Annotated in this window: 48 protein-coding genes, 2 tRNA genes and 1 pseudogene (2 of these 51 only partly in view); 16 read left to right on the top strand and 35 right to left on the bottom strand. The window is 51.9% G+C overall.

What is annotated here, in order from left to right; all coding sequences use genetic code 11:
- Positions 1-207: the 5' end (the start) of a DNA internalization-related competence protein ComEC/Rec2 gene (locus AC55FS_RS09990; protein WP_496932101.1), read on the bottom strand. 2,061 nt of this gene lie to the left of the window's left edge; only the first 207 of its 2,268 coding nucleotides appear in the window; the start codon lies at positions 205-207; the stop codon falls past the left edge of the window.
- Between the two features lie 69 nt (positions 208-276).
- On the opposite strand from AC55FS_RS09990, the gene AC55FS_RS09985 reads away from it, so the two are divergent.
- On the top strand, positions 277-807 hold the full coding sequence (locus tag AC55FS_RS09985) for a DUF2062 domain-containing protein (protein ID WP_496932100.1): 531 nt from the start codon (positions 277-279) through the stop codon (positions 805-807).
- 15 nt (positions 808-822) lie between these two features.
- On the opposite strand, the gene AC55FS_RS09980 is transcribed toward AC55FS_RS09985, so the two are convergent.
- Positions 823-1,521 carry an ABC transporter ATP-binding protein gene (locus AC55FS_RS09980; protein WP_496932099.1) on the bottom strand — a complete coding sequence of 233 codons (699 nt, stop codon included), beginning with the start codon at positions 1,519-1,521 and terminating at the stop codon, positions 823-825.
- The gene (locus AC55FS_RS09975) at positions 1,514-2,761 is read right to left on the bottom strand and encodes a lipoprotein-releasing ABC transporter permease subunit (RefSeq protein ID WP_496932098.1); all 1,248 of its coding nucleotides are present in this window, start codon (positions 2,759-2,761) and stop codon (positions 1,514-1,516) included. The genes AC55FS_RS09980 and AC55FS_RS09975 overlap by 8 nt, the downstream gene beginning before the upstream one ends.
- Before the next feature lie 413 nt (positions 2,762-3,174).
- Here AC55FS_RS09975 and AC55FS_RS09970 point away from each other — a divergent pair, with 413 nt between their 5' ends.
- The 4 genes from AC55FS_RS09970 (at position 3,175) to AC55FS_RS09955 (ending at position 7,370) form a co-directional block, all read left to right on the top strand.
- Positions 3,175-4,227, top strand: a complete 1,053-nt coding sequence (locus tag AC55FS_RS09970; protein ID WP_496932097.1) for an agmatine deiminase family protein — start codon at positions 3,175-3,177, stop codon at positions 4,225-4,227.
- On the top strand, positions 4,224-5,114 hold the full coding sequence (locus tag AC55FS_RS09965) for a carbon-nitrogen hydrolase (RefSeq protein WP_496932096.1): 891 nt from the start codon (positions 4,224-4,226) through the stop codon (positions 5,112-5,114). Before AC55FS_RS09970 ends, AC55FS_RS09965 begins: the two co-directional genes overlap by 4 nt.
- Before the next feature lie 152 nt (positions 5,115-5,266).
- Entirely contained in the window at positions 5,267-5,890 is a 624-nt protein-coding gene (locus tag AC55FS_RS09960) for a hypothetical protein (protein ID WP_496932095.1), read from the top strand.
- Positions 5,891-6,050: 160 nt separating this feature from the next.
- Positions 6,051-7,370: an alpha/beta fold hydrolase gene (locus AC55FS_RS09955; RefSeq protein WP_496932094.1), complete on the top strand. Its 1,320-nt coding sequence runs from the start codon at positions 6,051-6,053 to the stop codon at positions 7,368-7,370.
- 65 nt (positions 7,371-7,435) lie between these two features.
- Here AC55FS_RS09955 and dinG read toward each other — a convergent pair whose 3' ends face one another.
- The 6 genes from dinG to AC55FS_RS09925 all read right to left on the bottom strand — a co-directional run bounded on the left by dinG (position 7,436) and on the right by AC55FS_RS09925 (position 18,050).
- A complete protein-coding gene (dinG, locus tag AC55FS_RS09950; RefSeq protein ID WP_496932093.1) occupies positions 7,436-9,529 on the bottom strand; it encodes an ATP-dependent DNA helicase DinG in 2,094 nt (697 codons plus the stop codon).
- A 1-nt stretch (position 9,530) separates the two neighbouring features.
- Positions 9,531-10,286 carry a general secretion pathway protein GspB gene (locus tag AC55FS_RS09945; protein ID WP_496932092.1) on the bottom strand — a complete coding sequence of 252 codons (756 nt, stop codon included), beginning with the start codon at positions 10,284-10,286 and terminating at the stop codon, positions 9,531-9,533.
- Positions 10,286-11,719 (bottom strand): ExeA family protein, encoded by a 1,434-nt coding sequence (locus AC55FS_RS09940; protein ID WP_496932091.1) that lies wholly within the window; start codon positions 11,717-11,719, stop codon positions 10,286-10,288. The genes AC55FS_RS09945 and AC55FS_RS09940 overlap by 1 nt, the downstream gene beginning before the upstream one ends.
- Positions 11,720-11,802: 83 nt before the next feature.
- Positions 11,803-12,825 carry a hypothetical protein gene (locus AC55FS_RS09935; protein WP_496932090.1) on the bottom strand — a complete coding sequence of 341 codons (1,023 nt, stop codon included), beginning with the start codon at positions 12,823-12,825 and terminating at the stop codon, positions 11,803-11,805.
- Positions 12,825-15,749, bottom strand: coding sequence for a hypothetical protein (locus AC55FS_RS09930; protein WP_496932089.1), 2,925 nt, complete (start codon positions 15,747-15,749; stop codon positions 12,825-12,827). Before AC55FS_RS09930 ends, AC55FS_RS09935 begins: the two co-directional genes overlap by 1 nt.
- Before the next feature lie 123 nt (positions 15,750-15,872).
- A complete protein-coding gene (locus tag AC55FS_RS09925; RefSeq protein ID WP_496932088.1) occupies positions 15,873-18,050 on the bottom strand; it encodes a malate synthase G in 2,178 nt (725 codons plus the stop codon).
- 328 nt (positions 18,051-18,378) lie between these two features.
- Here AC55FS_RS09925 and AC55FS_RS09920 point away from each other — a divergent pair, with 328 nt between their 5' ends.
- A complete protein-coding gene (locus AC55FS_RS09920; protein ID WP_496932087.1) occupies positions 18,379-19,314 on the top strand; it encodes a nucleoside recognition family protein in 936 nt (311 codons plus the stop codon).
- Position 19,315: 1 nt separating this feature from the next.
- Here AC55FS_RS09920 and AC55FS_RS09915 read toward each other — a convergent pair whose 3' ends face one another.
- Positions 19,316-22,219, bottom strand: a complete 2,904-nt coding sequence (locus AC55FS_RS09915; protein WP_496935926.1) for a hypothetical protein — start codon at positions 22,217-22,219, stop codon at positions 19,316-19,318.
- A gap of 203 nt (positions 22,220-22,422) precedes the next feature.
- Here AC55FS_RS09915 and AC55FS_RS09910 point away from each other — a divergent pair, with 203 nt between their 5' ends.
- A complete protein-coding gene (locus tag AC55FS_RS09910; protein ID WP_496935925.1) occupies positions 22,423-23,256 on the top strand; it encodes a 6-carboxytetrahydropterin synthase in 834 nt (277 codons plus the stop codon).
- A 124-nt stretch (positions 23,257-23,380) separates the two neighbouring features.
- Here AC55FS_RS09910 and AC55FS_RS09905 read toward each other — a convergent pair whose 3' ends face one another.
- Positions 23,381-23,944 carry a DedA family protein gene (locus AC55FS_RS09905; protein WP_496935924.1) on the bottom strand — a complete coding sequence of 188 codons (564 nt, stop codon included), beginning with the start codon at positions 23,942-23,944 and terminating at the stop codon, positions 23,381-23,383.
- A 142-nt stretch (positions 23,945-24,086) separates the two neighbouring features.
- Between AC55FS_RS09905 and purB the strand changes: the two genes are divergently transcribed.
- From purB to AC55FS_RS09890, 3 genes are read left to right on the top strand one after another with little or no spacing between them, the layout of a single operon-like run.
- On the top strand, positions 24,087-25,454 hold the full coding sequence (gene purB / locus AC55FS_RS09900; RefSeq protein ID WP_496935963.1) for an adenylosuccinate lyase: 1,368 nt from the start codon (positions 24,087-24,089) through the stop codon (positions 25,452-25,454).
- 53 nt (positions 25,455-25,507) lie between these two features.
- On the top strand, positions 25,508-26,632 hold the full coding sequence (locus tag AC55FS_RS09895) for a JmjC domain-containing protein (RefSeq protein WP_496935923.1): 1,125 nt from the start codon (positions 25,508-25,510) through the stop codon (positions 26,630-26,632).
- Between the two features lie 2 nt (positions 26,633-26,634).
- Positions 26,635-27,549 (top strand): GNAT family N-acetyltransferase, encoded by a 915-nt coding sequence (locus tag AC55FS_RS09890; protein WP_496935922.1) that lies wholly within the window; start codon positions 26,635-26,637, stop codon positions 27,547-27,549.
- Here AC55FS_RS09890 and AC55FS_RS09885 read toward each other — a convergent pair whose 3' ends face one another.
- From AC55FS_RS09885 to sdhC, 18 genes and pseudogenes are all read right to left on the bottom strand, one after another.
- Positions 27,550-27,978 carry a DUF3429 domain-containing protein gene (locus AC55FS_RS09885; RefSeq protein ID WP_496935921.1) on the bottom strand — a complete coding sequence of 143 codons (429 nt, stop codon included), beginning with the start codon at positions 27,976-27,978 and terminating at the stop codon, positions 27,550-27,552. It abuts the gene before it with no gap.
- Position 27,979: 1 nt separating this feature from the next.
- Positions 27,980-28,750 carry a 3-deoxy-manno-octulosonate cytidylyltransferase gene (gene kdsB / locus AC55FS_RS09880; RefSeq protein ID WP_496935920.1) on the bottom strand — a complete coding sequence of 257 codons (771 nt, stop codon included), beginning with the start codon at positions 28,748-28,750 and terminating at the stop codon, positions 27,980-27,982.
- Complete coding sequence (locus AC55FS_RS09875; RefSeq protein ID WP_496935918.1) at positions 28,747-29,754, bottom strand: NAD-dependent epimerase; 1,008 nt, start codon at positions 29,752-29,754, stop codon at positions 28,747-28,749. The genes kdsB and AC55FS_RS09875 overlap by 4 nt, the downstream gene beginning before the upstream one ends.
- The gene (locus AC55FS_RS09870) at positions 29,751-30,323 is read right to left on the bottom strand and encodes a KdsC family phosphatase (protein ID WP_496935917.1); all 573 of its coding nucleotides are present in this window, start codon (positions 30,321-30,323) and stop codon (positions 29,751-29,753) included. Before AC55FS_RS09870 ends, AC55FS_RS09875 begins: the two co-directional genes overlap by 4 nt.
- A gap of 60 nt (positions 30,324-30,383) precedes the next feature.
- Positions 30,384-30,459 (bottom strand) — tRNA-Glu (locus tag AC55FS_RS09865).
- Positions 30,460-30,474: 15 nt separating this feature from the next.
- Positions 30,475-30,550, bottom strand: a tRNA-Ala gene (locus AC55FS_RS09860).
- Positions 30,551-30,659: 109 nt separating this feature from the next.
- Complete coding sequence (gene gltX, locus AC55FS_RS09855) at positions 30,660-32,168, bottom strand: glutamate--tRNA ligase (RefSeq protein WP_496935916.1); 1,509 nt, start codon at positions 32,166-32,168, stop codon at positions 30,660-30,662.
- Positions 32,169-32,255: 87 nt separating this feature from the next.
- Complete coding sequence (locus AC55FS_RS09850; protein ID WP_496935962.1) at positions 32,256-32,546, bottom strand: CZB domain-containing protein; 291 nt, start codon at positions 32,544-32,546, stop codon at positions 32,256-32,258.
- A gap of 144 nt (positions 32,547-32,690) precedes the next feature.
- Positions 32,691-33,050 (bottom strand): annotated as a pseudogene (locus AC55FS_RS09845) (methyl-accepting chemotaxis protein); the annotation flags it as partial.
- A gap of 430 nt (positions 33,051-33,480) precedes the next feature.
- A complete protein-coding gene (sucD, locus tag AC55FS_RS09840) occupies positions 33,481-34,353 on the bottom strand; it encodes a succinate--CoA ligase subunit alpha (RefSeq protein WP_496935915.1) in 873 nt (290 codons plus the stop codon).
- 3 nt (positions 34,354-34,356) lie between these two features.
- On the bottom strand, positions 34,357-35,520 hold the full coding sequence (gene sucC / locus AC55FS_RS09835; protein WP_496935914.1) for an ADP-forming succinate--CoA ligase subunit beta: 1,164 nt from the start codon (positions 35,518-35,520) through the stop codon (positions 34,357-34,359).
- 129 nt (positions 35,521-35,649) lie between these two features.
- On the bottom strand, positions 35,650-37,092 hold the full coding sequence (gene lpdA / locus AC55FS_RS09830) for a dihydrolipoyl dehydrogenase (protein ID WP_496935913.1): 1,443 nt from the start codon (positions 37,090-37,092) through the stop codon (positions 35,650-35,652).
- Between the two features lie 20 nt (positions 37,093-37,112).
- On the bottom strand, positions 37,113-38,312 hold the full coding sequence (gene odhB, locus AC55FS_RS09825; RefSeq protein WP_496935912.1) for a 2-oxoglutarate dehydrogenase complex dihydrolipoyllysine-residue succinyltransferase: 1,200 nt from the start codon (positions 38,310-38,312) through the stop codon (positions 37,113-37,115).
- A 31-nt stretch (positions 38,313-38,343) separates the two neighbouring features.
- Entirely contained in the window at positions 38,344-41,181 is a 2,838-nt protein-coding gene (locus AC55FS_RS09820) for a 2-oxoglutarate dehydrogenase E1 component (protein ID WP_496935911.1), read from the bottom strand.
- 271 nt (positions 41,182-41,452) lie between these two features.
- Positions 41,453-42,163, bottom strand: coding sequence for a succinate dehydrogenase iron-sulfur subunit (locus AC55FS_RS09815; RefSeq protein ID WP_496935910.1), 711 nt, complete (start codon positions 42,161-42,163; stop codon positions 41,453-41,455).
- A 15-nt stretch (positions 42,164-42,178) separates the two neighbouring features.
- Complete coding sequence (sdhA, locus tag AC55FS_RS09810; protein ID WP_496935909.1) at positions 42,179-43,951, bottom strand: succinate dehydrogenase flavoprotein subunit; 1,773 nt, start codon at positions 43,949-43,951, stop codon at positions 42,179-42,181.
- A 3-nt stretch (positions 43,952-43,954) separates the two neighbouring features.
- Entirely contained in the window at positions 43,955-44,302 is a 348-nt protein-coding gene (gene sdhD / locus AC55FS_RS09805; RefSeq protein ID WP_496935908.1) for a succinate dehydrogenase, hydrophobic membrane anchor protein, read from the bottom strand.
- Positions 44,296-44,670 (bottom strand): succinate dehydrogenase, cytochrome b556 subunit, encoded by a 375-nt coding sequence (sdhC, locus tag AC55FS_RS09800; protein ID WP_496935907.1) that lies wholly within the window; start codon positions 44,668-44,670, stop codon positions 44,296-44,298. Before sdhC ends, sdhD begins: the two co-directional genes overlap by 7 nt.
- A 358-nt stretch (positions 44,671-45,028) precedes the next feature.
- Between sdhC and gltA the strand changes: the two genes are divergently transcribed.
- From gltA to AC55FS_RS09785, 3 genes are all read left to right on the top strand, one after another.
- A complete protein-coding gene (gene gltA, locus AC55FS_RS09795; protein ID WP_496935906.1) occupies positions 45,029-46,306 on the top strand; it encodes a citrate synthase in 1,278 nt (425 codons plus the stop codon).
- 62 nt (positions 46,307-46,368) lie between these two features.
- Positions 46,369-47,253 carry an NAD(P)-dependent oxidoreductase gene (locus AC55FS_RS09790; protein ID WP_496935905.1) on the top strand — a complete coding sequence of 295 codons (885 nt, stop codon included), beginning with the start codon at positions 46,369-46,371 and terminating at the stop codon, positions 47,251-47,253.
- A 127-nt stretch (positions 47,254-47,380) separates the two neighbouring features.
- Positions 47,381-47,950, top strand: a complete 570-nt coding sequence (locus AC55FS_RS09785) for a hypothetical protein (protein WP_496935904.1) — start codon at positions 47,381-47,383, stop codon at positions 47,948-47,950.
- On the opposite strand, the gene AC55FS_RS09780 is transcribed toward AC55FS_RS09785, so the two are convergent.
- A complete protein-coding gene (locus tag AC55FS_RS09780; RefSeq protein WP_496935903.1) occupies positions 47,947-48,738 on the bottom strand; it encodes an MOSC domain-containing protein in 792 nt (263 codons plus the stop codon). The two genes, AC55FS_RS09785 and AC55FS_RS09780, sit on opposite strands and share 4 nt — an antisense overlap.
- Before the next feature lie 70 nt (positions 48,739-48,808).
- Entirely contained in the window at positions 48,809-49,759 is a 951-nt protein-coding gene (locus tag AC55FS_RS09775) for a chemotaxis protein CheV (protein WP_496935902.1), read from the bottom strand.
- Positions 49,760-49,859: 100 nt separating this feature from the next.
- On the opposite strand from AC55FS_RS09775, the gene AC55FS_RS09770 reads away from it, so the two are divergent.
- Entirely contained in the window at positions 49,860-51,107 is a 1,248-nt protein-coding gene (locus AC55FS_RS09770; protein ID WP_496935901.1) for an EAL and HDOD domain-containing protein, read from the top strand.
- Here AC55FS_RS09770 and AC55FS_RS09765 read toward each other — a convergent pair.
- The 3 genes from AC55FS_RS09765 to AC55FS_RS09755 all read right to left on the bottom strand — a co-directional run bounded on the left by AC55FS_RS09765 (position 51,088) and on the right by AC55FS_RS09755 (position 55,953).
- The gene (locus AC55FS_RS09765) at positions 51,088-52,641 is read right to left on the bottom strand and encodes an FGGY-family carbohydrate kinase (RefSeq protein ID WP_496935900.1); all 1,554 of its coding nucleotides are present in this window, start codon (positions 52,639-52,641) and stop codon (positions 51,088-51,090) included. The genes AC55FS_RS09770 and AC55FS_RS09765 overlap by 20 nt on opposite strands.
- Positions 52,642-52,644: 3 nt before the next feature.
- The gene (locus AC55FS_RS09760) at positions 52,645-54,249 is read right to left on the bottom strand and encodes a glycerol-3-phosphate dehydrogenase/oxidase (RefSeq protein ID WP_496935899.1); all 1,605 of its coding nucleotides are present in this window, start codon (positions 54,247-54,249) and stop codon (positions 52,645-52,647) included.
- 96 nt (positions 54,250-54,345) lie between these two features.
- Positions 54,346-55,953 carry an FAD-binding oxidoreductase gene (locus AC55FS_RS09755; protein WP_496935898.1) on the bottom strand — a complete coding sequence of 536 codons (1,608 nt, stop codon included), beginning with the start codon at positions 55,951-55,953 and terminating at the stop codon, positions 54,346-54,348.
- Between the two features lie 64 nt (positions 55,954-56,017).
- On the opposite strand from AC55FS_RS09755, the gene AC55FS_RS09750 reads away from it, so the two are divergent.
- Positions 56,018-56,170 (top strand): hypothetical protein, encoded by a 153-nt coding sequence (locus tag AC55FS_RS09750; protein WP_496935897.1) that lies wholly within the window; start codon positions 56,018-56,020, stop codon positions 56,168-56,170.
- Between the two features lie 107 nt (positions 56,171-56,277).
- A complete protein-coding gene (locus tag AC55FS_RS09745) occupies positions 56,278-57,312 on the top strand; it encodes an AraC family transcriptional regulator (protein ID WP_496935896.1) in 1,035 nt (344 codons plus the stop codon).
- Here the strand turns inward: AC55FS_RS09745 and waaC are convergent.
- Positions 57,309-57,671, bottom strand: partial view of a lipopolysaccharide heptosyltransferase I gene (waaC, locus tag AC55FS_RS09740; RefSeq protein ID WP_496935895.1) — the 3' portion only. Its footprint extends 660 nt past the window's final position; 363 of the gene's 1,023 nt are visible here — the last part of the coding sequence; the start codon falls outside the window, past its right edge; the stop codon is at positions 57,309-57,311. The two genes, AC55FS_RS09745 and waaC, sit on opposite strands and share 4 nt — an antisense overlap.

Genomic DNA, 57,671 nt, shown 5'->3' with positions numbered 1-57,671 from the left:
GACCTGCCAATGGGCCAGCACCGTACATAACAACATCATCAGCCCATGCCAGCGTGGCCGATACCAAGGCAATAGCAGCAATAACGCACAGGCCCATAGACTGGCCTGCGCACTGCCCAACAGCAGCCCTGTCAGACACCACCAAGGCAGGAATCGATAATTGCCCTGTAAGCGCCATTGTCGTATATGGTTAACAAGCAGCAACACCGCGCCATCCTTGGCTTTTGCCTGTTTTTGCGGGCATAATCCCCGCGCTGTCTGTATTAGGCGATTCCTATGCCCAAAAAGCTGATTAAAAAATTATTTCCGTCGCCTGAGCAGGTGCAGCAAAACAATGCGTTGCGCATACTCAAGCCCTTATTCAGCAAGCCCAATTTGTGGCATCTAAATCGACGTTCCGTTGCTCGAGCATTTTTGGTGGGTTTGTTTGCCGCCTTTTTGCCACTGCCATTTCAAATGGCCATCGCTGCCTTTATCGCCTTTTACGTCAACGCCAATGTGCCTATTTCTGTAGGGCTGGTTTGGGTCAGCAACCCCATCACCATACCACCGCTGTTTTACGCCACCTATCGGTTGGGAGTATGGATGCTGGGCGTGCCAGACCGACCATTTTCTATCGAATTATCACTCGATTGGCTGTTAACGGAATTAGGGCAGATATGGCAACCATTGTGGGTTGGCTCACTCACCGTCGGCATCGCCTTGTCAGTAACGAGCTTTTTGGCGGTCAGAGCGGCTTGGCGCTGGCATGTCATCAGCAACTGGCAGCGCCGACGACAAAATCGCCAGCGCTTGCAGCGCGACTAAGCAGCAGTATCCGCCTCAGTCGATGGGCTTGAGGTTAAGCTCGGACAATTGCAAACAACGATCCAAACGTTTGGCCAATGATACGTCGTGGGTCACCAATACAAAGGCGGTATCGTTGTCTTGCGCCAGCTCCATCATCACCGCCTCGACCTGAGCAGCGGTTTTTTGATCCAGATTACCCGTCGGCTCATCCAGCAATACCAAGCGCGGCCGATTGACAATGGCACGGGCAATGGCGGTGCGCTGACGCTCACCACCAGACAACTCGGCAGGCTTATGCTCCGCTCTGTGATCAATGCCCATTTGCTGTAGACACTCTAACGCTCGTGGTTTGGCCTGACGTTTTGGCTGCCCGGCCAGTAACAACGGCATCATCACGTTTTCAAGGGCAGTAAATTCCGGCAACAAATGATGAAACTGGTACACAAAACCAATTTCACGATTACGCAGTGCGGTACGTTCAGCATCGCTAAGCTGAGACATATCTTGCCCGGCGATAAAGACTTGGCCCTCGTCCTGCTGATCCAATCCACCCAATACATTTAGCAAGGTGGTTTTACCCGAACCCGAGGCGCCGACAATAGCCAGCGACTCACCCGCATTCACCACTAAATCAACGTCCTGCCATACCGTGACGGACTGCGGCCCACTGGTGTAGACCTTTTTTAAATCTCGCGCTTCCAGCAGCGGATGCATGCTTGATTCCTTATTCATAACGCAATGCCTCGGCAGGATCGACCTTGGCCGCCCGATAAGAGGGGTACAGGGTTGCCAAAAAGCTCAGCAACAAGGACGCACTGGTAACAATGGCCACGTCTTGCCACAGCAGTTGCGAAGGCAAATAGGAGATAAAGTAGACTTCAGCATTTAAAATTTGAAAGTCCATTGTTTTTTCCAGCCAGGCGATGACATCAGAAATACTTAACGCCGCCAGAATACCCAAGGTGCTGCCAAGGGCGACACCGACGACACCAATGGCCAGCCCCTGCACCATAAAGATCTTCATAATGGTGCCAGGCCGTGCCCCCATAGTGCGCAGAATGGCAATGTCGGCCTGTTTGTCGGTCACTACCATGACCAAAGTAGAAATGATATTAAACGCCGCAACGGCGACGATAATCAGCAATAAAAGGCCAATCATGGTCTTTTCCATACGAATGGCCTGAAACAAATTACCGTGGGTGCGCGTCCAGTCACTTGGGCTAAAGTGTCCATCAAGATGGCTGACTAATTGCCAGATTTTTCCGGGGGCATCAAAAAGATTGTCAAAACGAATGCGCAGCCCCTGAACCTTGTCACCCATGCGCGCCAACTTGCCCGCATCGGCAATATTGATCACCGCCAAACTGCCGTCGAGCTGCGCACCAACAGAAAAAATACCCGTCACTTCCAAACGACGTATGCGCGGCAAAACCCCCGCTGGCGATAAGGTTGCTTCCGGTAACATCAGGGTAATTTTATCGCCCACCACCACATTGAGTTTGCGCGCTACCAGCTCACCCAGCACAACGCCATAACTGCCTGCGGTCAGGCTTTGCAAATCACCACTGATAATGTGTTGAGGTAAAATTGATACCTTGGCCTCTTGCTCCGGGTCGATGCCGGTCACCATCACGCCCTGAACACGACCGCCATAACCCAACATGCCTTGCAAACGTGTTAGCGGTGCGCTGGCCTCCACACCCGGAAAGCGCTCCACCTGCTGAGCCACGGCTTGCCAATCGGTCATGCCGCCGCGCTCATAAATCACTCCGTGGGGCACCATGCCCAAAATGCGCTCACGCAATTCACGGTCAAAACCATTCATTACCGACAGCACCAAGATGAGGACAGCAACCCCCAAGGTCATACCCACCATGGATGAGGCAGAAATAAAAGAGATAAAGTGATTGCGCCGTTTAGCCGCGAGATAGCGCAGGCCAATCCAAAACGGCAAAGATGATTGTTCCGACATGTGTTCCTCAACTGTGTGGCTGCGGCAAAGTGCCGTCTACTGCTCGAAATAACGACTTGCTTGCAGGCTGACATGGTACAAGCGCGTTATGACAGCAGTCTGCCTACTGATTATCAGGCGGCATAATGCCGTCCAAGATAAAAAATAGCGATATCAAGCTAGCCGGACATTGTACAGATGCGTCATGCCGACTGCCTGACTACCGATATTCGCCTGCTTAATGCCGCCTACTGCTCGAAATCGCGACATCTCGGCAATCGGACATTGCATTGATGCGTCATGTCGACTGCCTGACTAGGATATTTGCCGGCTTAATGCCGTCCATTGCTCGAAATCGCGTCATCTCATTGCATTGATGCGTAATGTCGACAGCCTGACTACAATGCGCGGCATTCTAACAGCGAGAGGCCATCATGCCAGCTTTCTCTGAACTCAATCCCCCTGCTAATCGCCGTATGCCAGCTGAGTGGGAACAACAACATGCCGTTCAGCTCACCTGGCCGCACCAGCACAGCGACTGGGCACCTATCTTGGATCAAGTGGAGCCCGTATTTCACGCCATTGTCAGCGCTATTATTGGTCGCCAGCAGGTGCTTATTGCCTGCCACGATGAGGCATTACAGCAACGCTTAAGCCATCACTACCGTCAGCAAGCGGATGTACATTGTTTTATCGCCGCCAGCGACGACAGCTGGGCGCGAGATCACGGTCCAATTAGCTGCTATCAGCAAGGCCAGCTGGTACTGCAGGATTTTTGCTTTAACGGTTGGGGCAATAAGTACCGCAGCGAGCAAGACAATGCCATTAGCCAAGCACTGGCACAGCAACAGGCGTATCCGGCGAATGCACTCGAGAGCCAGTCACTGGTATTAGAAGGCGGCAGCCTAGAAAGCGACGGCCAAGGCACACTACTAACGACCGAGCAATGCCTGTTAAACCCTAATCGCAACCCTAGCCTTAGCCGCGAGCAAATCGAGCAGCAACTGCAACAAACTCTGGGGTTTTCGCGTTTTCTGTGGCTACAACATGGCCATTTGCAAGGCGACGATACCGACGCTCACATTGATACTCTGGTTCGCTTTGCCGACGCTGAGACTCTGGTGTACTGCCAGGCAAGCCAAGACGATGAGCATTACGACTCGCTGCATGCCATGGAACAAGAGCTGCAGCAACTGCGTACCGCTAACGGCGCCGCCTACAAGCTGATTGCACTGCCTTTGCCGGATGCCCAGTACAACCAAGATGGCGAGCGCTTGCCGGCCACGTATGCCAACTTCCTGATTATTAATGGTGCGGTATTGGCACCTATTTACGGTGCGCGCCAGGACAAAGCTGCCATTGAAGCATTGGCCCAGGCCTTTCCGCAGCACTTAATTATTCCCATTAACTGTCGCCCAGTGATCGAGCAATTTGGCTCGCTGCACTGTTTGACCATGCAGATTCACACTCACAAGGAAGCCCTATGACCGTTACTCTTGCGTTGGTGCAACAAGCATTTTTAACCGATAGCGCCACCACCTTGGCGCGCACCGAGCAGCACATACGTGCAGCTGCTGCCCAAGGGGCCAAACTGGTGTGTTTGCAGGAGTTACATGCTGGGCCGTATTTTTGTCAGCATCAAAACGACGCCTTGTTTGATTTGGCCGAACCCCTGGATGGTCCTACCGCCCGCTTATTAGGTGCATTAGCACAAGAGCTGCAATTAGTGATTGTTGGCTCCATTTTTGAGCGCCGCGCCAAGGGCTTGTATCACAATACCGCGCTGGTGTTCGACTGCAGTGCAGAGCTGGCCGGCTTTTATCGAAAAATGCATATCCCTGACGACCCGGGTTTTTATGAGAAGTATTACTTCACCCCAGGTGACGCCCAGCAGCCCGGCTTTCAACCTATTTCTACCTCCATCGGCAAACTCGGTGTATTAGTATGCTGGGATCAATGGTATCCAGAAGCCGCCCGGCTGATGGCGCTGGCCGATGCCGATTTACTGATCTACCCCACCGCCATTGGCTGGGAGCCAACCGAGTGCGACGCTGAAAAGCAGCGACAACGCGACGCCTGGATGCTGGTACAGCGCGGCCATGCCGTAGCCAACAACCTACCCGTTATCGCTATTAACCGCGTTGGCCATGAAGCTGACCCAACGGGCCACAGTGACGGTATCGTTTTTTGGGGCAATAGCTTTGTTTGTGGCCCACAAGGTGAGCTGCTATTGCACGCCGACCATCAGCAAGAGTCACTGCTTATGACTGAGGTTGACCTCAAACGTTGCGAGCAGGTGCGTCGTATCTGGCCGTATCTGCGCGACCGTAGAGTTGACGCATACGCTGATATGGTCCGTCGCTATCGCGATTGATTGGCGTAATTATCGCTACGGCTGACTTGTACTGCCCCGTCCCTGCCCTAGTATTGAGCACATTCATCATGGCCAGGGACGCATTGAGCCTCTGGACATGCCATGCCTGCGTGTAACACGGCTACGTGGGCTAGGGTCACAAGGAGCGGTTTATGCGCCAGACACTTATCTCTGTTCGTGCCACTTTCCTACTGGCCACGGCGCTATCCACCGCCAGCCAAGCAGACATCACTGAAATACCGGCCGAAGAACTGACCGAAGAATACATTCGAGATACCACGGTATTGGTTCCAGTCGCCCAGCCAACTGCACCACGCACCAAGGTAAACGCCAGAGTCCGGGCCAGTGAAGCGCCCTACTCAGAAAGTGACAACGCCCAACAGGCCATCACCAATGAGCACGGAGTGCTGCTGCCCACGGACATGAGCGAGCAAACACAATTACAGCTGCAATACAGTCTTTCGCGGCAGTTCGACAACCCCGCGTTAGACCCGAACTTGGCCCAAAGCGAACAGTTTTTACGTAATGCGCTGAACTTACCGGCCGGCCAGCCCATTGATCTCGACAACCTATCCTTTCCCACCAACATCATCCCGGATCAAAACCTCAGTAACGGTTTGGGCTACCTGTTAACACCAGGACAGCTGACGATTTCCATTCCCAATAACCATCAATACCCTGAGCGCAACTACAGCACTCCAGGGGGTGAATACAACATCAATGTCACCGATCAGCGCATTGAGTTCACCCTCGATATTAACGCTGGACGCCAGTAGTCAAAACAGGCCAGAAAGAACGTCGATGAGTCACATTTTTTAACACTAAAACAGCGTGTAGGACTGGCCAGGAACGCAAACAAAGAGCGAATAACACCTTAAATCAATCAGTTAATAAGCATCGCTGAGTCTTGGCAAGAAATCATACAAGAGTGGCGATGTGTCTATTTTTTCGGTAAGGTCGGAGCATTATAAAAATAAGAGCGACCATGCCATGGACTTCTCACCCTTTTCCGTAGCCGCATTGCGCGCTGCCCCGGAAACCCTCTGGGTCGGCCAATACAAGCTCGAATATTTAGCCTTTTGCCACGCCGATAATCAGCATCGTACGCCGGTGGTGTTTCTTGGAGGCGCGTTCCAGAGTTTCGGCTCGTTCCGCCATGAGGTGGAGCGTGTGGTGAGCACCCATCCGGTCATCTTGCTCGATTTGCCATCCCAAGGCAGCAACCGTCAATTGGCGCCAGAACTGGCCCTCGAAGACTACGCCGAGCTGCTGCATGCCATTATCGAACAGCAACAGCTATCACGGGTGATACTGCTGGGCATTAGTTACGGCTCTGCCATGGCATCAATTTATTCAGCTCGCTACCCTCAGCGAGTGGAAAAACTGCTGATTTCTGGCATCACTTGCTTTCGCCGTCATAGCTTGATCACCCTACTGGAAGACTCGCTGCAGTTATTAGCAGCGGGCGAAATGAACGCGTTTGCCACCACCGCAGTGTGCAATTTGATCAATCACAGTCGCCTGCAGCAAACCGAAGTTAGCCCCACCTATCGCAAACTACTGTACCGCCAAATCGCACGCCTAGACGACAACGAGCGCTCACGATATGCCCAAAACACTCGGCGCTTGCTCGATTTTACTGGCTTCACTGCGTTTCCTCAGGTGCCCACCCTAGTGGCCACAGGCGAGTACGACAACTTCACCTTGCCAAGTGAAAATGCCGCCTTTGCCGCCCAGTGTGATCAGGCCCGTTTTGCCATTATTCATAACGCCGATCATTTAGCCCAGTTTGAACGCCGTGGACCAGCCTGTGATCTGTTCCATCGCTTTATGTGCGACGACAGCATCGACAACATAGACGGCATCACTGTGTGCGAAAACCATCATCTTCAACCGACGGATCTGCGACTGCAAGGGCGACAAAAGCCGCTGCAACAACCGTATCAGTTGCACGATGACGCCAGTGGCAAAACCCATCAGGTACGTATCAGTAACATCAGCTTTGCCGGCTGCGTCATTGCTCAAACACAGCCAGATTTGGCATTAAATGAGCACTGCCAGCAGCTCTATCTCGAGCTGCCGGAAGCCGGTGGCCGTTTTCATGTGCGCATTCTTGAGCGTGACCGCCAGCAGTTGCGCTGTCTGATCATCCAACGCGACCTCAGCCAAGCCGATAAGCTACTGAACTATTTGCAGCAGCATCGACTGATGATTCGCCAACCCGACAGCAACGTAGAAGAAGGCCAGTTAGCCTAGGGCCGGTTAACACTATTTCGATCACGCTGTTGTGAGCTGAATAGTGTTGGCCCTAGCTTTCAGCGTTAAATTCGCTTCAGCGGTGGCAGAGAGTCCAACAATAAACGACCGTAACGCTGGGTACCCAAACGACGATCCAGAATACTGATGCGGCCACGATCCGTTTCTTTGCGGATCAAACGACCGCAGGCCTGCACCAGTCGAATCGAAGCCGCCGGCAAACTTAATTCCATAAAAGCATTGCGGCCGCGACTTTCCAGCCACTCGCTGATGGCCGCTTGAATTGGATCATCAGGCACAGCAAAAGGGATTTTCACAATCACCACATGGGTAACGTAATCGCCTGGTAAGTCGATGCCTTCAGCAAAACTGGCCAAACCAAAAATCACATTGCCCTGTCCATCATCAATGCGTTGCTTATGGCGACGAACAATTTCAGCTTTGGGCAAAAAACCCTGACACAATAATGAATCGTACCAGTCCGACAACAAGGTATCGCGGGTCGCTTCCAGCTGGGCACGAGAGCTAAACAACACTAAAGTACCGCGCTTTAAATCCACCGAGTCTTTTAGCCATTGCTCAACATCAGATTGAAACTGCTCACTTTTTGGATCAGACGCTAACGCTGCCAGCTCGAGCTCGCCGGCGGCGGCATAATCAAATGGGCTGGCGACGCGATGAAACGACGCCCAATTCGGCAAACCAGATTCCCACTGTAATTTGTTAAAGCTGTTCAGCGCCGTTAAGGTTGCCGACGTCACAACAGCACCATAACAGCGCGACCATAGATTGCGTCGCAGTTGATCCGCCACGGCGATGGGAGAAGCACTGATGCGAATATCCCAATCATCGCCCATAGGAACACGGCTGAGCCACCGCGCTACTGGCAAGGCACCCTCTTCTTCTTGCGCACATAACCAGGACAGAGCCTCCGACAACTGCTCCGCCCTGGCCAACATCATGGCCATGGGCGTTTGCCAGTTCTCCGCCACGTCGATGGTAAAATCTCCCGTCTCTTTTGGATCTAATGAGGTCTGCAAGCTGTCATTGAGCTTATCCAAGGTCTGCAGCAATGGCTGCAACGGGCCTTTAAGGTTACTGAGCAAATCGCGCAAGTTATTAGGCAACTCGCCAAACTCATAACGCAGGCGGTCACGTTCGCCAAGCTGCTCCAGCAGTAAAGGCCAGAGCAGGCTAATGCCTTGAATTAATTCCTGGATTTGCGCCGGAGCTTCGCGCAGTGAATGCATTAACGCCGGCGGAATGCCGGCGTCGGCAATAAATTGCTCCAGCCCTTTTTCCAGCTGTTTTAGCCACTGGCGTTGACTGCGCGCACCGATTTCCAAGCGAAAATGATTTAATGCTTTATCCGCCAGATGATGCCCTTCGTCAAATACGTAGAGGGTTTTATCGGGTGCCGGCAACACCGCACCACCGCCTAACGATAAATCGGCCAGTACTAAATCATGGTTAGCGACAATCACGTCGGCATTTTCCATCGCCTCACGGGCTTTAAAAAAGGCGCAATTGCTAAAATGTGGGCAACGGCGATTAGAGCATTCTCTGTGGGTGGCTGTGACATGATGCCACTGCGCCGGCTCAATTTCATCGGGCCAACGGTCGCGATCCCCATCCCAGCTGCCTCGACCGTAAGCGGCCAACAAGCTTTCGTACAATTCTTTGTCTTGCTCTTCTGGGCTTTGCTCAAATAAATCCAACGTAGTGGATAACATGCCCGACAGTTGCTGCAAGGCTTTATCAAGCTTTAACAAGCACAGATAACGACCACGGCCCTTCGCTAAAGCAAAATTAAAGGGCAATGACAGTGTTTTTTTAAGCGACGGCAAATCTTTATCTAAGATTTGCTCCTGCAGCGCCACCGTCGCCGTCGACACCAGTAATTTTTTTTCTTTGGCGATCGCGATGGGCAAGGACGCCAACAAATAGGCCAAGGTTTTACCCGTGCCCGTGCCCGCCTCCACCACCACAATGCCCTGATCATTATTACGCTGGCCTTTTTCATCTTCACTAATGGCAGCCAGAGTTTTGGCGATTTCAGCAATCATGACACGCTGGCCATAACGCGGTTTCAAGTCCATGGCAGCAATGCATTCACGGTAAAGGGCCTGAATGCGTTGTTTGGTTTCGTTAGTGAGCATATTAATCCGTCAGACTTTGCCAGCCGCGATTACGATGGAGAGTTAATGGCCAGCCATCGACCTCAAGTTCAATGCCATCTCGAGTGATGTGCTGTAAACGCACGCCCTCTGCAATGGGATCGCCCTCGGACCACAAACGACCGTTCATGGTCACCTGCCGCTGACTGGCAATGCTGGAATAGATGTGACCTGTGATAATTAAATCGGGCACTTTGCGCAACGAAGACAGCGGCGGCAACGTGCGAGTTTGCACCCTTGGCTGATGAGCTGCTGTGCCTGCGCTCTCTGTTTCGCCATCAGCCTGTGTGCTGGTTGGTATAGCATTGGCTACCTTAGCGCTTTTTAGATTGGCACTTTCTAGACTGACCGTAACAACCGGCCTGCTGGCCAGGGTTGCAGTCGTAACCGTCGTGGCTGCCTCAGGTGGCGTTACAGACGTTACGAGCGTGGGCGTTTCGCTACTCACTGAGCTTTCTAGCATGTCCTCAGGCGCGGCAGATGACACGTTAGACGCCTTTAAGTCATTCCCTGTGGCCATCGTTGCCGGCACAGACTCAGTTGTTTTAAATGCCACTTGCCCAGAGCTATGCCCAAGCAACACCAGCGCCAGCAGCAATACCAGTGATAACAACAGCAACAGCCAGTTAGGCCAGCGCCGCGAGGCTGGCGGTGTAGCAGCGATGACCGCAGCAGCTGGCGTCAGTTGTTGTTCATGCTGTTGCTGAGATTTTTTTAGCGCTTCAAGAATATATGACATTAGGGCTCCATCCCCTGCAGCGCCAGCAAGGTACGCGGACCCACAATGCGATCGGCATTGAGTCCGCGACTGGCCTGAAACTGTGCCACACGATTGGCCAGCAGCGGATCGTATAACAACTCGGGCAAGGCTGTATTTTGTCCTTGCGGCGAGATGGTTTGCCACTGCTCCCCCCAAGTCATGCCAAATTGACGCCGCAACCAAGGCACCAGCTCACCTCGTTGCCCGGGGCGCAGTAAGCCGTCATAGCCTTTAGGTGGCTGCCATAAAATCAACGCCTGTCCGCCGTAAGGGGTTTGTCCTAAGTCTTCAATGCTGTGCCAGCCGCCGTCGACACCCCGCACCAGCAATGCTGAAGACAGTAGACGCAGCTCGGATAGAGGCCAATCGACCCACAAACATTGCCAGCCTATGGCGGGCAACTCATGACACTGCTGTAATGGCAGTGATTGCGCATGGCTCAATCGCACGACCGGGTCCGTTATTGCAGCAGGTGTCTCCGGCTCGACGTCAACCACATCCACAGAGTGCGCTTCAGGCAGGCGCCAGGGCATATTGGCCCACACCAATAGCAACAGCCCAACAAGGCAAACCAGAGCCACCATCCAAGGCGTTGGCGAACGCCGGGCAAGGGATAATATTTCGCTTTTGGCGCCACGTACCTGAGCCATGCCGACGTTAGACTTAGAGTGGGCATAAGCCCCTAATAACGCCCGATCGGCCAGCGCATTCAGCAATCGAGGCACGCCGTTACTGGCACGCCATAACGCTCTTGCCGCACGACGACTAAAACACCCCGGCTGCCCTCCCGCGGCCTGCATGCGATGATCAAGATACGCCAGCGCCTGATGCGCTTTTAAACTGGGTAAATGATAACGCGCAGTAATGCGCTGATTGAGCTGGCGCAGATTGTGTTGCTGCAGCATGGTGCGCAGCTCGGGCTGGCCCACCAAAATCAGGGTCAGTAACTTGGCCTGATCTGTTTCTAAGTTGGTCAGCAAGCGTATCTGTTCTAACAGCGGTGGTGGCATCGCTTGAGCTTCATCGATCACAACGATGACCCGCTCCCCCTGAGCATACCAATACAACAACTGCTGATTAATGGCGTCGTATAGCCGCTTATGACTGTCGTCAGATTGATAGGGAATGCCCAGCTCGTCACATAAGGCTTGCAACAGTTCCAGCGCTGACAGATGTGGATTAAATAGATAGGCAGTGCGCACATGGGCAGGGGCTTGGCTTAAAAACGCCCGACACAGGGTCGTTTTGCCAGTACCGACTTCACCAGTCAGACAGATCAAGCCGCCGTGGCCCGTCAAACTGTACTGCAGATGCGCCAGCGCTTCCTCGTGCGCCGGCGACGGATACAGAAACGCCGGGTCTGGGGCGATCGTAAAAGGGAATCGAGTTAAACCAAAATGCTGTAAATACATGCCAGACCGACGGGCGAAAAACCAAGCCGCATCATACCGGATTTATTCAGCAAGATTGAGTTTAACCGCTGGGTATTGAACGCTCACCAGGCATAAGACCAGTTAAATTGAAAGCGAGCCTGGCGAGCATAGTGCGGGCGGATATCATCGGCGGTGACACTGATGCCCCACTGCTGTTCGCTCCACTGCCCCGACCAGGCCAGCTTTAACTGGCGATCGCTGTACAGCGCTGTTTGCACGCTGCCCAGCGCCAGTGGCCAATCACGTTGAATGCCAAACTGCTGATAACGATCGTGACTTAACGCCGTTAAGGTGAGGTGCCAGGGAATAAAAGCCACCGCTGCTTGGTAACGACTGTGAATACGACGCTCAATGCTTTTTTGCCCTGAACGACCGGATGCCACACCGCTACTACTGCACGCCTGGGTACCGGTATCGCCAAAGTTAATACAGCCCTCAGTGAAGGCTGCGTCAGTGAGCCACCAACGATTCAACACATCATTGGCCGTCATTTCGATACGCCAATCGTTCCAGTGACGGCTGAGTTGCAGATCCAAGCTCACCCCTTTGCCAGCAGGTACATCAGCGCGGTAATCAAGAATCTTGTCGTCATCAAATTGATAATCCAGCGTAGCGGATGCCTTGCCGTCCTTGATGTTGCCATTGAGACTGCCAAATTGGTAATGATTAACCCAATAACCACTAACAGCCGCTCGCCAGTGCCAATCTGCTTGCTCGCCTGACCAAGCCAGCTTTAAGCCTTCGGCAATAAAGTGCTCACCTTCCAGCTGTAACTTGCCTTGGCCCTGATGATCGTAGCCTTGTTCCAGGTCACGATAGAAGCGCGCGGTGGCAGAGTTAAAGCGCAGCGCATAATAACGTCGCTGCAACCAACCGAACTGCCAGTTTTTTCCGGCCACACCGATTTCACGGCGCAAATCAGCATAGGCATGATCACCACCTTGAAAAGCACTGCTCCAGCCGTATTGCATCGAGTGCAAAGGCACAGGAGCGCTGCTAGCCAGCATATCGGCCTCAACATAGATGCGTTCAGCGCAAACATCGGAGCCAACCATACAGGCCAGCAGTGCACACAATTTTTTCATTAACCGCCCAATACAATAAAATCGCCGTCGGCAAAACGAGCCACATAAACCCCGGCTTGTTCTTCACGAATCACACCCACCAGCACATTGCGATAGCTGATATAAGCCACCGCTTCACAGTCCGTCGCGATATTTATCTGGCGCTTCAACATGCCACAAGCACCTTCTGCCTCATCCGCTTGCTCATCACGCACGTATTCGACCCGACTGGCGATGGTGGTTCCAATGCTTTCACCTGCCTCATTGCCCAGCAAGGTGACGCCACCACGAAATACCAGCAACGCACCTAGCTCCGTCGCTACCGTAATATCATCGCCGTCCTGACTGGTGGCACCGGATAAACGGGTTAAATAGGACAGATAAAAGCTTTGTGCCCGCTCGCCGGTGGGCAACTCGCTGGCCAAATAGTCATAGTCATAGCCCGCCGCCAACGCCGCTTCCCACACATCGGCCTGCTTGCGAGTGAGCGTTAGTTTGGCAATCGCTAACGGCGCACGACTGGCGCTGCTGCCCGCTCCATCGATTAGCTCATGGGCCAGCAATGCTGATAATGAATCAATTCCCTGGCTAACGGCCGCCACCAAACGTCCATCGAGCTGTTGATCAAAACCATTGTCCAACGCTCCGTGCTGGCTCTGGTCGTATTCAATCTGGTAAACCCCGCGCGATGGCATAAAGAAACTGGATAACTGACCGTCATCAATAATGGATTGAAAACTCACCTCAGCATCCACCTCGGTGCGTTCAGGGCAAGATTGCACTTCATCGTTGGCCCCTAATACACATTTTCGCAAATAGCGTGTGCCATCCAAATCAAACAGCTCAAAACGATTGGCACCGATTCCTTCGGTGTAAATATGCAGATATTGCAGCGGCACTTGCTGGCCATCAATTTCGGCAGTGTCGGGCGCGATGCGCAAACGGAATAAATCGGGCTGCACCTCTGGCACATCGGCTACAGGCCTGACAACAAAAAAGTCATCCAATTCTGGCCATACGGAGTCCGAATAATAATCGGGTGCGCTGCTGGCTTTTGCGCTTAAGGTCAACTCGACCTGATCGCGCAGCTCGACCTCCTGACCTTCTTCGTCCACGACACCTTTTACCGGCCCCTGCACCAGTAAACCAAGCGACAGGGTGGTGACGTTGTAGTGATAACGCAGCTCAGGTTTCAGCGGATCTTTTACGCCGATCAAGGACGCTTCGAAAACCAGCCGCAGCTGTTGCTCTTCATAACCGATACGCACCTCCGGCCAATCAAAGCTGTAGCCCAAGGCATCCTCACACAGTATTTGCGTGCACACATCGCCATCCAAGCTGGGATAAGCAGGCAACGGACGCCCCGGGGTTGCGTCATCAAAAACGATACGCAAGCGGTTTTTTTCCTGCACCGGATCACCTGAGTCCGTCGTGCTGGCCACTTCATTAAACCGCAGCAACTGACCATCGACTTGCAGCTGCCCCTGGATAAACACATCAAAGGCGTAATACTGGCCATCATCTTCGCCAGCCGCATCGAGCAGTGCTGGGGCAAAACTAAGAGTGAGATCATGGCCATTATCTTGCACACGCAACTGCTGTGTTTGGGCATCGTACTGAGCTTGTACAGAAGCCGGGCACTGGCCATTTAAGCAGGCGATATAATCTTGCGACATCGCCAGTAGCTGCTCACGCGCACTGGCAAAGGCAGGCCCTAAGCCCTGATACACCTCATCAAGGCGACCGTAATAACCACGCACCCGATCAGCATACTGCGGATCGACAAAACTAGGCAGACAATCCACACCAACACCGTCGCGACCGCAGGTATTGTCGGCATCACCGGCAAAATTAACGATGCGATCATTTAAATCACGAATAAACACTTTTGCATTGGCCAACGAATCTAGCCACAAACCGACGTCTGCGGAACTCACTGACACTTGCGTTAATTGCGCCGATTGCTGGGCATCGCGTTTTTGCGCTAACCACTGCAACGCATCGTCAACCTCAGACGGCAGCTGCGATTGCAGCGACCTTTGATAATCAATATTGTCAGCCAACAACTGATAGGCAGCCTGATAGATATCAAACCGACTGATGCGAGCATCATCGCTTTTTTCCGGTAGCTGACCGCCATCGTTTAACATTTGATCGATCAGCTGATTTAACCACTGCGGCACACTCAACTGCTGCTGCGCAGCCAAGTGCTGTGCGGCGGCCACCAAGGCTCCCTGGGCGATGGATTGGGTTAAACCCGCACTGTTCATTTGCGTAGCTTGCGACAACTGCGATGGCGACAACGGCTGAACCGCGATCACATCGCCCACATCGAGTAAGCGCGACACCCACAAGTTGCCAAATTCGATGCGATAAGCGCTGTACACACCGGCGGTCGGTGTGCTCGGCTGATTCAAATCGGCTGATTGATCATCGATGTAATGGGTATACGCCACCGCACTGGCAAGATGAGTCAGCCAGTTCACATGAATGCGCATATCATTGGCAATACTGCCAACGCCAGCACGCAGCTCTAATGGCTGCGCCTCATCGTAGCTCAGCGCACCTAAATAAGGCACCTGGCCACAGCCGCTGACGATTTCACAGCGCTGAGTGGTATTGCTGTCGCTGCGTAAAATAAAGATAAATGGCTGACCGCTTTTTTCCGCCGCCGTTGACACATCAAAATAGGCGGTAGCCGCGGTACTGGCTTTATAACCCTCAAAAACTGTCTCACCCGTTTCATCTTGCTCTTCACTGGGCTGCCCTTGATTATTCAGTGGCACAGCAAAGACTTGGGCCGAAGAAATATTCGATGCCCCGGCATAGCCGTTGACCTTATCAGGCGTTTTTTGACTGCCGCCAGAGGATGATGAGGAATTACCACTGCAGCCGGCAACCAGAGCGGCCATCAGCAGCGCACAAGAGGCGAGACGAGAGGACATAATTATTCTTCTAATTGTGAGTGGTGGCTGGGATTGTAATAACAATTGTTGCTCAGACTAAAGCCTTACCTGGGATTTACATAGCCATAAAGACAAAAAACCCGGCTTACGCCGGGTTTGTTATCACTGTGTCGCTTTAAACTTTAAGCGATACGCATGCAGCAGTGGCTCGGTGTAACCACTTGGCTGCTCTTTGCCTTTAAAGATCAAATCAGAAGCCGCCTTAAAGGCAATCCCGTCAAACCCGGGCGCCATATTCAGGTAACTTGGGTCACCGGCATTTTGCTGATCAACAATGGCTGCCATACGCTTCAAGCTGTCTTCAACCTGTTCACGACTGCAAATGCCATGCTCTAACCAGTTGGCCAAATGCTGAGATGAAATACGCAAGGTGGCTCGGTCTTCCATCAGGCCGACATTGTTAATGTCAGGCACTTTAGAGCAGCCAACGCCTTGATCGACCCAGCGCACAACATAACCCAGAATACCTTGGCAATTGTTGTCGATTTCTTTTTGAATGACCTCAGCCGACAAGGCATCAACCTGCTCCTGTGTCATGACAGGAATGGTGAGAATATCGTCAACGGATGCCATTTGGCGTTGTTTTAATTGTTGCTGCACGGCAAACACATCTACTTGATGATAATGCAACGCATGCAACGTAGCTGCCGTTGGCGATGGCACCCAAGCGGTGTTTGCACCGGCTTTTGGATGAGCTATTTTCTGCTCCATCATCATGCCCATCTCATCGGGAATGGGCCACATGCCTTTACCAATCTGCGCACGACCCGATAAATCGCACTGTAAACCCACATCGACGTTCCAGTCTTCGTACGCATTGATCCAGGTTTGCTGCTTCATCTGCGTTTTGGCAACAAAAGGGCCAGCCAACATGGAAGTATGGATTTCATCACCGGTGCGATCGAGGAATCCGGTATTAATAAAGACCACTCGATCTTTGGCAGCCTTAATACAGTGCGGCAAATTAACCGTAGTACGACGCTCTTCGTCCATGATGCCCATTTTAATAGTAAAACGCGGAAGCCCCAGTGCGTCTTCAATGCGGCCAAATAATTCATCCGCAAAGGCGACTTCTTCCGGACCGTGCATTTTCGGCTTCACAATATTGACTGAGCCAGTGGTCGAATTACGAAACGGCGCATTGCCCTTTAAATCATGCACGGCAATCAAGGTGGTCATCATGCCATCCATAATGCCTTCAGGGACTTCGCTGCCATCGGCCAGCAGAATCGCTGGGTTAGTCATCAAATGACCCACGTTGCGCACAAACAACATGGAGCGGCCTTTCAACGTTAAAGTGCCACCTTCTAGCGCGCTGTATTCACGGTCTGGGTTCATGGTACGAGTAAAGGTATTGCCGCCTTTACTGACCTCTTCGGCCAAATCACCTTTCATCAAGCCAAGCCAGTTGCGATAAGTCACCACTTTGTCAGCGGCATCGACAGCAGCAACCGAATCTTCACAATCCATAATGGTGGTCAGTGCAGACTCCATCAGCACGTCTTTGACACCCGCCGCATCGGTTGCACCAATAGCACTGCTGGCATCAATCTGGATTTCAAAGTGCAGGCCATGGTGTTGCAGCAAAATGGCATTAGGCGCCAACGCTTCACCTTGATAGCCTTGCAATTGCTGCGGATTTTTCAAACCAACATTGCTGCCGTCTTGCAAACTGACTTGCAAATGACCATCAACAATACGGTAAGCCACACTGTCGACGTGACTGCCACTGGCCAGTGGCGCCGCTTGGTTCAGAAAATCGCGGGCAAAAGCAATGACTTTATTACCGCGCAACGGGTTATAACCGCTGCCCTTTTCTGCACCGCCCTCTTCACTGATTACATTGGTACCGTATAACGCATCATACAAAGAGCCCCAACGCGCATTCGCTGCATTTAGAGCAAAGCGGGCATTCATCACAGGCACCACTAACTGAGGGCCGGCCATTTGGGCAATTTCTGGTTCAACCTGAGCCGTGCTGGCGTGGCACTCACCCGCCTCAGGCAATAGGTAACCAATATCCTGCAAAAAGGCTTTATATTGCTCAGCGTCGTGCGGCTGCCCTTGACGCTCAACATGATAAGCATCGATTTTGGCTTGCAGCTCATCACGCTTCGCCAACAGTGCCTTGTTTTTGGGTGCCAGCTCATTGGCAATGGCATCAAACTTGGCCCAGAAGTCATCGGCTTCAATGCCGGTTCCTGGTATCGCCTGCTGGTTGATGAAGTCGTACAGCTCCTGAGCGATTTGAATACCGCCCTGTTGCACATATGCTGTCATGATTAAGCCTCAATCTTCAGATGGTTTCGTTAACAAACCATGCCCACTTGTGTGTATCGTGCTTGCGAAGGGGTCCCTGCAGGCACTTTCCGAGAGTTGGCGAGTATACATGCCGGCCAAATCATGAACCATTCGCGTACGTGATTCTGCCCATTCACCTCATAGATAGTGCCCAGCGGCACTGGCCTGGCAACCTCTAACAAACAAAAACTGAATGCGTTAAGCGACAAAGATCATTATTCCCGACCAGCAACACAGCTTATCGCCTGCCATCATCTGCTAGGCACAACGATTCCTGTTACAGTGCTGCGCTTTTGGCGGTCAGATTATGGATACCCTTGCTGCACTGATACTGGAAGCTGGCCGTTCGGCGGTTGAATTGGCGTTGTTTATTTTGCTGCCCATTATGATTTTGATGCTGAGCCTGATGCGCTGGCTAGAAGCCCGAGGTATCTTGCATCGACTAGTGCAGGCTCTGACACCCTTGCTGCTGCCATTTGGCCTGACGGGGTTGGGTGTGTTTGCGTTTTTGCAGGTAGGCATGGTGAGCTTTGCCGCGCCCATGGCGACTCTGGCATTAATGGCCAGAGGCGGCAGTAGCGATCGTCATATTGCCGCTACCTTAGCCATGGTATTAGCCATGAGCCAGGCCAATGTACTGTTTCCGATGGCCACTCTGGGGCTCGATATTGTCTTTACCTTAGTCACGGCTGCTGCGGGTGGTTTACTCGCCGCTATGCTGGCGTATTACCTGTTTGGCCGCGACTTATCCGCCCACCCACCGCTCGACTACGACGAGCCACAGCCAGACGACATACAACACCATAATCTGCTCGACATTATTCGCCAGGGCGGCAAAGACGCCTGGGATATCAGCATGAGCGCATTGCCATTATTAGTGGTGGCCTTGGTGGGGGTAAAAATCGTCGACCACAGCGGGGTGATTGCCTGGCTGTCGCAAGGATTCACACCAGTATTTACGCTGCTGGGCTATCCGGCGGACAGCCTGGCGCTCATTGTGACCAAGTACATTGCCGGCGGCACCGCCATGATGGGCCTGGCGATGGAGCAAATGCAGGCGGGAGTATTGGACTCGACTCAACTAAACCGTTTGGCGGGCCTGTTGTTATGCCCGTTAGATGTGGCCGGCGTCGCTATTTTGGCATCGGCCGGCAAGCGGGTGATGGCCGTGGCCAAACCCGCTGTTATCGCCGCACTGCTGGCCGTTTTTTGCCGCGCAGCAGTGCATATTTGGATGTTCTGATTTACATCAGAGTTTCAAAGCTACCGTCGATATAGCGCACTACCCAGACACCGTTCTCGTTGCGAACATGGCCGTAGACGGTGTCACGGAAGTTAAGACTAAACTGCATGTCTTCCAATTTAGTGGTGGTTTCAAACTCTGCCTGATTAGCCAATACACAGCGCTCGTAACTGCCTTCATCGTTTTCAACATAACGATAAGGCATTGGCTCCAAGCCACGGTCTTGAACCCCACTTAACGTCAGACTGCTGTCTACTCGATCGACAGTGCCGTCAGCCAAGGTCAGGTCAACACCGTCCTGGTACAAGGCAATATTACCGCGAATATCAAAAGTACGATCGGTGATATAACTCACCAATAGACGATCAACGGAACCACCACGGCCAACATAAACATCTCCCGTTGAAATACTGCTGTAGTCATGGGACAAAGCGGCGGCAACGGAATATTCCTCCAAATTACGAGCCTCAATATTGGCGTCCAATAATGTTTTTGGCTCGCCACTAATGCCGTATTCGAGTGAAATTTCTGAGGTGAAACGCAAAGAGCTTAAGCCCAATACCATAGGCTCGTATAACGTGCCATCAAAACTACCGCTGTTAGCCAATGGCGCCAGCGACAGACATTGATCTGAACCTTGCTCAACCGGCCACTCAACAAAATAGGTTCCTCGTCCAGGCACTTCAATACGAGAAAATGCGCCGGCTTTCCACAAGTCGTTAATGGCATCCTGACTATCACGTTCATCCAACGCACGTGTTTTTGGATCACAACGCTCAACCACCCAAGCATCGTTTTGCTGGACTAAATCGCAGGATTCAATATCGAAGGTCAGATAGGTTTCTGTACGGTCATCATCGTTATCGCGATCGTCATTATCGACTCGCTCAACGGTGGGATAAAAGCGATAGCGCAGCGCATCTCCACCCTTAACAATGAAATCAATGTATTCAACGTCCTGACCATTGAGGGTTTCATTCCCTAACTGGTAACTCACCAAATCAGATTCGACACTGCCCTTGTCATACTGTTCGCCCGTTTGCGGAGTAAAGAAACCGTTAAACGACGAGAATTTCTTGGTAGGGTAAAAATCTATGGCATTGTCCGCCGTTGCCGACAGCACCACCGTTGACAGCTCATCATCATCGCTATCATCGTCACTCACCACATCAGAAATACGCCCTCTCAATACCACAGTATCAATATTGAATCGACGTTCGCTATCCGGGTTTTGTGGATCCTTTACTCCACGTAGGAATAAACGATACGAACCATCAAGCTGCAGTTCCAGCTCGGTTTTCAAATCAGTGACATCGTACAGTTCAAAGTCCGACCAGCGAATTTCATAACCCAGAACTTCCTGACCCGGCTGAACACCAGCAGAGGCGTTGGCATAATACAGACGCACACCGGAAGACGATTCAATCGGTTCTTTGTCATCGTCTTTTTCATAATCATGATCAACCACAAAGCGCAAATCACCTTGCTGATACTGACCTTTGATTAATACATCAATGGCTGTTGATTCTTTGGGCTCATCTTCTTCATCCGTGAGATTTAAATCCGCTGGTACCTGATCAACAATGATTGCGCCATTGTTCAGGGATAATTGACCATTTTCAAAACTATCCACCTGCTGCAGCCAAGGCCAATCACGACCGCTAGCTGAACACAAACTGGCATTGGCATGACAATCCACATACAGCTCTTGGGTTTGAATAAAAGACTGCACGATGACATCAAGGTTATCCGCATGCTCATCGCCCAAGGCTTTTAATCGATCGACGTAGGCATCTAAATGCACACGATAGCCATCTTCAAAAAAGTTTTGCTCTAGGTCTTTTAACGTTTTAACAAACGCCTTGGTTCGCGCCAGACCCAGATTTATATCATCCTGATCACCAGAGCTAAGCAGTTCTGTGACAGCGGCAGGTGTTACTTGGGTCAGCTCAGCGCCTTGCTGTAAATCTGTAATATCTTGCTGAAACTGCGCCACCACAGCATCACGATACTGTAATGCGCGTGATTTAAGTCCCGACAGCTGACCCAGGTTCTCCATGGCTGCTTGATAAATCGAGGCCAGCGACAGCTCACTATCACGGGTCAGCAGTTGACCATTGTTCTCCACCAACTGTTGCGCCAACGACTCTAGCTTTTCAGGCTGATCCAATTGCAGCGCTTGCATGGCCGCAACGATAGCCCCATAGCGCAATCGATCCTGGTTCACGACACTGTCAGTACCATCCCATTGCGATGGCTGAGTTAAATCGGCAGGTGTGCTGGTCTGAATATTAATAATGCCAAAGATACGCGACAGCTGAGAAATAGATTGCTCGACGGAATAATCACTATAGTAGCCTGTGGCCACCCATTGTCCGAGGGAACCATCGGCATTTTGCGCGTCGTACAAATAGCGTCGATCAAACGCCAAGGCGGCCGCCAAATGAGTGAGCGGTGTCACCTTAATATGTTCTTTTGAACTCAGATCTCGTACCACAGAGCGCCATTTAAGGTCGGTGGTCACAGCAAAATTGTCACCAAAAGCGGTACCTGAGCAACCAGCTACCCATTGGCAGCGACGCAGCGTCGCTTCAATATCACTCTCAGTTCGCGCCACCTGGCCCATCACCTGAAAGAGGTGTACCTCTGACGATGGCACCCGAACACGTGCCAATCCGTTTTCGTCCGTTACATACTTGGTACTGCTAAGGCGCCCTTCCTCATCGACAGCCGGCAAGCCTGACTCTTCCACGCTCACCGACCAAACCAGAGCTTCATCAAAATCTTCCTGCCCTACCTCCAGGTAAGCGGCAACCTGACTACCACTGGAATCGTTGTCGCTGCAGCCACTTAACATCAGCGCTAGGGCAACGCCACTAACGGCCAGCTTATTTCGGTACTCCATCTACACACTCTCTATACTTCGGGTCAGTGGCCTCAGACCAACATCGGAGGCTGAAATTCACATGCCAGCAGCAACAAGATCAACTGGCGGCGCTATCATAACAGGGATTTTAATCGCCGACGCCCCATACAAGGACAGATGCATAGCAGCGTCGAGTTCGCTATCATGCGCGCCGCCTTAGATCCTGCCAATTGAGAAACACTATGCAACTGTTTGTTGATCAACTCACCAATGTCGACTTTAGCTACCTGGACCCACAGCGCGGCGTGGTCGGAGAAACCTGGTGGGCCAGCGCCACACTGGATGGTGCTTTAGACGAGCAAGGCATGATTTGTGATTTTGGTACGGTCAAAAAAACCTTGCGCCACTGGCTTGATAGCGAGGTTGATCATCGCTTGCTGGTCCCTGTGCAGGCAAAAGAACTCACCCTAAGAGAGAACGGCGATCATATCGAACTGGTGTGGCAATGTAGCAAAGGGCAGATTTCTATGTCCGCCCCTCGCCAAGCAGTGGCGCTGGTCGACAGCAATCGCATCGACAGTGACAGCGTCGCCAACTGGTGTCGGCAGCAGCTGCGCGATCACTTCCCGGTCAATGTTGAACAACTTGCTTTGCGTTTTGACGCCGAAGTCATTGACGGTGCCTATTACCATTACAGCCATGGCCTGAAAAAACACGATGGCAATTGCCAACGCATCGCCCACGGCCACCGTTCTCGTATCCTGATTCAACTGAATGGCCAGCGCCAACCTCAACTAGAACAACAATGGGCAAACACCTGGCAAGACATCTATTTGGGCAGCCAAGAAGATCTGGTGCATTCCGATAGCGATCGTCACGATTATGCGTACCAAGCCCAACAAGGTGAGTTTCGCCTGAGTATGCCAGCCCAGCACTGCTATTTGATGAACAGTGACACCACGGTGGAATTTATCGCTCAACACTTGGCGCAGCAGATTAAGCAGCAACACCCTCAAGCCCATGTACTAGTACAAGCGTTCGAAGGGGTGAACAAAGGTGCTATTGCCAGCGCCTAATCGCTAGGGCCCGAAGGGCTGGCGTCCGTTTTTCCTTGAGTCGCGTTATTCGTTGCTTATTCCGCTAAACCACACGCCTCATGCCTCACTTCAGCAGCAAAGGGCTAAATAGTGTTAACAGGCCCTAGGCCGCTTGCTCCATAGACTGGCGCAAGCGGCGCTGGCCTATCACAAATAGCAATAAGGCAACCGGCAGCAACCACCACAACCACTCGCTCAACTGATCGGCATACTGGTTACCCAGCCAATAGGCCGTCGTAAATAAGCCCGCTGCCCAAACGGCAATCGATACCACATTCGCGACGGTAAAGGTCCCCGCCGGCACCCGTGCCAAACCGCATGCGATATAACCAAACGAGCGCAGACCTGGCATGCACCGTATCAACGCCAATTGCGGCCAGGGCGCATGCTGCAGTGGTTCTATGTGGCGTTGAATCAAATCATGCTGCAGACGGCAGTTCAGCCAAGGCCACACCAGCGCTAAGCGGCCAAACAAATAATGCGCGCTATCGCCGACGAACATGCCAAAGCAGGTGGCGGCAAAGGCCAGCTCTACCGATAACTTGCCACTCGCCGCCAGAAGACCCGCACCAATAATGGCCAGATCCTCCATGGCAAAGGTCGATACCACAATGATCAGCATCAGCCAGGCAGGATGACTGGAATAGCTCAGCAGTGAATCGAGCATAGTAACTAGCGTCCGCGAAACTCAAAGGCGCCATTCTAACAGCTATCGATACTGTCGCCAGCGCTGCGAAGTTCAACAAAATCCGGTAAACTGCGCGCCTTTCATTCACGCTCAGCCGGGAACTGCTATGTCCACCGCGAATCTGGAACTGTCTGCGTTAACCGCAATTTCACCCATTGATGGCCGCTACGGCAGCAAAACCAGCGCTCTGCGCAGCGCTTTCTCCGAATTTGGCCTGATCCGCGCGCGCGTGGAAGTCGAAGTTCGCTGGTTACAGCAACTGGCACAACATCCACAAATTGCTGAAGTACCTGCCCTGTCTGATAGCGCCAATGCCGCCCTCGATGCAATTGTGGCTAACTTTTCAGTCGCTGATGCCCAGCGTATTAAGGACATCGAAGCGACCACCAATCACGACGTCAAGGCTGTTGAGTACTTTATCAAAGAGTGCTTTGCCGATCTGCCTGAGCTGCAAGCCATCAATGAGTTTGTGCACTTCGCCTGCACCTCAGAAGACATCAACAATCTGTCCCATGCACTGATGCTGCGCCAGGGTCGTGACCAGGTGCTGCTACCTGCCATGCGTGATATTGCCAATGCCATTCGCGCTCTGGCTCACGAACACGCAGAATTACCGATGCTGTCACGCACCCACGGCCAAACCGCCTCCCCAACCACGCTGGGCAAAGAAATGGCCAATGTGGTGGCACGCCTGGAGCGTCAAATTAGCCAGTTCGAAAGCGTTGCCTTGTTGGGCAAAATCAATGGCGCCGTTGGTAACTACAATGCGCACCTATCGGCCTACCCAGACATCGACTGGCAAGCCAATGCCCAGCAGTTTGTTGAGTCATTAGGCCTAAGCTGGAACCCTTACACCACTCAGATCGAGCCCCATGACTACATGGCCGAGCTGTTTGATGCCATCGCCCGCTTTAATACCATTGTGATCGACTTTGACCGCGATATTTGGGCCTACATTTCGCTGGGTTACTTCAAGCAACGCACCATTGCCGGTGAAGTGGGCTCGTCAACCATGCCACATAAAGTCAACCCGATTGATTTTGAAAACTCAGAAGGCAATCTTGGTCTGGCCAACGCCGTGTTTGATCACCTAGCGGCCAAACTGCCGGTTTCGCGCTGGCAGCGTGATCTGACCGACTCCACCGTCTTACGCAATATGGGCGTCGGCGCCGGCTACAGCTTGATTGCTTACCAAGCCACCATGAAAGGCATCAGCAAGCTGCAAGTCAACGCCGAGCGCGTCAGCGAAGACCTCAACAACGCCTGGGAAGTACTGGCAGAGCCGATTCAAACTGTGATGCGCCGTTACGGCATCGAACAGCCGTACGAGAAACTCAAAGCCTTTACCCGTGGCAAAGCCATCACTCAAAGCGCCATGGCCGATTTTATTGCCAGCTTAGAACTGCCGGATGCCGTCAAAGCAGAGCTCAATGCGATGACGCCGGCTAGCTACATAGGCAACGCCGCCGCCCAGGCAAAAGCCATCTAATACCACAGGGCAGCTACGGTTGCCCTTTTTCATGCCGCTACAGAAGTAATCTCATGCACGTACTTGGTGATATCAGCGTAGAAACCTTTCTGCGCGACTACTGGCAAAAAAAACCACTGCTGATTCGCAACGCCTGGCCAAACTTTCAACCATTATTGGACGCCCAGGAGCTGGCCGGCTTGTCGTTGGAAGACGACGTCGAAAGTCGCCTCATTGTCGAGCACAGCCAGCAAGGCCCTTGGCAACTTCAATGTGGTCCATTTACCGAAGACGATTATCGCCAGCTGCCGGACAGCCACTGGACCTTACTGATTCAGGCGGTGGATCACTGGCTGCCAGATGCCGCTGACATACTCGATCAGTTTCGGTTTATTCCAGGCTGGCGCCGGGACGACTTAATGATCAGTTACGCCGCCGACGGTGGCAGCGTCGGCCCTCACTACGATCAGTACGATGTGTTTTTACTGCAAGCCGAAGGCCAGCGTGAATGGCGTATCGGCCAGCATTGTGACAGCCGCTCAGCCTGCCTGCAGGGACCCGCCATCCGGGTACTAGAACAGTTTGAACAAAGCGACAGCTGGCTGCTAAACCCCGGCGATATGCTGTACCTACCGCCACAGCTGGCCCATTACGGCATCGCCCGCGGCGAATGCATGACTTATTCCATTGGTTTTCGGGCACCGTCAGCACAAGAGCTCAGCGAAGCCCTGGCCGAACAGCTAGACCAACACAACGACGATGACTGGCGCTACCAAGACAATGACTTGGAACTACACGCCAGCGACGCCGAGATCACGGCCGACGACGCCAAACGACTACTTCGCACCCTACAACAAGCCCCCATAGAGCAACTACAAGCCGCCCTTGGCCAGCTAATGACGCAAGCCAAATACCCAGAACTGGTGCCGGAGGAAATGCCCGAGGCTCATCTTGGCGAAGCCGAGCACTGGTTCAGGCCCGGTTTTGTCCGCTTTGCCTTTAGCCAGGCGCCTCAGCTGCAATTCTTCGCTATGGGCGAGCGCCTTGAAGTACAAGCCTCTGATGTAGAGCTGGTTCAGCACCTGTGCGAACAGCGACGCTATACTGCAAAAGTATTACAGCAATTGTGCCATAGCGAAACCGGCCGCCAACTGCTGACATATCTGACCCAGCAACAGTGGCTGCAGCCTGAGGAATAAAGATGGAAATCGTCGTCGCCAGCTGGCAGCAACACCGAGAAACCTTGCAACATATTCGCCATCGCGTGTTTATTGAAGAGCAAGGCATTGCTGAACGCGATGAATGGGACGACGACGATATTCATGCGACTCATATGCTCGCCTACGATGGCCACCGACCAATTGGCTGCGCTCGTTTGTTAAGCAATGGAACCTTTGGCCGACTGGCCATCTTGCCGGAGTATCGAGGTCAGGGCTGGGGCTCACGGTTATTACATGCCGTTGAAAAACACGCCATCGAACATCTGCACTGGCGCCAAATAAAAGCCTGCGCACAAGTCATTGCCTACGATTTTTATCGAGCACACGGTTATCACGCTGATGGCGAGTTCTTTTGGGAAGCCGGCATTTGCCATATTCGCATTATCAAAACCCTAGGACGCTCAGACAGCACAAATGAGCAATATGTTCTCGGCCAAGATGCGACGCCGTATTTAACGGAAAACGATGCATCCGCAGCAGGCTACTTGCAAATGGCGACCCTAGGTGCATCACGCGAGATATTGATGAGCATTGCTGCATTCGACCTAAGCCTATGGCGTGACCGTCAGTGGCTAGAAGCGCTGAGTCGATTTTTACGCCAAAGCCGCCAATGCAAACTCAGACTGTTGGTTGCTGAGGAATACCCCACCATCGGTGAACACCCGCTGATGCAATTACAACAACGTTTAAGCAGTCGCTTCCAATGCCGTCTATACAGCGGACTGGAAAAAAATGCCGAAGCACTGTTTTTACCCCATGGCTACGTAAGACTACAAGACGGAAAAGTGAGCGCGTGCTTTAGTGACCGCGCCAGCACCGCAAAAGCCAGGGAGAAATTTGAAGAAAATTGGAAAAACAGCCAGTCGCTGCGTGAAGGGCGGCGACTGGGAATTTAATTAAATCCAAATATACACCAGCACATGGAAGGCAATAACGATGCCCGTTAGACGCTTACGCAAACGCGCATAGCGCTCACTGTAATTGTCAGAAATACTGGCATCCGTATCCAGCCACAGCAACAAACCATAACCGATAACCAACAACGGCACCGCCACTTCAAACGGAATAAAGTACACCATCAACGCCCACAGGGATGTGCCTATGGCCAGCAGCAAATCGATTGAACTGGGCCTGTCTGCTTGAGACTGCAGCGCCCCCCAACAGGCACCTGCCATAAACGCCAGAATAACAACGGAATATAATTTAAACAGATCGGCACTGCCTTCAATGCCCAGCAGTATTCCTGCACAGGCTAAAGCAAAAGGAATGGCGCCGGCGTATCCCAGACGTTCGGTTAAATCGAGCTGTGCTAACCATAGCTTCATACTACTCCTCCTGTGCCAGAATCCGAGCAACCCGCTCAGCATCGGCCGGTGTATCCACCCCGTGCCCAGGCGCCGATTCAATAACACTCATGTGTATTCGAGTACCGTACCAAAGAGCGCGTAACTGCTCCAACGATTCAGTTTGCTCTAAAGTGCAGGGTTCCATCAACTGATATTGTTGTAAAAAAGAAACCCGATAACCATACATACCGATATGACGATACACCGGCATTTTTGCACTAACGGCCTTGGATGCTGCATATTCGTCGCGATCCCAGGGAATTGGCGCACGAGAAAAATACAAGGCAAATTGATGCTGATCCAACACCACCTTAACGACATTTGGATCAAAGACTTCCTCGGCTGTGGTAATGGTCGTGCATAAGGAACTCATGCCCGCTTGCGGATTATTCAGCAAGCCTGCCGCCGTGGCTGCAATTAAATCGCGCGGCACTAGAGGTTCATCACCTTGCAAATTCACCACCACATCATCGGCCTGCCAACCACGTACCTGTGCCACTTCGGCAATACGCTCTGTGCCATTATCATGATCTTCCCGGGTCATGACCACATCAGCACCAAAGCCTTTGGCGACCGCCGCAATGCGATCATCGTCTGTCGCAACGACAATTTCTTTGACCCCGGTGGCCGCTGCACGCTCATACACATGCTGTATCATCGGCTTGCCCGCCAGTTCTATTAAGGGCTTCCCTGGAAGTCGGCTAGAGCTATAGCGGGCTGGAATTACAATTTTATAGTCAGTCACAGTCATACCTTGTAATAATCTCGATACCAGCGAGCAAATTTCTCTAAACCATGGGCCAGCGAGGTATTTGGAGCAAATCCCACATCGGCCATTAAATCATCGACGTCAGCGTAAGTCGCCAATACATCACCTGGCTGCATATCCATGTAATTCTTAACGGCTTTTTTACCCAGTACTTGCTCAATGGTGTCGATAAAGGTGCCAAGCTCTACACTGTTATGATTGCCAATATTATAAATTTTATACGGCGCACTGCTGCGACTGGCATCGCCTGCAGAAACCGTCCAATCTGCTTGCGCTGAAGGAATCTTATCCGCGACACGGCATACGCCCTCAACAATGTCATCGACATAGGTGAAATCACGCTGCATCTTGCCGTGATTAAATACGTCAATGGGCTCTTCAGCCAAAATTTTGCGGGTAAAACTGAAATAGGCCATATCGGGTCGCCCCCATGGACCATACACAGTAAAAAAGCGCAGACCAGTCACCGGCAAACCATACAAATGGGCATAGGAATGTGCCATCAGCTCATTCGACTTCTTGGTCGCGGCATACAAAGAGACAGGATGATCCACTCTATCGCCAGTGCTGTATGGAATTTGATCATTCAACCCGTATACAGAACTGGAAGAAGCAAACACCAAATGCTCTACCCCGTGCTGCCGACAACCTTCGAGGATATTCACAAACCCAACCAGGTTACTGTCAACATACGCCTGGGGGTTGGTAATGGAGTAACGCACCCCCGCCTGGGCGGCCAAGTGAATAACGCGATCAAATCTATGCTGGGAAAAGAGGGCTGCAACGGCTTCACGGTCCGACAATTCCAGTGGCAAAAAGGTAAAGCCAGCGTCCTTCTGCAGCCATTGTAAGCGGCCATGCTTAAGGCCAACATCGTAATAATCATTAAGATTATCAACGCCAATAACTTCATGACCCTGTTTTAACAAAGACTGCGCAGTGAAGGCGCCAATAAACCCTGCGGCACCGGTAACCAAATACTTCACGAACGAGATTCCTCAGAAGACTGCTCAAATTCTGGCAACATGGCTTTAATATAGGCTTCTGCCAATGGCATACGACTGCCGAGAAGGACATCCGCCACCTCTCGTGCAACTCCGCGCCCACCTAAACTATCGGTAATTAAATCAGCATGTTCGCGCACCAGCCAATAACCATCCGCTGGAGCGATGCTTAAACCTACTTTTTTCATCACTTTTAAATCAATGACGTCATCACCGACGTAACACACCTGATCCGCCGATAACCATAATTCATCCAACAGCTGGGATAATTGCTGCCATTTATCATGACAGCCAGGATAAAAATGAGAAATTCCCAAGTCAGAAGCGCGCTTGGTTAAAGGAGCGGATGATTTTGCTGAAATAATGGCTGGCAATATGTCGTATTCGCGCAACAGCTTTATGCCGACGCCGTCTTTGACATTAAAATGTTTAACTTGTTCGCCATCGGCGGAATAAGTAAGGGTGCCATCAGTAAGAACGCCATCAACGTCAAATACAACCAGCTTAATTGCGCGTGCTTTTTCTTTGATTGGTTCAGGAAGGTGTGCCATGATCTTTTCCGAAAGTGCTTGTGTGGGTATTGTACCGCGTGATCACAAGTTCGGAAAAGATGGCATCCCCAAGGGGATTCGAACCCCTGTTACCGCCGTGAAAGGGCGGTGTCCTAGGCCTCTAGACGATGGGGACACTAAGAAAAGGTTTTGGTGGAGCCTAGCGGGATCGAACCGCTGACCTCAACACTGCCAGTGTTGCGCTCTCCCAGCTGAGCTAAGGCCCCGTCTCAAAACGTGGGCGTATAATACGTAGCGGCCTGGTGGGTGTCAACAACTATTTTAAAAAAAATTCTCTAAAACAATCACTTAGCCCACCAGAGCTGCTTTGATGGACTATCCGATCGCCAGCTCCTGATTGATCTTGGCGTCCAAATCACGGTAGCTACGCTCCATCTTCTTCAGCCGCTTCTTGCCGACACCGCCGAGCAAGTCAATGGCATGGCGAATACGCGCACGGCTAATATCTGGCCCGAGCAATGCCATGGTATCAAGCACGGAAATCGTCTGAGCAGTGCCTGCTATTGCCATAAAGAATGGGAACAAGAAATCTCTGACCTTCAACTCCTGAAGTTTTGCCAACGCAAATAAACGCGCCTCGATTTCAGCTTTATCCCAATGGCGAATGCTTTCTAGCTGCCATAAACCAAACTGCAGCGTTTCCAGCAAACGCTCTTCATCAAAGGCTTTGTGTTCAAAATCCGACGCCGTTAATGCCGGCATACCGGACAAAAAGTGCCCAGCCAATGGCGCCACATCCGAAAACACTTCTACCCGAGGCAACAAGTGAGGAATCAAGGCCTCTACACGCTGCTGATCAAAACCCCATTGAGCAAACCGCTGAATAAACTGCTCAGCATCCAGCTCGCGCAGCCACAAGCTGTTTAACCAGCGTAATTTTTCAACGTCAAATACTGGACCACCGAGAGACACGCGCGAAATATCAAAATGCTCGAACATTTGCTGGCGAGAAAATTTCTCAGATTCGTCCGGCATCGACCAACCCATGCGCGCCAAATAGTTCAGCAAGGCTTCAGGCATAAAACCCATGCGCTCATAAAACAAAATCGACGTTGGATTTTTACGCTTACTGAGCTTACTTTTATCGGGATTGCGTAGCAGTGGCATATGGCACAGTACCGGCATATCCCAACCAAAATACTGATACAACAACGCATGTTTCGGCGCTGAGCTGATCCACTCCTCACCGCGAATAACGTGTGTAATTTGCATCAAATGATCGTCCACCACGTTGGCCAAGTGGTAGGTCGGCATGCCATCTGATTTTAATAGAATCTGTGCATCGACTTGCGCCCAGTCGAGTTCTATCGGGCCGCGTAACATATCATTAACAACACACACACCCTCTTCCGGCACCCGCATACGCACCACAAAAGGCGCGCCTTCGGCTTCACGACGCGCTTGCTCATCCGCCGCCAATTCAAGATCGGACGGTTTTAATGCCGTATGCTGGCCTTGCTCCTGCCGCTGGCTACGTAATGTTTCCAGCTCTTCAGGCGTGCGATAGCACTTAAAAGCGTGCCCTGATGCCAGCAGCTTTTCAACGTGCTCAATATAAAGCTGTTTACGTTCACTTTGACGATAAGGGCCATGCTGACCACCAACATCCGGACCTTCATCCCACTCCAGACCTAACCAGCGCAAACTATCAAGAATCGTTTTTTCCGAATCCTCAGTGCTGCGGGCCTGATCGGTGTCTTCTATTCGCAGAATAAACTGTCCGCCATGCTGTCGGGCAAAGGCCAAGTTAAACAAGGCAATATATGCGGTACCTACGTGGGGGTCGCCGGTGGGTGAAGGGGCGACACGGGTGCGAACGGTCATAGTGATCCTATTGCTTCAAGGGTATTCAGCGGCGATTATAGTGAAATCACCTCTGGGAAGCATCAGCCTTAGTTTCAGCCGGTGTCGTTACACAGATTGGCTGACCTGGTGCCCAATCTCACGTTCCAGTTCAGTGAGAATATCAACTACCCGATCACTGGCCTTTTCCATTTGCTGTAGGTGATGAATGGCCTGACCCGAGTTGCCATTACGATGGCATTCGATCGCTTTAAAGCCATGGCGATGGACCGCGGAATGAGGTTCTTCAAGACGCGCATAACTGTTTAAGTGCCGATAACGCTCGTGCCCCAAACCTTCATGATACCAACGCCCTAAGCGGCAACTATGATCATCTGCGAGATTATGCTCTGACTGCACACCCTCGCTCCAAATGGTTTGATAAGCACGGGCCTTCCAAACCACATGATCCAGCTTAACGGTTTCAATAAAACTGCTGTTAGCAGTAACGGTGAAACTGTCCGACACATGGCGAGACACCTCACCAACCGACAAAATCTGACCCGCGACCTGATGCACATTGTCAGCCAACTCGCGACTTTGCGTCCCCACAGTATTGATACCATTCGCCACAATATCGACCTCACCCCCTATGGTCGAAATCAGGGTGCCAATCTCAGCTGTGGCTTCAGCGGTGCGCTGAGCTAAGGTACGGACTTCGTCGGCCACCACCGCAAAACCTCTGCCCTGCTCTCCGGCTCTGGCAGCTTCTATAGCTGCGTTTAGTGCCAATAAATTGGTTTGTTCAGATATTCCCTGAATTAAACCAACAAAATTTTGAATACCACTAGCGACCTGTTTTAACCCACTGACCGCTTCCGACGCTTCCGTTGTATCCTGGCCTATGTTTTTAAGCTGTACCATTAAATGGTCAAGCGCCTGATTGATACCAGCGACTTTATCAATGGCCCCCACTACCTCAGCATTTTTTTCTTCCATTTGCTCGGCACTGGCCGCCATGGTGTTACGAATAAGATCTAACGCTCTGGCTGAGGAAAACCATAAATCACGCAATGTCTGCAGCTCATCTAATTGCTCAAGTCCGTGTTCGGTGCGCATGTCGGCCACTTGTTTTACTTTACGCAACAGCTCGTTTTCTCGCTCTAAACGCAGCAGGCGCTCCTGTAACGCATCAACATCGACAGCCACCTGCTCTTTTTGTTTAAACCACACGCCGAGCCTCCTCATCGCAACAGGGTATTAAGCCCAGCTTAGCAGTCAGACCGTGCTCTGCCGGCGAATTCCAGGCACAAAAAAGCCGGGGCATGCCCCGGCTCTTTAAGATCAGGCTAAATTACCAGCCAGTCACTTCTTTCAGTGCTTCACCAATTTGCGCCAGAGAACGCACGGTTTTAACACCTGCATCTTCTAAAGCCGCAAATTTCTCATCAGCGGTACCTTTACCGCCAGAGATGATGGCACCGGCGTGACCCATACGCTTACCTTTTGGTGCAGTCACACCAGCAATGTAAGACACAACAGGCTTAGTCACGTGCTCTTTGATGTAAGCAGCCGCTTCATCTTCGGCCGAACCACCGATTTCACCGATCATAACGATGGCTTCAGTCTTTGGATCGTTCTGGAACATTTCCAGAATATCGATGAAGTTAGAGCCTGGGATCGGGTCACCACCGATACCAACACAGGTCGACTGACCGAAGCCATAATCTGTGGTTTGCTTAACCGCTTCATAAGTCAGGGTACCGGAACGAGATACGATACCGACTTTACCTGGCAAGTGAATGTGGCCTGGCATAATGCCGATTTTACATTCACCTGGAGTGATCACGCCTGGGCAGTTAGGACCAATCAGACGAACACCCAGCTCATCACACTTGACCTTACACTCCAGCATATCCATCACTGGAATGTGCTCAGTGATACACACGATCAGCTTGATACCCGCGTGAGCAGCTTCCAGGATAGAATCCTTACAGAAAGGTGCTGGTACGTAGATAACAGACGCTTCTGCACCAGTGGCTTCGACCGCTTCAGCAACGGTGTTAAACACTGGCAGACCCAGGTGCTCAGTACCACCTTTACCTGGCGTTACACCACCGACCATTTTTGTGCCGTAGGCAATGGCTTGCTCAGAGTGGAAAGTACCCTGACCGCCAGTGAAACCCTGACAGATAACTTTGGTGTCTTTATTAATCAGAATTGACATGTCTTAGTTCCCCGCTGCCTTAACTGCTTGAACTGCAGCGTCTGTTAAACTTTCTGCCGCGATGATATCGAGACCCGACTCATCCAGAACTTTTTTGCCCAGATCAGCATTGGTGCCTTCCAGACGAACAACGACAGGAACGTTCACGCCAACTTCTTTAACCGCACCGATGATACCTTCAGCGATCATGTCACAACGCACGATACCACCAAAGATGTTCACTAATACTGCCTTCACTTTGTCGTCTGACAGGATCAGTTTGAACGCATGGGCCACACGCTCTTTAGTCGCACCGCCGCCAACGTCCAGGAAGTTAGCTGGGAAACCACCGTGCAGAGCCACCATATCCATGGTACCCATCGCCAGGCCAGCACCGTTGACCATACAGCCAATGTTGCCATCCAGAGCGACATAGTTCAGATCCCATTCAGCCGCTTCGGCTTCACGCGCATCTTCCTGCGAAGGATCGTTCATTTCTTGCAGGTCTTTATGGCGGTACAACGCATTGCCATCAACGCCGAGTTTGGCGTCCAAGCAGTGCAGATCACCGTCTTCTTTAATGACCAGCGGGTTCACTTCGATCAGCGCCAGATCTTTTTCAATAAACAATTGCGCCAGACCCATAAAGATCTTGGTGAACTGTTTAATCTGATCACCTTGCAGACCCAGTTTAAAGGCCAGCTCACGGCCTTGGTAAGGCTGAGCACCGGTCAGAGGATCGATGGTCGCTTTAAGGATCTTTTCTGGCGTTTCTTCCGCCACTTTTTCGATCTCAACACCACCTTCCGTCGAGGCCATAAACACCACTCGACGGGTAGAACGGTCAACCACCGCGCCCAGGTACAGTTCATTCGCGATATCGGTGCAGCTTTCTACCAGAATACGGCTAACAGGCTGACCATTTTCGTCAGTCTGGTAAGTAACCAGGTTTTGACCTAACCACTTTTCAGCGAATTCTTTAATCTCTTCTTTGCTGGAAACCAGCTTCACGCCACCCGCTTTACCACGGCCACCGGCGTGTACTTGTGCTTTAACGACCCACTTGTCGCCGCCGATCTCATCGGCTGCTGCTACAGCTTCGTCTGCAGTTTGGGCTGCCACACCTTTTGACACAGGCAGACCATACTGAGCGAAAAGCTGCTTGCCCTGATATTCGTGAAGGTTCATCGCTTTCGTCCTGTCTATCAGTTTTGTCGGAGTACCCGACGTTTGGATGCTGAACAACCGAACGACCGCCGGAACAGCCGGCGGTCGGTTCAGCCATAAAACAACGGCCCGGTTTTCCGGGCCGCTGCCTTATTTCTTTTTAGGCCGACGATTCGCTTTATGAATCGCAGCGTTATTGACTGCCAAAGCCGCCTCATGAACCGCTTCAGAAATCGTTGGATGGGCGAATACCATCATACCCATATCTTCAGCGCTGGAGCCAAACTCCATCGCCACTACCACTTGCTGGCACAGATCACCGGCGTTAGGACCAATAACGCTGGCACCTAAAATGCGATCCGTTTCTGCATCAGCAATAATTTTAACGAAACCATCAGTATCGGCAGCAGCCATAGCACGGCCATTGGCCGCAAATGGGAACATGCCAACGTTGTAAGATTCACCGGCCGCTTTCAGCTCGTCTTCGGTCTTACCAACCCAAGCAATCTCTGGGTGGGTATAAATCACCGAAGGAATCACGTCGTAGTTCAGCTGTGCTTTATGGCCAGCGATACGCTCAGCCACCATCACACCCTCTTCTGATGCTTTGTGCGCCAGCATAGGACCACGCACCACATCACCTACGGCCCACACGCCTGGAGCGTCGGTTTTGCAAGTTTCATCAACGTGGATAAAGCCACGCTCATCCAGCTCAATGCCAGAATCACCAGCAAACAAACCTTCGGTGTAAGGACGACGACCTACTGCGACAATCAGCTTGTCGAAGGTTTCTGATTTTTCGCCTTCAGCGTCTTGGAAAGTCACGGTCACTTGACCGTCTTTCACTTCAGAACCGGTTACGCGCGCGCCAGTACGGATATCCATACCTTGCTTGGTGAACAGTTTTTTCGCTTCTTTAGCTACGGTTTGGTCAACCAGATGCAGGAAGTTGTCCTGCGCTTCCAGTACCACCACTTCAGAACCCAAACGGCCCCAAACGCTACCCAATTCCAGACCAATAACACCGGCACCGATCACACCCAAACGCTTAGGTACTTCGGTGAATTCCAGTGCACCAGTCGAATCAACAATAATGTCGTCCGTTAATGGCGCCGGCGGAATATTAACTGGCACAGAACCGGTGGCAATGATCACGTTGTCAGCGTCCAACACCTCGGTGTTGCCAGCATGACTGGTGAACTCTACTTTTTTACCCGCCAAGATTTTGCCAGTACCTTCCAAAGGCGTGACACCGTTGGCTTTAAACAGAGTCGCAACACCCATGGTCAGATTTTTTACGATCTGATCCTTGCGCTTCAGCATGTCAGCAACATTAATGCTGACGTCGCCTACGCTGATACCGTGCAAAGAGAACTTTTCTTTGGCTTCTTCGTATTTGTGCGAGCTGTCCAACAAGGCTTTAGATGGAATACAGCCGACGTTCAAGCAAGTACCACCAAATACGGCTTTGTTTTCTTTATCCAACCACTTATCAATACAAGCAGTATTCAGACCCAACTGGGCGCAACGGATGGCTGCCACGTATCCTGCTGGACCACCACCGATTACAACCACATCAAACTTTTTGCTCATTACAATTCCTTAACTTTAAATTAAATGTCCAGCAACAAACGAGCCGGGTCTTCCAACAGCTCTTTGATGGTGACCAGGAACTGCACTGCTTCCTTGCCATCAATCATACGGTGGTCATATGACACTGCGAGGTACATCATCGGCAAAATTTCTACCTGACCATTGACCGCCATCGGGCGCTCCTGAATCTTATGCATCCCCAGAATCGCAGTTTGCGGAGGGTTCAGAATCGGCGTTGACATCAGCGAGCCGAAGATACCGCCGTTGGTGATGGTAAAGGTGCCGCCTTGCATGTCTTCGATGCCCAGCTTGCCTTCACGGCCACGCTTAGCAAAATCACCAATGGTGCTTTCGATTTCTGCCAGACCCATGCTGTCACAGTCACGCAATACCGGTACCACCAAACCACGATCAGTTGACACCGCCACACCCACATCTTGGTAACCGTGGTAAACCATGTCATTACCGTCGATTGATGCATTCACAGCAGGGAAACGCTTCAGTGCTTCAGTCGCAGCCTTAACGAAGAAGGACATAAAGCCAAGCTTCACACCGTGAGCTTTTTCAAACTGGTCTTTGTACTTTTTACGCAGATCCATCACTGGCTTCATGTTGACTTCGTTGTAGGTCGTCAACATGGCAGCATTTTGCTGTGCCTCAACCAAACGCTTAGCGATGGTGGCACGCAGACGCGTCATAGGAACGCGCTTTTCAACACGCTCACCCGCTGGTACAGCAGGAGCCGCAGCAGCTGGCGCAGGCGCAGCAGCCGGTGCCGCTTTCGGCGCAGATTTCAGATGGTTCAGCACATCTTCTTTGGTCACGCGGCCGTCTTTGCCAGTGGCCTTGATGTCTGCAGGGCTGATGCCTTTCTCTTCTGCCAACTTACGGGCTGCTGGGCTCAGGATAATGTCGCTATCGCTGGCCGTTTCGGTCGCCGCAGGCGCTTCTTCCGCAGCCGCAGGTGCCGCTTGTGCAACTTCACCAGCAACGAAGATACCCAATACTTCGTCGCTCAATACCACATCACCCTCTTGCTTGAGGATGTCTTTCATCGTGCCGTCAGCCGGGGCAACCACTTCCAACACTACTTTATCCGTTTCGATGTCTACCAGCAGCTCATCACGGGCAACCGGTTCACCTGGCTGCTTGTGCCAGGTAGCTACCGTGCCGTCTGCGACGGACTCAGGAAAGGTAGGTGCTTTAATTTCGATGCTCATTTCGAGTATTTCCTTCGTATTCTGCGTTTGCCTAGCCCTGAAGCCCCAGAGCGTCACGGATCAGTTTTTCTTGCTGCTCAAGATGCAGCGCCATGTAACCAGCAGCCGGTGATGCCGACGCCTTACGACCAGCATATTGCAAGTGAATGCCATCATTGATTGACGACAAGACACGACGCATATGGTGCTGGCTGCTGTACCATGCACCCATATTCATTGGTTCTTCTTGTACCCAGAAGACCTCTGAAACGTTGCTGTACTGAGACAATACCGCCGACAAATCATTGCCTGGGAATGGGTATAGTTGCTCAATACGCACAATCGCAACGTCATCAATTTCTTCGCTACGGCGACGTTCCAACAAGTCGTAATACACCTTGCCTGAACACATCACCACGCGCTTGACCTTGTCCTTGTCCAGCTCATCGATCTCGTTGATCACGGTCTGGAACTTACCGTCTGCCAGTTCTTCCAGTGTGCTGGTCGCCAATTTGTGGCGCAGCAAACTCTTAGGTGACATCACCACCAACGGCTTACGCAGCGGACGAATTACCTGACGTCTCAGCATGTGATACACCTGCGCCGGCGTCGATGGCACACAAATCTGTACATTGTGCTCAGCACACAACTGCAGATAGCGCTCCAGTCTAGCGGATGAGTGCTCTGGACCCTGACCTTCGTAACCGTGTGGCAGCAGCATGGTCAAACCACACAGGCGACCCCACTTATGCTCACCACTGGAGATAAACTGGTCGAATACCACCTGAGCACCGTTAGCGAAATCGCCAAACTGTGCTTCCCATACCACTAATGCATTTGGCGTGGTGGTAGCATAGCCATATTCAAACGCCAAAACGGCTTCTTCAGACAGCAGCGAATCGTACAGATCGAACGGCGGCTGACCATCCGCAATATTGGCTAGCGGTACGTAGCGGCCACCGTCTTTTTGATTATGCAAAACCGCATGGCGGTGCGAGAAAGTACCACGCCCCACATCCTGACCCGTAATCCGAACCGGATGACCCTCTTGTAACAGAGTGGCGTAAGCCATGGTTTCAGCGAAGCCCCAGTTAATCGGCAACGCTCCCGCTGTCATTTTGCGGCGGTCTTCCAGAATCTTGTTGACCTGGCGCTGAACGGCAAAACCTTCCGGCACTTCCAATAATTTATTGGATAAATCCTGTAAGGTTTTTAAATCAAAGCGGGTATCTGAGTCCGCCGTCCACTTATGGCCAACATAAGGCTTCCAATCGACAAACAGCGCTTCGTTTGGCTCTTTCACCAGTGAACGAACAACATGCTGTCCTTGATCCAAAGCGCTACGGTACTCTTCTTCAAGATCTTTGGCCGTCGCCGCAGTTAACACACCCATCTCGATCAAACGATTAGCGTACAGTTCACGCGTAGTCTTTTGATTTTTGATTTTGGCGTACATCAATGGCTGGGTGCCGGATGGCTCGTCGGCTTCGTTGTGGCCACGACGGCGATAACACACCAGGTCGATCACCACGTCTTTATTAAATTCGTTGCGATAGTCGACAGCCAGCTGAGTCACAAACAGCACAGCTTCTGGGTCGTCACCGTTCACATGCAAAATCGGCGCTTCAACGATCTTAGCAACGTCGGTGCAGTATTCCGTTGAACGAACGTCTTCACGCTTGGATGTGGTGAAACCCACCTGGTTATTGATCACGATATGAATCGTGCCACCGGTTTTATAAGCACGGGTTTGCGATAACTGGAAGGTTTCCATCACCACGCCTTGACCTGCAAAAGCAGCATCACCGTGAATCAGTACAGGAACAACTTGGTCACCCTTGCTGTCGTCGCGGCGATCTTGACGGGCACGCACAGAGCCTTCAACCACGGGCGAAACAATTTCAAGATGCGACGGGTTAAATGCCAGCGCCAAATGCACTTCACCGCCCGGCGTCATCACATTAGAAGAAAAGCCCTGGTGATATTTCACATCACCGTGAGAATCGTACTGAGCTTTACCGTCAAACTCATCAAACAAGTCAGAGGTTTTTTTACCAAGGATATTGATCAGGGTGTTAAGACGGCCGCGGTGCGCCATGCCGATAACGAGTTCCTTGGCGCCATAGGTTCCGCTGCGCTGGATTAATTCATCCATCAGCGGAATCAAGCTTTCACCACCTTCCAAACCAAAGCGTTTTACGCCGGGGTAACGCGAGCCGAGATATTTTTCCAGACCCTCAGCAGCCGTTAAGCGCTCGAGCAGGTGCAACTTAACTTCTTCGCCGTATTTAGGATGAGAACGCACACTTTCCAGTCGTTGCTGAAACCAGCGCTGCTCAGCGGTGTTGACGATGTGCATGTATTCTGCACCGACAGAGCCACAATAAGTCGCCTCCAGCGCATCAACAATAGTCTTTAAATTCGCTTCATCGTGTCCAATAAATAATGACCCGGTCTGGAACTGAGTATCCAGATCGGCCGCAGACAAGCCGTGGAAAGTCAGTTCTAAGTCGGGGACATTTTCGCGCTCCATCAGCTCCAGAGGATCCAGCTTGGCGTGCTGATGGCCACGTCCACGATAGGCATTAATCAGCTGTAATACATGAACCTGCTTGCGCTCATGCTCTGAGCTAACACTCGCCGCCGATGCCGGACGGGCGCGATGCTGGTTCTTAGATAACAGCAGAAATTGTTCGCGAATAGGTTTATGGGGAATATCGACGCTGGACGCTTCGTCGACGCGGGGGAGTTGGTCAAAATAATTTCGCCATTCTTCGGGCACCTCATTAGGATCTTTGAGGTAGGATTCGAAGAGCTCCTCCACATAAGCAACATTGCCCCCCGCTAGCTGCGAGGTGCTCCAAAGTTGCTCCATTGTCTGCTCGTGCATTGTGTATGACACCCTGATCATTGTGACTGCGAGAGTAACACCACAGAGTGCACGCACCAGCTCCAATGCAAGGCATGGTAGAGGGTCAACCGTGTAGGTCGCGTTTCCTCTGAGGTGCGACGAGAATGACTCGCCCCCTCAAGTTTAGGACTAGCTTAGCTTAGTTAAGAATGGCGCTTTGTGGGCGCCATTCTTGAAAAATTGTCAACGTAAGAAGACCGTGTGTCCAGCCCACTTACGTCTAATATTGCCAGGAACCGAAACGTCCGCGTTATATCTGCTGTGACAGCAACATATTACGGATGTGACCAATCGCCCGGGTTGGGTTCAACCCTTTAGGACAGACATTGACACAGTTCATGATGCCACGGCAACGGAACACACTGAACGGATCACTCAGTTCCGTCAGACGCTCTGCTGTGGTGGTATCACGACTGTCTGCCAAAAAGCGATAAGCCTGTAACAGACCTGCCGGACCAATAAATTTGTCCGGGTTCCACCAGAAAGAAGGACAAGAAGTGGAACAGCATGCGCACAAAATACATTCGTACAAACCGTCCAGCTTTTCGCGCTCTTCCGGCGACTGCAACCGCTCGATTGCCGGCGCCGGGGTATTATTACGCAAGAAAGGTTTCACTTTCTCGTATTGTTGGTAGAACAGGCTCATATCGATAACCAGGTCACGAATCACTGGCATACCAGGCAGAGGACGCAGCACCAGCTTGTCCATTTTGCCATTGGTTGCTTCAGAGATTGGCGTAATGCAAGCCAAGCCATTCTTACCATTAATATTCATACCGTCTGAACCGCACACACCTTCACGGCAAGAACGACGATACGCCAGTGTTGGATCCTGCTCTTTTACCAACGCCAGCACATCTAGAATCATAACGTCACGATTACCAGGAACTTCAATCTGGTAATCACGCATGACCGGTGCTTCGTCGGTCTCAGGGTTGTAGCGATAGATACTTACTAACATGTCATCACTCCCCGATTAGTAGGTACGAACTTTAGGTGGAAATGCAGGAACGGTTTTTGGCTCAAAATTCACCGCACGCTTACCAATAGATTTGGTTTGCGGGAAATACAGTGAATGGCACAACCAGTTCTCATCATCACGCTCGGTATAATCGTTACGAGCATGAGCACCACGAGATTCTTTACGCTCGGCTGCAGCGACTGCTGTGGAATACGCTGTTTCAAACAGGTTATCCAACTCCAGCGCTTCGATACGGGCGGTATTAAAGGCTGAGCTCTTATCTTCCAACACGGTATTTTTAACGCGCTGACCGATTTCTTCGAGCATTTTCAGACCTTTTTCCATGCTTTCGCCTTCACGGAATACACCGAAATAAAGCTGCATGGTTTTTTGCAGATCGGCACGAACATCTGCCACTTTTTCACCCGTGGTAGAGTTATTCAGACGATTCAGACGTGCCATTGCACGCTCGATGTCTTCTTCGCTGGCATCTTGAGTTTCAAATCCATCACGGAAATTCTGCTCAACTTGCAAACCTACCGCACGACCAAATACCACCAAGTCCAGCAGTGAGTTACCGCCCAAGCGGTTGGCACCGTGCACGGATACACAGGCAATTTCACCAGCCGCGTACAAACCTTCAACGACAACATCATTGCCATTTTCGTCTTGGGTCAGCGCTTGTCCACCGATATTGGTCGGAATACCACCCATCATATAGTGACAGGTTGGCACCACTGGAATCGGCTCTTTAACTGGGTCGGCGTGAGCAAAGGTACGAGATAACTCAAGAATACCCGGCAATTTAGCATTAAGGGTTTCTTCGCCCAGATGATCCAGCTTCAGGAATACGTGATCGCCGTCTTCACCACAGCCACGACCTTCCAGAATTTCCATCACCATGGAACGCGCAACCACGTCACGGCCCGCTAGGTCTTTGGCGTTTGGAGCATAACGCTCCATAAAGCGCTCACCGTCTTTATTGATCAGGTATCCACCTTCACCACGACAGCCTTCGGTGACCAGAACACCCGCTCCAGCAATACCGGTTGGGTGGAACTGCCACATTTCCATATCTTGCATTGGCACGCCAGCGCGCAACGCCATACCAACACCGTCACCGGTATTGATCAGTGCATTAGTAGTCGACTGATAGATACGACCTGCACCACCCGTTGCCAGTACCGTCGCTTTGGCTTTGATATAAACGGTTTCGCCCGATTCAATATCAATAGCGATCACACCCGCCACCTGGCCTTGAGCATTTTTTACCAGATCCACGGCATACCATTCATTTAAGAAGGTAGTGCCGCCTTTCAAGTTGCCCTGGTACAAGGCGTGCAGCAAGGCATGACCGGTACGGTCAGCTGCCGCACAGGTACGCGCTGCCTGGGTTGGATTATCCGGACCCTTTGACTGACCACCGAATGGCCGCTGATAAATGCGGCCTTCTTCGGTACGAGAGAACGGCAGACCCATGTGCTCTAATTCGAATACCGCTTGTGGACCGACAGAGCACATATACTCAATCGCGTCCTGGTCACCGATATAGTCCGACCCCTTGACGGTGTCGTACATGTGCCAACGCCAATCATCATTCGGATCAGCAGACGCAATCGCACAGGTAATACCACCTTGAGCAGACACAGTGTGCGAGCGCGTTGGAAATACTTTAGTAATACAGGCGGTTTTTATGCCTGCTTCTGTCAATTGCAGTGCAGCACGCATACCTGCACCACCACCACCGATCACGATGGCATCAAAGGACATAGTTCGAATTTTTGCCATGACTTACACACCCCAGAAAATATCAATACCCCAGACCAGATAGGTGAACAGGAACGCTGCACACACAAACTGGAACGCAAAACGCACACCGGCGCTTTTGAGGTAATCGGTCGATACGGTCCACATGCCCACCCACGCATGGGCGCACAGTGAAATCAGGGCGGCCAGGGAAAAGATCTTCATCCAAGTTTGCGCAAACAAACCTTGCCATTGCGAATACTGCAAATCAGGCGATGCGATCAAAAAACCGAGCATAAAAAGAGTGTAGAGAGCCAACACCACTGCGGTGAGACGCTGGATTACCCAATCGTACAGACCACTGCGGCCTAAATTCGTAATACTTGTTACCATACCCAAACTCCTGCCAAGACAGCGACGATCACACCACCCACCAACGTGATGATGGCACCGGTACGACCGCCCTCTTTTGTTTCGCCTATGCCCATATCCATTACCAGGTGCTTAACACCGGCGATAAAGTGATAACCCAAGGCAGTTACGATTCCCCAGGCAATGAACTTGACAAGACCATGGTCAAAGGACGCTTTAAAGTCGGCGAAGCTGGCTTCAGATTCGAGCGACATAGACAAAGCAGCAAGCACAAATGCAACGGCGAAAAATAAAATAACGCCAGAAATGCGGTGCAAAATGGATGCTTTGCCGGGCAGCGGGAGCTGAATGGTAGTCAGGTCTAGATTTACTGGTCTATTGCTATTCACGGCTCTAAACACTCTCTTTTTGGCGACCCTGGCTGTTCCACCGGGTAGCTCAGTCTCAACAATACAGCCCAAATCGTGTACAACTCTTGCACAAGTTTCGGGTTGCGACAAATTATAGTCACCAGAGGTCAGATTTACAATCGACAACGCCCGGCAAAAGGCCGCCAGCCCTCAATTCCAGCCCTGGAGTGGCCTCACTTGCAAGCACAGCATGACAACTATACTAGAGCAACTTGCAGATCCCGACGCGTCCGCTCGGCAATTGACAAACGAGCATCAGCCCATATAGTTGGCCCCTCAAATTTAGGCAATGCCCTGTTTTTTCAGGGGTAAAACGATAACAGCAGGAGGCCGAAACATGGCTGACAAGAAAGCAACTCTGAAGGTCGATGGCATCGACGAGGCACTGGAACTTCCCGTCTATGAAGGCACCGTTGGCCCTGACGTCGTTGACGTTCGCAGCCTGACTGGAAAGGGTCTGTTCACCTATGACCCCGGCTTCGTATCCACTGCCGCCACCGAATCTAAGATTACCTATATTGATGGCGCTGCCGGTGTGCTACTGCACCGCGGCTACCCAATCGAGCAATTGGCTGAGCATTCCGATTATTTAGAAACTTGCTATCTGCTGCTGCACGGCGAGCTGCCGACTGCTGAGCAGAAAAGCGATTTTGTCAGCACCATAAAAAATCACACCATGGTGCACGAGCAACTGAGCCATTTCTTTAACGGTTTCCGTCGCGACGCTCACCCGATGGCGGTGATGTGTGGTGTGGTTGGCGCACTATCAGCGTTCTACCATGATTCTTTGGATATTCACGATGAACACCATCGTTTGGTGTCAGCACATCGCCTGATCGCCAAAATGCCAACCTTGGCTGCCATGGTATATAAGTACAGCATCGGCCAACCGTTCATGTACCCACGCAATGAACTGAGCTACTCAGAAAATTTCCTGCACATGATGTTCAATACGCCGTGTGAAGAAAAAGAAATCAGCCCAGTACTGGCCAAAGCCATGGATCGCATTTTCTTGTTGCATGCTGACCATGAGCAAAATGCCTCGACGTCAACGGTACGCCTGGCTGGCTCTACCGGCGCCAACCCATTTGCATGTATTGCCTCAGGCATTGCTGCACTGTGGGGACCTGCTCATGGCGGCGCCAACGAAGCCGTATTGAACATGCTGAATGAAATTGGTGACGAATCAAATATCGACACCTTTATCGAGCGCGCCAAAGACAAAGATGATCCATTCCGCCTGATGGGCTTTGGTCATCGCGTCTACAAAAACTTCGACCCTCGCGCTCGCGTGATGAAGCAAACCTGTGACGAAGTATTGGCAGAGCTGGGCATGGAAAATGATCCGCTGCTGAAAATCGCCATGAAGCTAGAAAAAATTGCCACCGAAGACGAATACTTCATCAAGCGTGGCCTATATCCAAATGTCGATTTCTATTCTGGCATTATTTTAAAAGCCATCGGTATTCCAACCGAAATGTTCACCGTGATTTTTGCTACCGGTCGCACCCCGGGCTGGATTGCTCACTGGAACGAAATGATCAGCGAAGGCTACCGCATTGGTCGTCCGCGCCAGCTTTACACTGGCTACGACAAGCGCGACTACCCCGCTTAAATTAAAAGCCGCTCTTAGAGCGGCTTTTTTGTTTCCACCTTCACTCTTGTTAAGGATTAAACATGGCCAAACTGAGTTTTATTGGCTTAGGCACCATGGGCTACCCCATGGCAGGACACCTAGCAAAGGCCGGACACAGCGTCCGTGTTTGGAATCGCACTTACAGCAAGGCTCAGCAATGGGCAACGGAATTTTCAGGCGATGCGTGCGACACCCTTGCCAGCGCCGTTAGTGATGCCGATGCTGTGTTTATGTGCGTAGGCCGCGACAGTGACGTGCGCGACCTCATCAGTCGTGCAGATGGCTTATTAGCCAATATGAAAGCGGGCAGTTTATTGGTCGATCACACCACCACCTCAGGCTCCCTAGCACAAGAAATGCACCAACTTTGCCGCCAGCATCAAGTCGACTTTATTGATGCTCCGGTATCCGGCGGCGAGCAAGGCGCGATAAACGGCCAACTTAGCCTCATGGTTGGTGGTGACAGCGAGCCTTATCAACGCACTAGGAAACTGACCGCCCCTTATACCAAAGCCATTGAACACATGGGGCCAGCCGGGGCCGGCCAAGCAACAAAAATGGTCAATCAAATTTGCATCGCTGGCGTGCTACAAAGCTTATCCGAAGGCCTACTCATGGCACAAAAACAACACCTGGATATCAGCAAGGTGGTGAGCGTTATCAGCCAAGGAGCAGCAGGCAGCTGGCAAATGGTGAATCGCCATCAAACCATGCAAGAAGATCACTATGAACATGGCTTTGCCATCGACTGGATGCGCAAAGACCTAGGCATCTGCCTCGACGAAGCGAAGCAAATCGGCATCGGCTTGCCACTGACCGCCCTGGTCGACCAGTTTTATGCGGAACTGCAAAACCTAGGCAAGGGCCGCTGCGACACATCAGCCTTATTCTACCGACTACAACAGCTCAACCCAGACACAGAATAATCTGCTGGCAACGTCGGGCCAGCGCCTGTCGTTGCTGCTATCAAACACACCGAGCGGGCGCAATGTGTCCAACCTCAGCTATGCTTAGCGATTAGCAGTGTCATTGTCGGCCATCAAGGATAGCAGCATGAGCAAACCCGACCGTCGCAGCTTATCAGCGCAAAGTAATGGAGATGAACAACCCGACTGGAGCCAGATCAGTGAAACACTGACACTACTGGCCCTCGCCGTCAGTCAAATAGACACCTCGCTACACGAGAGCAACGACAGCATTGGCGAACTGACGGAGCAATTTTCTGCCATTGCCGATTGCGCCCAGCAGCTGGTCGCTCTTAGCGATGCCGATCATTACCAGCAAGTCAGAAGCCTGGCTGAGTCCATTCAAGGCAGCATTCAAAAATCCGTGGTGAGCTTTCAGTTTTATGATCGCTTGTGTCAACGCCTGGAACACGTTGGCGACAGCCTAGAAGAAATGGGGCATTTAATTGCCAGCCCCAAACAACGCTACCAGCGCGCCGCCTGGAGAACACTGCAGAGCGATATTAAATCCAATTACACCATGGAAGCAGAACGGATCATGTATGAATACATTTTGTCTGGGCACAGCATTGCCGAAGCCCTACAAATATATCGCCATCACTTTGAACGCCGTGACGACGATACCCAGGGCACCAATGACGAAATCGAGTTTTTTTAACGAACGATTTCAACCTTTTGGCCCACGACCAAAGAGCTTAGCTGCTGGTGAATCGCATTTTGACCGAAAATGATTTTGCCATCGACCCGGCAATGCTGTTTCAACACGTCCAAAAAATCACCCTCTCGCTCAAGGCTTTGCATATCTCGCGTCGGAATAACACATCTGCCGCATAGCTTGGCGATATCCAAATGACCTTGCGGCAACTTCAGAGAACGCCACTGATATTCATCCAATGCAGTGAGCTCGTCACCCGACAGCACCACATTGGGCCGAAAACGCCTAACATCGACCGTGCGACCCAACTGCTCACTGAGAAAATCAACACTGCTTTGATTGACGACCAACAAGGGAAAACCATCAGCAAAACCGACCTGACGATCGCCAGAACTGTAATCAGGGTCGACCAGACGCTCACTCACATCATCCATGAACACCAAACGACAAGAGCGACCCAAATACTCCGATAAACGCTCATTGATAGATTGAACGGCCAATCGAGCGGATACCACATCCCCCCAGACTTCGACATCGGCGCGCTCGTCAGTCAGCTCCACAGCAAAGGTCTGCTGCTCTGGCAAGGTAATAAGCAGCGTCTGACCATCAAAGCCTGCCTCAATTTTAGCCATCTGCGGCAACTGTCTCTGGCTTAAAAACTTGCCCTTATCATCCACCACCATATAACGACGATCACCCACCGGCCCCAGTGCATCCAGCTCAAACGCATCGACCTCAACGGGTGCACACGATTTAATTGGGTATATAAATAAGCGTTCAATTGTGGCCATCGTTTTGCTCCTGCAATAAAAAAGGCCGGCAATGCCGGCCCGATATTGTGCGATAAGATAAACCTTATAGCTACTCAGAAGCAGCCTCCATACCCAATTTAACCCGGATTAAACGCTGCACTTCGGTGGTCATGGCTTCTGGTGCAAATTTGGATAAAAAGCCATCACAGCCCACTTTTTTCACCATGGCACGATTAAAATTACCAGACAGCGAGGTGTGCAGCACAATAGTCGTGCCCTTCAACTGTGGATCACGACGAATTTCAGTGGTCAGCATATAACCGTCCATCTCTGGCATTTCAGCGTCGGTGATAATCATCATCAGGTCATTTTCTAGATCCTTGCCCTGTTCCTTCCAGTGCATCAGCATTTGGTACGCCTCAAGGCCATTGTTAGCCTCAACGATATTTAACCCCATGGGCGTTAGCACTTGTTTCATTTGCCCCAGAGCGACATGGGAGTCGTCGACGATTAATATGTCCTTACCTTTAATGCGATCAAGAAGTTCCTGATCGTATAAATCGTTAGATAGATCCAAATCATAGGGAGCAATTTCCGCCAGCACCTTTTCCACATCGATGATTTCAACAATGCGCTCCTCAATACGAGTAATGGCAGTGAGATAATGATTACGACCAGAGCCACCAGGCGGCGGTAGGATTTCATTCCAATTCATATTGACGATGCGATCAACTCCACCCACCAAAAAGGCCTGCACCGTCATGTTGTATTCGGTCACTATGATAGTGGCTTCTTCTTCGGCCACTTTCAAAGGGCCCATCTGGATGGCATGACGCAGGTCAACCACCGGTACGGTTTGACCGCGCAAATGCGTCACCCCGCGCACCACCGGGTGACGATCAGGCATCTTGGTCAGAGCTGGCAGGCGCATCACTTCCTGAACCTTAAACACATTGATGGCAAACAGCTGAGTTCCGCCCAAATGGAATAACAGCAGCTCCAGTCGATTCTGCCCCACCAACTGTGTTCTGGCATCAACGCTGCTCAGGACTCCACTCATACTGTGCTCCGCCGTACAATTTTCACTAAAGTGTAGACAAGCGCCACAAAAAAGCCCGCGAAAGCCGTTACACTGGTAGTAATCACTTGACGGAATCACCATGCAACCAGAATCGTCTCCATTGCTGGCCCGACAACCGATCCTTGATGCCAACCTGCAGGTCGTGGCCTATGAACTGCTGTACCGACCACTGCCGCCGATAGATGCCCAGGCACAGGCACTGGACGGTGATGAGGCAACACGCAATGTGATGGTCAGCGCCTTTCACGATCTCGGCATTGAGCAAGTCACTGGCGGCCTGCCAGCCTATATCAACTTCACCGAGCACTGGCTGCAGAATCCACCACTACTGCCCCCCGATGCGCTGGTGGCCGAAGTGATCGAATATACCGATGCCAGCAGCGCCAACATTGAAGCGCTGCAGAAGCTGCGCAAATACGGCTACCGCATTGCTTTGGACGATTTTTCGGCCACCGAAGCACAGAAGCTGCTGCTGCCCTTGGCGGACATCGTCAAAGTTGATGTGCGCCTGCTCGATAACTTGCAGCAAGTAGAAGCGCTGCTGCACCAGTTTTACGACGAGCGCCAAATTTGGCTGGCGGAGAAGGTGGAAGATCACGCTGAATTTGAATTCTGTCGCGACGCCGGTTTTACCCTGTTCCAGGGTTACTTTTTTGATCGGCCAAAGCCTTTGTTTGGCAAACGACTGTCCGACAACAAGGTCGCGGTACTGCAGCTGTTACAAGTGCTTAACCAACCCGATGTCGACATGGACGCGGTCGAATCACTGCTGCGCAGTGAACCACAACTGAGCTTTAAGCTATTGCAGCTGGTCAATTCCGCCGCCGTCGGCTGCGTCACCACCATTTCTTCCATTCGCCACGCCCTGGTATTGGTTGGCTTGGATCGCATCCGTTCCTGGACCAACATACTCGCCCTGGGTCGCCTGGACGACAAACCTCTGGCACTGCGCGAACAAGCACTGGTGCGTGCCCATTGCTGCCAACTTCTGGCTCAGCATACCGAACTGGAGCGCGATTCGGCCTTTACCCTAGGGCTGTTTTCCTTGCTTGATGCCTTTACTGATCTGCCGATGAGCGACATCTGCCAGCGCCTGCGCTTTAGCCAAGAGCTAAGCGAGGCACTGCTGCAACAGCAAGGCCATTACGGCTGGCTACTGCGCACGCTGCACGCACTTGAGCAAGGCGATTGGGACAGCCTTGAGTGGCCATTGCTGCAAAGTCACGCCATCGACCGTAACGTCCTGCAACAAAGCTATCGCCAGGCCATTGATGAGACCCGCCAGCTACTCAGCCAGCTGGGCGACATTACTCAGGGTAACCGGTGATATCGCGTATCGAGCGATACAGCGGCTGCATACGACGGTACATTTTCTGGTACACCTCACGATAGAGGCGATCATACAAACGCACCGTCGGCAGATGCGGCTCAAATACTTCTCCAACGCGCGTCATAGCATCGGTGGCCAATCGATAATCATCGTACCAGCCCAAGCCAACGGCGCAGTTGATCGCCGCGCCTAATCCTGATGCTTCATAGGTATGGGGCCGCTCGGCTGCCATGCCAAAGATATCTGCCGTCAACTGCATCGCGGCATTACTTTGTGAACCGCCACCAGACACCCGCAAACGGGTAATCGGCACTCGACTACGCCGTTCAATTTGCTCTTTACCCTGGCGCAGCTCGTACGCCAGCCCTTCCAAAATAGCGCGATACACATGGGCCCGGGTATGCACATCACCAAAGCCAATGAGAGCCCCTTTACCCTCTGGCCCCGGCTGGCGCACTCCGGGTGACCAATAGGGCTGCATCATCAATCCCATGGAACCTGGTGGCACTTGATTAAGCAGCTCATCAAACAGCTGCTCGGCTTCCAATCCCAGCTCCGTGGCTTTGCGCTGCTCATAGTGAGCAAACTCCTGCTTAAACCAGCTCACCATCCAAAAGCCGCGATAAACCATCATTTCAGTGTTGTAATGGCCCGGAAGCGCAGCGGTATAGGGTGGAATAAAGGGCAAGGTTTCAACGTATTTGGGAGTGGTGGTATTGATGGTGGCCGTGGTACCAAAACTCAAACAGCCGATGTGAGGGTCACTGCCACCAGCACCTAATACTTCACACGCTTTATCCGACGCAGCCGCTATCATGGGCAGCCCCTTTGGTAATCCAGTGAGCTCAGCAGCCGTGGTCGATATGTCGCCTAAACGCTGCCCCGGAGCCACCAGCTCCGGCATCATATGGCGCTTGGCCGCCAGCAGCTTCCACTTTAAATCGGAGGCCTTCGCCCAGCATTGGCGGCGATAATCGTAGGGCAAATAACCAACAATAGAGCCTGTTGAATCGCGCAGCTGACCGGTTAATTGGTAGGTTAAATAAGCCGACAAATTGACGTAATGTGCGGTGTTTCGCCACACATCAGGCTCGTGCTGTGCGAGCCAGTTATCGCGCGCTTTGGCACGTAAATCATCGATCACAGGACTCAGCCGCAATGCTTTAATGGCCAATCCCCACAGGCCTTTTACTGGCCCCTCAGGCGTCGCCTTGCGCTGATCCATCCACACAATCGCTGGCCGCAATGGACGCTTATCGGCATCCAAGTTAATCATGGTGTAGCGCTGGGTCGTCAAAGACACGCCGGCAATTTGCTCGGGCTTAACAATATTTTGCGCCCATAACCCTTGAAACGCCTGCTGCAACGACTGCCAATAATAATCTGGCTGCTGCTCGGCCCAGCCCGGATGCTCCGACACATACGCCTGCAATGCCACTTTGCTCTTTGCCACCTCGTTGCCGTGGCGATCAAACACCAGCACTCGCACACTTTGTGTACCATTATCAATGGCCAGCACATACTGCGACATAAGCTACTCCGGCACGCTGTAATGCTGCTGCCAGATCGCCTGATAGCGCGCTAACTCTTGCTGCCACCGGGCTTCACTCCAGCCTAACGCTTCGCTGCAAATACGACGAATGCGATCTTGCCAAATCAAGCCGCCGGCCTCGACCAAAAGCCCAATACGAGTACGGCGCAGCAATAAGTCATCCAGATGCGCAATCGCCTCATTGGCCGCACTATAACGCAACTCAGCCCAGGTACAGCGACAGCCCGGAATTAACTCCAATTCATCGTCTCTGACATCTTGTAATAACGTCGGCAAATCCACACCGTAATGTCCCAACAAGCGCTTTTGCAAATACCCAGGCAGCGAGCGAAAGCGAGCGTCTTGCGGAGCGGCAACGGGGGTAAATAATCGTGCATCAAACTCACCGTCGGGGTAGCGTTTGATATAACCTTTTGCAGCGTTCAGCACATCCAAAGCAATTAAACGAAAGGTCGTCAGCTTACCGCCACTAACGCTGACCAACCCCTGATCATCCCAAACGCTGTGATCACGTTTTTCTTTTGATGGATTTAATGCACCCGACGACACCAGTGGGCGTACGCCAGCCCAGCTGGAAATAATATCTTTTTCCTGCAGATCCGCTTGCGGAAATTGATGGCGCGCCACTTTCAATAGATATTCCAGCTCGTGACGCGTCATTTTGGCTTCTAGATTATCGATACCGTTATTATCTAAATCTGTGGTACCAACAACGGTGCGCCCTTCCCACGGGAAAATAAAAATCGGCCGTTTATCATCCGGATGCATGGCCGTAAACGACTGCGCCACGGGCAAGCGCCAGGACGGCACCACAATATGACTGCCGCGAGCCGGGCGAATACTGGCTTTGGCCTGCATTTGTCCACGTAGTTGATCGGCCCAAGCACCGGTGGCATTCACCACCACATCGGCGTGCAGCTCAAATACCTCACCGCTTTCACTGTCCGTAACCTTGGCCCCCACCACGCGACCTTGGTCTTTGATCAGCTCGCTGACACCGACATAATTGATCGCCACCGCGCCATCACGCTGGGCTTCACGCAACACCCGCAACACCAGACGTGAGTCGTCGGTCACGGCATCGGCAAACTGAGTTCCACCCAATAAAGACTGTTCGCGAATTAATGGGCTTAGCCAGCGAAATGACGATGTCGGATGAAACTGGCGATAGCGCTTACCAGCAAAAAAGTCATAAATGCGTAGCAGACTATTAAACACAAAAGGTCCGGGAAAACCGCCTTGATAATGCGCCATCAAATAGCCCATGCGATCGACCAAGCCAGGCGCTTCTGACATTAACCGCTCTCGTTCCTGCACCGAATGCAAGGTGGTTTTAATGTCACCGGCGGCGATATATCGCAAGCCGCCATGCACCATTTTGGAGGAGCGACTGGACGTGCCCCAGGCAAAGTCCTGCCGCTCTAATAACAGCGTTTTTAGTCCACGTCGCGCCGCTTCACGTGCAATACCCGCACCCGTAATACCGCCACCGGCGATAATCATGTCCCAATGCTGAGATGAATCGCGTAATAGCGCCAGTGCGCCATCACGTCCTTTGACTTGCCACATATCGTTTGTATTGGTCATCGATCCGTCCATATCTAGAACGAAAAAAGGGCCGGCAAAGCCGGCCAGAGTATGAGAATGTAGTTAGATTATTTGCTTTTATGGGTTGTTATTCGGTTATTCATCCACCAACAAGGTGTGCGGATTTAAACGTTTATCGGGATCGAACTGCTGCAGCAAATCGCGAATCACCGCCATGCCCAGCTCGCCCTTTTCCGCCAGTAAATAAGGCGCGTGATCCTTACCCACACCATGCTGGTGTGAAATCGTTGCTCGCCCTTTAGCAATTTGCTCTGATGCCTTGCTTTTCAATGCCTGCCAGCGCTCGAGGGTTTTTTCATAGCTATCGGCACAACGGAAAAAATAGGTGGTGTAAATACTCGAGCCCTGGCCATACAGATGCGATAAGTGAGTAAAGGCCATAACCTGTTCACCCTCATCGTCCAATGCCGATTCCAACGCGTTTTCAATGGCGTCTATTAAATGATCGACATTATCCCAATCCGTTGCCGTCTCCAAGGTATCCACGGCAATGCCCTGTTGCCAGGTGGTTTCACGCAAATAGGGAAACTTAAACCGTCCTTCAGCCCAAATACTGCCCATCATATTGGCAATAACCCCACCAACGCCGCCATGGGCCGACAACACCTTACGTATTTGTTTCAGCGAGGTACGATTTTGGTACTTAGAACCGGTGACACCAAAGGTCAGCATACAGCGCTGATCGTCTAAACCACGAAAGGTTAAATACCGCTCCAGCAGCTTAAATTGTGACTCCGACGTCCCTAAATGCGCGTGGGCACGGGTCTCTTTAGCGTTACTAACACGCATCATCGACAGTGGAATTTTTTGCTGCACCAGCTCACGCACGGCGGTTTTTGCCTGCTGCCAATTGGGCATAAACATAACAAAGAATTTTTCTTCTTCGGCCAGCCGCGTCACCCGCACTTTGACCTCGGTGAAGATGCCCATGCGCCCTTCTGTGCCCATGGTGACTTCACGCATATCTGGGCCGGCAGAGCTAGCTGGAATGGTGGGAATGTCGAAACTGCCACGTAGGGTTTCCATACGGCCACCAGCAAACATCTGCTCAATGCGCCCGTAGCGCAATGATTGCTGACCACTCGAGCGTGAAGCAATCCAACCACCTATGGTGGATAATTCCCAAGACTGCGGGAAGTGGCCCAGGGTGTAACCACGTGCGCGCAGCTGCGACTCCACCTGAGGCCCTGGCGTCCCCGCACCAAAGGTCGCAATCTGGCTTTCTTCATTGAGATCCAATAGCTGATTCATGCGCCCCATATCCATGGTCAAGATGGCACGCTGACTGGCGGTAGGAGTAATGTGGCCAGCCACGGAGGTGCCCCCCCCATAAGGAATGACCTCAAAATCGTGCTGGCAAGCAAAATCGAGCAGTTCACGCACTTGGGCACTGGTTTCCGGAAAGGCGACCCCGTCAGGGAAGGTTCCAAATTTGCCACTGCGCATGGCCAGCCAGTCCGGAAAACTTTGCCCACGAGCGTGACGTACACGCTGTTCGACATCGGTACTGATTAAAGGATGCTGAGGTAAACGCGATGCCGGCACCTGCGCCATCACTTGTTCTAAGGTGGCATCAGGCAATGGCTGACATTCACCAATGACAGAGCGAATTAATGCGCCGCCATGGGGTGACACTGCTTTTACATAGCCGTCATCGCCCCAACCATTCCAACGTCGTGCCATAAATTCGCGTTCCTTTACTGTCTTAGCTAGTGCTGTGTGAACTGGTGTTACGTTGGTTTGCGCAGTGTTAGTAACTCGCGTCGATTACCCTAACGCACCAGACCTCAGTCATGGGCCAGTTATTAAGCAAGAGATCGATAACAATGCCAAGTACGACAAAAATATGATTTTTGCCGCAATGCATGCCAGTTTACTGGCGTCATTCTCGCCTGTTTGAATTTGATGCTCAGCCAGTATACTGAGGCAATAACCACAATCACTGACCCATTCGGACACCCACGGAGCAAATTCAGCCAACTGGGTGGCGAACACGGAACTGCATTCATGAGCACATCGGATCTGGGCACCGCATCGGCTAATGCTATTCGCCAGTATTTGCGCGCCGCCAAGGATTATCACATCGACCCGGAAACCGCCCTGCAAGCCGTTGGGCTGCCAAGCGGTATTTTGGATAACAGTGTGGCCCGAGTGCGCGGGCGTGATTTTCAGCAATTGATTCGCTGGCTAGTGGAAACATCAGCCGATCCACTATTTGGCCTTAACAGTGCTCAGTACGTTCAGCCTGGCTCATACAGCCTGGTGGGCTATATGGCGATGAATGCTCGCACGGCTCGTGAAGCGCTGCACCTAACACCGGAATACGAAGCCATTGTCGGAGATATGGGCATCACCCGTATCGAAAAATACGGCAACAACATTGCCATGCGTTGGATTTGCCAGTACGACGACCCCTTGGTACGACCCCATATGATTGATAACGTGCTCGGCTCTTGGCTGACCTTTGCCCGTTGGCTGGCCGACTTACCGGACGGTAAGCCTGAGCGCGTACTGTTTGAGTCGCCCACCCCACCCGCACCGCAACTGGCGCGCTATCAACAGATATTTCAGGCACCGCTGGAATTTAACGCCCGCCGCAATGCGCTGATTATTCCTGAACAGGTATTGGATACACCGCTACGCCAACCCGACCCTGAACTGTTGCGCACATTGGAGCAGCAAGCTGCCAGCGTCATGGCCGAAATCCGCCAACGCCACCCAATCGTGATGCAAACCCGCTCACTGCTGCGTACGTTAATGGCCGATAGCCTGCCAAGGCGGGAAAAGGTGGCCCAGCAACTGGGGCTAAACGAGCGCACACTGCAGCGGCGACTGCAAGAAGCCGGCACCGGTTATCAGCAATTGCTGGATGATTTGCGCCGTGAAACCGCCACTGATTGGCTATGCAACAGCCGTATGGCGATTAGCGACATGGCCTGTCGCCTCGGCTTTAGTGAAGCGCGCTCATTTCATCGTCGTTTTAAAGCCTGGACCGGCATGACGCCAGGCGAATATCGCCAGCGCCATCAGCCTGAGCCTTAACCTGCGCTGAGACGCTGCTGTAAATGCTGATAAACCCGCTGCGGGCTGATATCGCGATAACAAGGCGGCTGCACACCTTGCTCATCGGGTTGTAAACACTGCTTTGACAGACAGGGCGCACACTGGCGCGTACTGCTCATCACCTCAACTTCCGGCCCCAGCACCCCGGTCAATTTTGCATCGGTGGCGCCATAAATCGCCACCGCCGGTACTGATAAAGCCGCGGCGACATGACTAAGACCCGTATCAACACCCACAATGGCTTGCGCATGGGCCAGATAAGCGTTAAGGCTGTCCAGCCCTAGTTTTGGCAATACTTGTACGCCAGTTAATCCGCCGGCCAGCCGCAGCGCTCGTTG

This window comes from Bacterioplanes sp. CLAM21 (assembly GCF_059641015.1).
The sequence above is the reverse complement of the archived record's forward strand: the minus strand, read 5'-3'. Positions and strand labels throughout refer to the sequence as shown.

Bases quoted from the DNA above. Each gene is read 5' to 3' on its own strand.
- AC55FS_RS09985 (WP_496932100.1), top strand. From the start codon at position 277: ATGCCCAAAAAGCTGATTAAAAAATTATTTCCGTCGCCTGAGCAGGTG.
- AC55FS_RS09980 (WP_496932099.1), bottom strand. From the start codon at position 1,521: ATGAATAAGGAATCAAGCATGCATCCGCTGCTGGAAGCGCGAGATTTA.
- AC55FS_RS09975 (WP_496932098.1), bottom strand. From the start codon at position 2,761: ATGTCGGAACAATCATCTTTGCCGTTTTGGATTGGCCTGCGCTATCTC.
- AC55FS_RS09970 (WP_496932097.1), top strand. From the start codon at position 3,175: ATGCCAGCTTTCTCTGAACTCAATCCCCCTGCTAATCGCCGTATGCCA.
- AC55FS_RS09965 (WP_496932096.1), top strand. From the start codon at position 4,224: ATGACCGTTACTCTTGCGTTGGTGCAACAAGCATTTTTAACCGATAGC.
- AC55FS_RS09960 (WP_496932095.1), top strand. From the start codon at position 5,267: ATGCGCCAGACACTTATCTCTGTTCGTGCCACTTTCCTACTGGCCACG.
- dinG (WP_496932093.1), bottom strand. From the start codon at position 9,529: ATGCTCACTAACGAAACCAAACAACGCATTCAGGCCCTTTACCGTGAA.
- AC55FS_RS09945 (WP_496932092.1), bottom strand. From the start codon at position 10,286: ATGTCATATATTCTTGAAGCGCTAAAAAAATCTCAGCAACAGCATGAA.
- AC55FS_RS09940 (WP_496932091.1), bottom strand. From the start codon at position 11,719: ATGTATTTACAGCATTTTGGTTTAACTCGATTCCCTTTTACGATCGCC.
- AC55FS_RS09935 (WP_496932090.1), bottom strand. From the start codon at position 12,825: ATGAAAAAATTGTGTGCACTGCTGGCCTGTATGGTTGGCTCCGATGTT.
- AC55FS_RS09930 (WP_496932089.1), bottom strand. From the start codon at position 15,749: ATGTCCTCTCGTCTCGCCTCTTGTGCGCTGCTGATGGCCGCTCTGGTT.
- AC55FS_RS09925 (WP_496932088.1), bottom strand. From the start codon at position 18,050: ATGACAGCATATGTGCAACAGGGCGGTATTCAAATCGCTCAGGAGCTG.
- AC55FS_RS09920 (WP_496932087.1), top strand. From the start codon at position 18,379: ATGGATACCCTTGCTGCACTGATACTGGAAGCTGGCCGTTCGGCGGTT.
- AC55FS_RS09915 (WP_496935926.1), bottom strand. From the start codon at position 22,219: ATGGAGTACCGAAATAAGCTGGCCGTTAGTGGCGTTGCCCTAGCGCTG.
- AC55FS_RS09910 (WP_496935925.1), top strand. From the start codon at position 22,423: ATGCAACTGTTTGTTGATCAACTCACCAATGTCGACTTTAGCTACCTG.
- AC55FS_RS09905 (WP_496935924.1), bottom strand. From the start codon at position 23,944: ATGCTCGATTCACTGCTGAGCTATTCCAGTCATCCTGCCTGGCTGATG.
- AC55FS_RS09895 (WP_496935923.1), top strand. From the start codon at position 25,508: ATGCACGTACTTGGTGATATCAGCGTAGAAACCTTTCTGCGCGACTAC.
- AC55FS_RS09890 (WP_496935922.1), top strand. From the start codon at position 26,635: ATGGAAATCGTCGTCGCCAGCTGGCAGCAACACCGAGAAACCTTGCAA.
- AC55FS_RS09885 (WP_496935921.1), bottom strand. From the start codon at position 27,978: ATGAAGCTATGGTTAGCACAGCTCGATTTAACCGAACGTCTGGGATAC.
- kdsB (WP_496935920.1), bottom strand. From the start codon at position 28,750: ATGACTGTGACTGACTATAAAATTGTAATTCCAGCCCGCTATAGCTCT.
- AC55FS_RS09870 (WP_496935917.1), bottom strand. From the start codon at position 30,323: ATGGCACACCTTCCTGAACCAATCAAAGAAAAAGCACGCGCAATTAAG.
- gltX (WP_496935916.1), bottom strand. From the start codon at position 32,168: ATGACCGTTCGCACCCGTGTCGCCCCTTCACCCACCGGCGACCCCCAC.
- sucD (WP_496935915.1), bottom strand. From the start codon at position 34,353: ATGTCAATTCTGATTAATAAAGACACCAAAGTTATCTGTCAGGGTTTC.
- sucC (WP_496935914.1), bottom strand. From the start codon at position 35,520: ATGAACCTTCACGAATATCAGGGCAAGCAGCTTTTCGCTCAGTATGGT.
- lpdA (WP_496935913.1), bottom strand. From the start codon at position 37,092: ATGAGCAAAAAGTTTGATGTGGTTGTAATCGGTGGTGGTCCAGCAGGA.
- odhB (WP_496935912.1), bottom strand. From the start codon at position 38,312: ATGAGCATCGAAATTAAAGCACCTACCTTTCCTGAGTCCGTCGCAGAC.
- AC55FS_RS09820 (WP_496935911.1), bottom strand. From the start codon at position 41,181: ATGCACGAGCAGACAATGGAGCAACTTTGGAGCACCTCGCAGCTAGCG.
- AC55FS_RS09815 (WP_496935910.1), bottom strand. From the start codon at position 42,163: ATGTTAGTAAGTATCTATCGCTACAACCCTGAGACCGACGAAGCACCG.
- sdhA (WP_496935909.1), bottom strand. From the start codon at position 43,951: ATGGCAAAAATTCGAACTATGTCCTTTGATGCCATCGTGATCGGTGGT.
- sdhD (WP_496935908.1), bottom strand. From the start codon at position 44,302: ATGGTAACAAGTATTACGAATTTAGGCCGCAGTGGTCTGTACGATTGG.
- gltA (WP_496935906.1), top strand. From the start codon at position 45,029: ATGGCTGACAAGAAAGCAACTCTGAAGGTCGATGGCATCGACGAGGCA.
- AC55FS_RS09790 (WP_496935905.1), top strand. From the start codon at position 46,369: ATGGCCAAACTGAGTTTTATTGGCTTAGGCACCATGGGCTACCCCATG.
- AC55FS_RS09785 (WP_496935904.1), top strand. From the start codon at position 47,381: ATGAGCAAACCCGACCGTCGCAGCTTATCAGCGCAAAGTAATGGAGAT.
- AC55FS_RS09780 (WP_496935903.1), bottom strand. From the start codon at position 48,738: ATGGCCACAATTGAACGCTTATTTATATACCCAATTAAATCGTGTGCA.
- AC55FS_RS09775 (WP_496935902.1), bottom strand. From the start codon at position 49,759: ATGAGTGGAGTCCTGAGCAGCGTTGATGCCAGAACACAGTTGGTGGGG.
- AC55FS_RS09770 (WP_496935901.1), top strand. From the start codon at position 49,860: ATGCAACCAGAATCGTCTCCATTGCTGGCCCGACAACCGATCCTTGAT.
- AC55FS_RS09765 (WP_496935900.1), bottom strand. From the start codon at position 52,641: ATGTCGCAGTATGTGCTGGCCATTGATAATGGTACACAAAGTGTGCGA.
- AC55FS_RS09760 (WP_496935899.1), bottom strand. From the start codon at position 54,249: ATGACCAATACAAACGATATGTGGCAAGTCAAAGGACGTGATGGCGCA.
- AC55FS_RS09755 (WP_496935898.1), bottom strand. From the start codon at position 55,953: ATGGCACGACGTTGGAATGGTTGGGGCGATGACGGCTATGTAAAAGCA.
- AC55FS_RS09745 (WP_496935896.1), top strand. From the start codon at position 56,278: ATGAGCACATCGGATCTGGGCACCGCATCGGCTAATGCTATTCGCCAG.